This window comes from Microcoleus sp. PH2017_12_PCY_D_A, assembly GCF_020738565.1.
Classification (GTDB): domain Bacteria; phylum Cyanobacteriota; class Cyanobacteriia; order Cyanobacteriales; family Microcoleaceae; genus Microcoleus.
The window spans coordinates 1-57,671 of the sequence record NZ_JAEQCI010000080.1; the positions used below are offsets into that span (position 1 = coordinate 1).

The window sequence follows — 57,671 nt, forward strand, 5'->3', positions numbered from 1 at the left end:
GATTTTAGGCGAACCAGGTCGTGGAGCTTCATACTGAATTGGTATCAGTCTTTTCCATTCCTAAGCCGTTTGGTGCGCATTGCGCACCCTACTGATACCTAAGGAAGAAGACATTTAGGCAGGTTCGCAGTCAGGACTAAAGTCCTCAGAAAGAAGGACTTTAGTCCTCACTACAAACTAATTACCAGGGATTGCCAATCATGGTGAAGGCGGCCCAATAATAGGGATGGGAAAGGATTCGATCGCCCCGCGCGGCAATTTCTGGAGGCAAAATTAGAGGCAAAGCAAGCCCTTCGACTCGCAGCAGCCCGTCTTGAATCCGCACGCGCCCCCGCAGCATCTCCAATTGCGCCTGCCGCAAAGCCTCGGCTTTAATGGTCAAATTGCCCTCCCGGGGGGCGCGCAACTGCCGGTAAAACCCCGTCATCAGCCCCAAAGTTCCCTCGTCGCTGACTTCCCACAAACTCGCTAAAGCCGATCGCGCGCCACTAGCTACCGCTAAACCCGCAAACCCTAACTCTGCCTCTTCGTCGCCCAAAGCGGTACTGCACGCGCTTAAAACTAAGAGATTCACCGGCGGAGAATTCCATCGCAACTGCCGCATTTCAGTGATGAGCAACTTAGTATCCCACAATTGAATGTAAGAATTAGTCGGTTGCCCGGGCTGGAATTCGCTGTGAGTGGCTAAGTGAATGATGCCAAACCGATGATTTGCCCGCTGAGTTTGCAAATTTCTCAGGGTAAAATCTTGATTTAAAAATGATTTTCCGCGCGTCGGCGGCGCGATCGACTCTAACTCCACCGGTACCGCCGGTAATGGCGCTTTATCTTGAAATACCGACGCGCCCATCGCCAAAACTTCATCGTCAGCAATATTCTCGTAGCGGGTATCCGTCAAACTCAGACTCGGGATCACGCTAATGCTGTATTTTTCTACTAAAAATTGTTTGCCATCGTGAAGGGCTGCAAAGGGCAAGCTTCGCAAACCTGCTGCCGGAATTACAATTAAATTGTCAATCTTTAAAGCTGCCAATTCTGTCACTATTGGCGCAATCAACCACCGATAAATCTTTTGGGCTGCATCCAAATAACTGATGCTGTTTCTTCTTCTGGGATTAGTTATTTCGGTTTGCAGGGATTCTGCTAGTTGCAATACCTGCCAGCGCGTTGTTGCTGGAATTAAAATGCGAATTGGTTGAGCGTTAGCTGTGACTAATACTAATTCTAATTGCTCCCCGTTAGGAACATCGGAAATTTCTTTGTTGGCAGGTCGAAGGCTCTCTCCTAATTTTTTTTCTAAGGAGCTAGGAGACGCGGAGGTGAGGTTTTTGATTGCGGGCAATACCTTAGATAAATCCCGAGTTGCCACCAGCACCGAACCATTTTCTTTCGCTGCCCCGTCAGTTCCGCCGACCCAATTCATATAAATAATTGCCGATTTGACGCGGGTAATTTGTTCGTTTTTGCGAAGAGTTTCGTAAATTACCGACATATTAGTTATCGGCGTTCTAGCGGGTAGTTTTAGATGTTTTTCGTACTCGCGAGTGAAGGTTCTCTCAAAGGCTAACACTCCCGAACCTGCCGCATCGTATTTGCGAGAAGGAGCGAAAATATCCGGGCTAATTGGAGAATGCTTGTCTCGATTTGGCGATCGCAATTCTACTTGCAAAGATGCCGGAAGCGATCGCCCAAGCTCAGGAGTTACGGGCACTGGAGTTGGAGTTGGAGTTGGTGCGGGTGTTGGTGCGGGTGTTGGAGTTGGTGCGGGTGTTGGAGTTGGAGTTGGTGCGGGTGTTGGTGCGGGTGTTGGTGTGATTAGGGAAATCAGATTTGGTAAACTTCCTTGGGTGTAAGTTTCCCCAAAAGCAGCGCTAGGAAAAATGATGTTTCCCTCGCCAGAATTAATGCTTCCCTTGGTTCCATTGTCGATCGCGCCGCCAACTAGAAAGGGTCGATTGTTATCGCCGCCGTGCCGAATTGCGATCGCGCCGCCTCTGACACTTCCGGCGGTAGAAATACTGCTGGAAAGATTGCCAGATATATCGTCGTTGAAAACATTGTTCGATCGAAACAAACCGAGGGTTGTCACATCAACGTTGCCACCTGTGCCGTCTTGTTTGCCGCCTCTAGCATCGATAAAACCCAACTGAATGTTACCAGTCGCGCTGAGGGAGACGGTGCCACCGTTTCTCTGAGTGCCGCGGGAGTTGAGATCGAGAGCGGCAATTCCGGCTTGGGAGGTGAGGTCAATATTGCCACCGATCGCTCCCGAAGCGTTCAAAGAGCCGGCAGTTAAAGAGCCGGCATTGCTTTTGAGTGCGATCGCGCCGCCTGTTCCCGCTGCTGACGAAGAGTCGATCGCGCCTGCAACCACAGTATTTCCCTCAACCCGAATGCTGCCGCCGTTGGAGGTAATATTGGCAGTCCTCACCTCGCGAGTTGCTTGCAGGTTGACGCTGCCGCCATCCGTCCTTAAATTACCCTCTAAGAGTAGGTTTCCTGCGTTGATACCGGCAGGTTTACCCGCCCCGTTGTCCCCTCCGAGGGTAGCGGGATCTCGGGCGTTCACGGTCAAATTGCGCGCGGTAATTCTCGAAGTCGCCGCGATGCTAGCAGCATCAGCCGAGAGCTGGCCCAAGCTCTGAGTTTGACCGACGGAGCCCCCAAAAGTAATGTTGCCGCCAGCCCGCAGGGTCAAATTATTTGCTCCGCCGGGGGTGCTGTCGAGGGTATTGGCAAAAGTGATATTGCCGGTACTGGCGGCAAGGGTGGCGGTGCGATCGACTGTGACGGCACTGTTGAAAGTGATGTTGCCCGCAGTCGCGATCGCACCGGATAGCTCGGTACTGCGGCCGTTGACAGTCAAACTAGCTAGGGGCGCAACTTGACCGACTGTACCGCCGAACAGCACTCGCTGAGCGTCAAGTCTCAGGGCGCGAGATCCGTCTAGGCTGCCGGAGAACAGAATGCTGCCCCTAGCTTGAGTGCTCAAAGCTACATCAGCATTTAGGGAGAAGTTGCCTGTCAAAGTGAGATCGGCGCCGGATGTCGAAATGTTGGCGCCGATCGCACCTTGGGACGCATCGAGAGTCAAACTAGCGCTACCAGTGGTTCTGAGGGGATTGTCGATCGCGATTGAGTTGCCTTGAAGTGTCAGCGAACTGTTGAAGGTAATGGGTGTGACGATCGCGATCGGGCTGCTGTTGGGACGCCCGATCGCGATCGAGCCAAAATCCCCTGCCAAAGCAGCGATATCGGTTGCCGTTAAGTCCAAAATCCCTAAATTATCTCCGGTGCCGCCAATCCGAATTTGCCTGCCGTCGTTAGGTTGCAACCTAATTGTTCCCGCCGCACTGCTAACGGAATTGGTGCCGCCCCTGAAGTCAATGCCGTTAGCAGTGAGAGCAATGTTGCCACCGTTCGCATTCAGCCGCCCCAGAGAGATGCTGCTGGCGAAAATGTTGATGTTGCCGCCTTGAGTTTCGATTAAATCCTTGGGGTCATTGACAAAAAACACTCCACCCGCTCTAAATGTTACGCTGTCTCCTCTTCTAGCTGGCAGTGAAAGTTGGTTGTCGGGCAAGTCTTGGACGGTGATGTAGCCCGGAGTGTCTAAAACTACGTTGCTGCCGGCGGCCATCTGTTCCAACTGCATCTCTGAGATCGATGTTTCATTGGTTTCTGTTGTCGCTTGCAGTTCCCCGCCGGTCGATCGCGCGCTGGGAAGGGCGTTACCGCTGATGATGGCAATATTGGCCGGATCGAGCAACAAATTGCCGATCGCCCCGTTAGGCGCGCGGGTATCGACCTCTCCTTGGAAAGTTAGAGCATTTTTGCCGGAAACTTCGACTCTCCCGCCGTTACCTGGGGCAGTGCCGCCGCGAGCAGTAATATTGCCGAAGAAGCCAGTGGTATTGTCTGACCAAATTACCGCTGTGCCACCGTTGCCGCGGTCGATCGCGTTTGCTGCGATCGTAGAATCCGGACTAACATAAGTTACCTGGGCGTTGGGCACTGGTTCGAGTCCCTGGAAACCGCCTCCGACGCGCACCACACCTCCGCCATCAGTGCCCGAAGCATTGATATTTGCGCCGAACAGTCCGACTTTTTCGCCTAAAATATTTACCGTACCGCCAGTCTGGCCAGCAGGGGCAAATACATTTACAGTACCGGAGGCGATCGCACTTCCGGCAGTTACCGCCACTGTTTGGCCGCCCGTCAGCACCAATTCACCTTGTGCGTTTGTCGTTAAACCTGTCGCTGAAGCTACTCCTGGGCCCGTCAGCAACTCAGGCAAAGCAGCCACCGGGGCGATCGCAGATTTTTCTGATTGCAAAGATGGAGTAATTTCTAAACTTAATAAGTTACCCGTTTGACTGATGCGAACAGCATTTTGTCCTGGAACAGCAGCCACAGTAATTTGACCAGCAGGAGCGGATAATTGCCCGCTACTAATCACAGTTCCGCCGAGCAAAGTTAAATTTTGACCGTTGCCAACTGCCAAATTTCCAGCATTGACAATTGCACCGGCTTGTGAGTTATTAAAATTAAATTGATTGGGATTTCCCACTAAAGCTTTATAATCATTAATTCCTGCCGAATTAAACCAGCTATCGCCGAAACCGATACCTGTAGCAGTTGTAGCGAAAAAAGAACCAGGCACGTTTAATCTTGCATTTTGACCGAAGACAATTCCCGCCGGATTCATCAGGAATAAATTCGAGTTGCCGCCGCTGACAGAAATCAGACCGTTAATGACGGAAATATTGCTGCCGGAAATCCGCCCTAAAATATTTTGAATATTTGGATTAGTTATAAAATTTGCGATTTGACCTTCGCTGAGATTAAATTGGCTGAAGCTGTGAAAGAGATTGGCGCCGTTTCCCGACAGTTGTCCGCCGCTAATGTTTAAGCGATTTTGCTCCTGATTGACAACAGTATTAGTGCCGTCATTCGCTGGAACGACAGATTGCGATCGCACTGCTATCGGTAGCAGCCAAAAACCTAATGTCAAAATTAAAGCAGAGCGAAAATAGGTCATTAGTCGTTAGTCATTAGTCAGTAGTCATTAGTCATTAGTCATTAGTCATTAGTCATTAGTCATTAGTCATTAGTCATTAGTCATTAGTCATTAGTCATTAGTCAGTAGTCATTAGTCATTAGTCATTAGTCTGTTGTCCCTTGTCCCTTGTCCCTTGTCCGTTGTCATGGGAAGCAATTCCCAATTCCCAATTCCCGATTCCCGATTCCCAATTCCCAATTCCCGATTCCCAATTCTAATCTATAGTAGTTTTGATTTTGTTTGAGCTGTAATGTTCCGCGAAAGTGCCAATAAACTTAAAAATGTCGATCGCGCGCCAGCACGGGGGGTTTGTCTCCTGGGTGCCAAGGGTTCCTCCTTCAGTCGATCGCACTCCCAAAGCACCTGTTGCCATAATATCGAAAATACCATGTATATTTGACATTTATCTGTAGCAGGTATCTTGACAAAATGCTCGCTTTCGTGGTGTACTGATTGGATAGAAGAGCAGTCAAACCACGAAATCCCTGGATCCTCTGACGGTAGTTGTGTTTACCTGTCAACTGTCAAGGGGTCAACTGTCAACTAAATGAACTTTTTTTATTAGCCGCAGAGAGCGCAGAGTACGCAGAGTAAGAGAATAAAAGAGAAGATTATATTTGAATGTATTTCTATTTACTATTGCTGTTTTTTGGGTAGATTATTGAATTTTTGCATGAATTGGCGATCGATCAAATCTTTCCAGTACCACAGTAGCGCTGATTCCCACATCCACGATCCGCGAGAGGCGATCGCCCTTTTATTCCCAGTACCGATTAAGCCTAAATATTTCTCCTGGGGTACAAAGGGTTTCAGCGGTTTTTGCCATAAAAACTGCTGCAAATTTTCAAACAGCGGTTGGCCCTGACGCACGGCAAACACGCCTGCTTTGGGACGGGGATAATTAACCATCGCCGCGATGTCTCCAGCCCCAAATACGTTGGGGTGAGAGACTGATTGCAGGCAGTCGTTGACTTGCATAAATCCGTTTGAGTCAGTTGCTAAACCCGATTCTCCGATCCAGTGGGCGGCGGAAGCTTGTGTCACCCAAAAAATGCGATCGCACTCAATCTTCAAATTAGATTCACAGTATATTTGGGCATGGGGCATGGGGCATGGGGCATGGGGCATGGGGCATTGAGAATTGGGAATCGGGCATGGGGAATTGGGCATCGGGCATGGGGAATTGGGCATCGGGCATGGGGAATTGGGCATCGGGCATTGGGCATCGGATGCTATCTCAATCGTTTTTATAGCACTGACTTTTTCCATTAAATGTAGTTTAACGCCGCGATTAATCAGAATTTCTTTCAGGCGGTGACGAACCCGTTTGTTATGTCCTGGCATCAATTCTGCCCCGCTATGAAACAAGTGAATTTCTAATCCTTCTTCCCGCTTAAACTTTCCTGCCTCATTCAAAATCCATCCGTTAAATCCCGTACATTGCTCGCTGCCGAACCCTTCTTCCTTCGCAAGACGAGATTGCATATTCAATGCTAATTCTACGCCGCCCGCGCCGCCACCAACAATCGCAATTCGTACAGGTTTTTCTGGATAGTTTTGCGTTGCAGAGATTAACTGATTCCAGCTAGCTAAAAACTCCGGTACGGGTTTAGCGGGAATTGCGTATTCTGCCGCACCTGGAACTGATATAGTTGCGGGAGTGCTGCCGATATCCACAGACAGCACGTCAAAGCTAACAGGAGGCCGTGTTTGACAAATTACTAAATTTTTGTTAAAGTCGATCGCGATCGCCCGATCGACCAATACTTGACATCCGGCAAATTCCGCGAGCGATCGCAAATCGATATGACATTCATCATAATCGTAAAACCCGGCAACGTGTCCCGGCAACATCCCCGAATAAGGCGCGTACAGCACATCGCTAATCAGAGTCAACCGCACGGAGGGCAGCGGTTTAAGACCAAACATTTTCAATACAATAGCATGACTGTGACCGCCGCCAATTAAGACTAAATCTTTCACACTTTCACAATTACAGAATTACAGATGTTCGATCGAAATATTCTTTTCCCCAATATTGTACACCACTCGCACTTGGGCAGACAGGACTGTCCGGTCAGGATAGCTGGCGGTGTGTAATTAAGATTGCCCAGCCCTTTGACAAAATGCTTTCACTTACCCCCGTACATCGCAGATTTACAGCGGCACGATCTGCACATTCAGCACAAATGGCTGTAGACTGTAGAGCGAGCAAATTTTATCGCCAAATTATGCCGGGGTGTGTTTGATAGCTAACTCACCATTCACAATTATGACATTACGGATCATTCCTCGCAGTTGGCAGCGATCGATTAAACGTTTGTTCCCGCTGCTGTTTGCCCTCTCATTCATTATAGTATTGTTGGTCAATAATGCGATCGGCGCGATCGCCCAGCAACCCCGCCAAGAAATTCGCGGAGTTTGGATGACGACAAACGACAAAGACATCCTCAGAGATAGGCGCAAAGTAGCCGAGGCTGTCAGCCAATTAAAGCGATTAAACTTTAACACAATTTATCCCGTAGTCTGGAACTCTGGCTATGCAATGTATCCCAGCCCAGTCGCCCAGCAAAGAGACATTCAACCCTTTGTTTATAGAGGGTTAGACGGACAAGATACGATCGCAGATTTAGTCGCCCAAGCCCACCGCCAAGGGCTGCTAGTAATTCCTTGGTTCGAGTTTGGTTTCATGACACCTCCCACCTCAGAATTAGCATTAAACAATCCCGATTGGCTGACCCAAAAACAAGACGGAACTCAAACATCAAACGGTGCGGGCGGCGAAGTAGTTTGGCTGAATCCATTTCATCCCGAAGTGCAGAAATTTATTACCGAACTCGTACTAGAAATCACCACACAATACAACGCCGACGGCATCCAATTCGACGATCACATGAGTTTGCCCTCGGAATTTGGCTATGACGAATACACAGTGGCTTTGTATACCAAAGAAACGAAAAAAGCTCCTCCAAAAGATTTTCAAGATCCAGCATGGGTGCAGTGGCGAGCCAATAAAATCACCGCTTTTATGTCCCAACTAAATCAAGCCGTCAAAGCAGCCAAACCCAATGCAATTTTCTCAATTTCTCCCAACTACTACGAATTTGCCTACAAACATCACCTGCAAGATTGGCTGGCTTGGGTGCGTTTGGATATTGCCGACGAACTGATCGTGCAAGTGTACCGTCCCAATCTAGAATCATTTGTGGACAAGATTAATCGTCCAGAAATGCGAGAAGCACAGCAAAAAATTCCCACGGGAGTTGGGATTATGACAGGTTTAAGAAATCGGCCAGTAGCCATAGGGCAAATTAAATCCCAGGTACAAGCAGTCCAAGAATACGGCTTAGGCGCTGCTTTCTTCTACTACGAAAGCTTGTGGGAAGATGCACCCGAACCAATGGGCGATCGACTTTCTCAATTTAGCGCCTTCTTTCCATCTTCTGCATTCCGCACAGCGCTACAAATACCGAGACGTGCGGCAACTTTCCCTCCGCCGCCCCCACCCAAACCAGACCCCAAAAATAAGCCAAAGCAACCTACTAAAAACAGTCCACCTTCCCCGGCACCAACCACATCAAAGAAGTAAAAAGTAGGGTGCGCACTGCGCACCTTACCGTGATATCAATCATTAATCATTAATAAAAATGCAAACCCACCAAAAAATCTTTATACCAAAAATGGGCTGTGGCACTTGGGCTTGGGGTAACAGATTACTCTGGAGTTACGATGAAAGTATGGACGACGAATTGCAAGCAGCGTTCAATCTTTGCGTTAACAATGGTGTCACTTTATTCGATACAGGTGATTCCTACGGAACCGGGAAATTAAACGGGCGCAGCGAGCAGCTTTTGGGGCAGTTTTCCCAACAATATCAAGGTGCAAATCGAGACAATATTTGTATTGCAACAAAACTGGCTGCTTATCCTTGGAGACTGACGCGACAATCCATGATATCCGCTGGAAAAGCTTCGGCCTCCCGCCTCGGAAAGAATGTAGATTTGGTGCAAATGCACTGGTCTACAGCTAATTACGCTCCTTGGCAAGAGGGGGCTCTTTTAGATGGTTTGGTAGACCTTTACGAGCAAGGATTGGTCAAGGGAGTGGGTTTATCTAATTACGGGCCGAAACGCTTGAAATGGGTGCATCAAAGATTTAGTTCGCGCCAAGTTCCTATTGTGACTTTACAAGTGCAATATTCGCTACTTTCTACCTATCCGGTAACTGAACTGGGATTGAAAGATGTTTGCGATGAATTGGGGATAAAATTGATTGCTTACAGTCCTTTAGCCTTGGGTTTGCTGACTGGGAAATATTCGGAAAATGGCGCTTTGCCTAAAGGTATTCGAGGTTTAGCGTGCAAGCAATTATTGCCGGGAATGCGATCGCTTTTGGAGTGTTTGCGAGAAATAGCGGCATTCAGAAATAAGACTGTTTCGCAGGTAGCAATCAACTGGTGTATCTCCAAAGAAACTATTCCGATTCCGGGGGCTAAATCGGCGGCGCAGGCGATGGATAATATTGGTGCTTTGGGCTGGGATTTGGACTCGGGCGAGGTTGCAGAATTGGATAAGGCGGCGGCGAGTGTGGATAAGAAAATGGTGCAGAATATATTTCAAACGAGATAACCCGGTTTGTAGTGAGGACTTCAGTCCGCATCAAAGAGAGGACTGAAGTCCTCACTACGAACCTCTAACAAGATAACCCGGTTCGTAGTGAGGACTTCAGTCCTCATCAAAGAGAGGACTGAAGTCCTCACTACGAACCTCTAACAAGATAACCCGGTTCGTAGTGAGGACTTCAGTCCGCATCAAAGAAAGGACTGAAGTCCTTACTACGAACCTAACCGCAAAACTTTTCTACGCACCTCACAAACATTTCTACACCCATCCCCAGCGCAGTTTCATCAAAATCAAAACGCGGGTGGTGGTGCGGGTAAGCCAAGTTTTTTTCGGGATTTGCCGCACCCAAAAAGAAATAGCAACCGGGGACTTCTTGCAAAAAGAATGACATATCCTCGCCGCCCATTGTTTGACATTCCGGCACTATTCCCGCAGGAGTTTCTACAACCGATTCTGCTATGCTGCGTACTAAGTCAGCCATACTGGAATCATTGATAACTGGCGGGTAAAGCGCGCAATAATCGAGTTGGTAATTTGCGCCGTGACTCTCACAAATTCCGGCAATTACTTGTTCGATGCGCTTAGAGAAATAACCTCGATATGTGGGATTGAAATAGCGCACTGTGCCGCCGATTTGGGCGGTGTCGGCGATGACGTTGTGGGTATGCCCTGCGTGGAATTTGCCCACTGTGACTACCGCTGAGTCGATCGGGTTAACGTTCCGTGCGACAATTGCCTGTAGGGCGCTGACAATTTGGGCTGTAACGACGATCGCATCTACAGTCTGGTGCGGCATTCCACCGTGCCCGCCCTTGCCAAAAACCGTGCAGTCAAAAACTTCTACAGCCGCCATCAGCGCGCCGCTGCGGACGCCTACAGTGCCTAAAGGTAGATTGTTCCACAAATGCAAGCCGACGATCGCATCAACATCAGGATTCTGCAAAACTCCCGCTTCAATCATCGGTTTAGCGCCGCCCGGGCCTTCTTCGGCGGGCTGAAAGATGAATTTTACCTTACCCGAAAAGCTGTGTTTGTGCTTGGCGAGATAGCAAGCAGTACCGAGGGCGATCGCAGTATGACCGTCGTGACCGCAAGCGTGCATAATACCATCATGCTGCGATCGATAATCCACCTCATTTTCCTCTTGAATCGGCAAAGCATCCATATCAGCCCGAATTGCCAAAACCCGCCCCGGTTTGCCGCTGTCGATAGTTGCGACAACACCGGTTTTAGCAATATTAGTTTGATGCTCAATTCCCCATTCCTGCAACTTTTGCGAGACAAACTGCGCCGTTAAATTCTCATCAAAACTCAACTCCGGTTTTTGGTGCAAGCGGCGGCGCCATTCGACTAGCTGAGGCTGCAAATTTCTAATCTCCAGCCGCAATTGAGATAAATCGACATCAGTTAAATTCGGTACAGTTGAAACCATGTTTTTTTCTCCTTTTTTAAAATTAGGTTTTATATATTATCGCGGTCGAGCGGCCGCGATAATATTCGTTTGTAGTGCGGACTTCAGTCCGCTCCCAGAATGCGGACTGAAGTCCGCACTACGAACCTATGTAGAAGTTTTAGAAATTAAATTAACTCCCGGCAATAATCGTTCTAAATCTAATTCTGAAGCTGATGCCGCTAATTTTGTCAAGTCATTTGGATCGTCTAAATGCGGCAAAGTACCCAACACGGGTATTTGAGTGAGTGACTGGATTAAATCGATCGGCGCAAAATCGGCAATTTCTTGTTCGGAACAAGCTTGAGGGCAATTGAGGACAATGCCTCTAAGCTGAAAACCCGCGTGTCTGGCGAGGGCAACGTTTGCTACAGCTTGCCCGATCGCCCCCAGCCTCACAGGTACCACCAAAACACCCCTCAGCCGCCAATCTCGGGCAATATCGGCCACCGTCAGTTCCCGCGTTACCGGCGAGCCCAGCCCTCCCAAAGCCTCGACCAGCACAAACTTCTTGCGCTCAGTGAGGCTTTGCAGCGCCGTCCAGACCTTTTCTAGTTCGATCGCTCTCCCCTCGCGTTCGGCAGAAATCGGTGGTGCTAGAGGCGCGCTAAAGTGCAGCGGATTGAGTTCTTCGGGGGATTGGTCGAGGCCAAATAAACGGGTGTAGAGTTCTCGATCGCCCGTGCCGGTTTGCAACAGCTTCATAATTCCCAAACTGCGATCGGGAAAATACATTTGCCAATAAGCAGCCAGAGCACTGGTCAAAACAGTTTTGCCCGCGTCAGTATCAGTTCCAGCAATCAGCAGCGAGTTCATTGGCAAATAGCTAGTAAGTAATTGGCTTCAACTTAAGTCTAGAGGAATTTTGCCAGAACTAGGGTGAAGGCGAGGGTGCCGGAGTTGGCGCAGGTTCCGGTGACGGCGCGGGAGTCGGCGCGGGTTCCGGTGACGGCGCAGGAGTCGGTGCGGGCGCAGGAGTCGGTGCGGGAGTCGGTGCGGGTTCCGGTGACGGCGCAGGAGTTGGTGCGGGCGCAGGAGTAGGTGCGGGTGTCGGTGCGGGCGTCGGTTTGGGTGCGGGTGTCGGCGGTGCGGGCGTCGGTTTCGGCGCGGGTGTCGGTGCGGGTGTCGGTTTCGGCGCGGGTGTCGGTTTCGGCGCGGGAGTTGGCGCGGGTGTCGGTTCTGGTGTTGGCGTCGGTTCTGGCGCTGGCGTTGGTTCTGGTGGTAGCGCTGGTGTGATTTCCGGCGTTGGTTCTGGGGTTATTTCAGGCGTTGGTTCTGGTGTGATTTCAGGCGTTGGTTCTGGGGTTGGGCTGGGCGAAGGTTCTGGAGTTGGGCTGGGCGAAGGTTCCGGGGTTGGAGTTGGCAAAGGTTCAGGGTTTGGAAGCGGAGTTAGTCTCGGCGTCGGAGTTGTTAATTCTGCGGGTGTTGGAGTGGCTGTGGGCTTCGGTTTGCTGTTGAGAAATGAGCCTACTAAGGCCCAGGAACCGAAGCCTGTCAAGATGACTAAGCCTGTTAGCAGCCCGATCGCAGCGGCGGGATTGTCCCACAAAGAGCCACCAGCAGGCTCAATTAGCGGATCTGGCTGGTTTTGCGGGCCGGCACTTGGGGGCACCATCGGCTCGGGTTCTGGCGGCCTGCCCACGGCTACGGTTGCTATTAGCGAAGCATTTGACGGCACTACTGCTGATGCTGGTGGTGCAGTTGGCGCGTTAGATTGAGGCTGAGGATTAATTTGGGCGTCGAGTGCTTGAGCGACTTCGCTGACAGATTGATATCGATCGCCCGGAGAGCGATTTAACATCCGATTCAGCACCGCAGCCAAACCCGGGCTTACCTGCACTCGCTGCTGCCAATTCCAATGTAGCGTTGTTTGATCCAGCAATTCCTGCGGTTCAAAGCCCGTCAGCAGGACGATCGCCGTTACAGCTAAAGCATACAGGTCGCTGCTCGCCGTAGCGCGCCCGCTTTGCAACTGTTCCATCGGCGCGTAGCCAATTTTACCCACAGTTGTCGCATGGGCTGTTCCTTCGGGAGACTGAACTTTGGTAGCGAGTTCTTTCACCACTCCAAAGTCAATCAGTACCGGCAAATTGTCCATTTCTCGGCGGATGATATTTTCAGGCGAGATGTCGCGGTGGATGATGCCCCTGGCGTGGATGTGAGCCAGTACCGGCAGCATTTGCCGGATAAATACCAAGACTTCGGCTTCGCTGAAGGGGCGGCCTGCGTTCGTTCGTTCGAGCAACAGTTCGCGGTAAGTCATCCCTTCCACGTAATCCTGCACTAAAAACAAACGTTGATTCTCTTCAAATATTGCCCTAAACTGGGGAATTTGCGGGTGGGCAATTTGGTAAAGTATAGCCGCCTCTCTTTGAAACAATTCCTTCGATTTTTCCAAAACGTAAGGCCCGCTTTGCATTGGAATCAACTCTTTCAGGGCGCAGCGTTCTTTAAACCGCCCCTCATCTTCTACTAAATAAGTCCGGCCAAATCCCCCTTGACCTAAAATATTCACCAAGCGGTAGCGGTTTTGTAGGAGAGTTCCAATAGCAATAGGTGGCTGCATCAGTTTAAGTAGAAATTGTTGTTAAAAAATAGGCGATCGCTCGCAGACTTAGAATCCTAGGTCTTAATCCCCAAGAGCTTACTCCACTGTCTGTAGTTCCCAGTCCCGATGAAAGTTAGCATTTTACATTTTTTTGAGCAACTTTGAGCAATCGGGTTTTTTCCCGTCAACCAGAAACAACCTCTAACTCAATGCAGGGACAAACCCCCTGCGGTTGCTTTGCGATCGACCCCTAAACCCCACCCGCAAAGAGAAACCCCAGGAGATTTGCTGCTAAATCCTTCCTGACTCTGCCAAATGCTGACTCTGATGACTGCTGACTAATGACTAATGACTAATGACTTCTACCAACTGTCAACTGTCAACTGTCAACTGTCAACTGTTAAGCTTTGCTTTCACCATCTCCTGAATTCTGTTACCGTCTGCTTTGCCTTTAAGCTGCTGCATAGCCTTGCCCATCACCTTGCCCATATCTTTGGCAGAAGTAGCGCCCACCGAGGCAATCACTTCCTCAACCACTTGACTCACCTCTTCATCAGACATCTGCGCCGGCAAATACTCTTCCAGAATTGCCAACTCCGCCTCCTCTTGTGCCACTAAGTCCTCGCGGCCACCTTTGCGGTATTGGTCGATCGAATCCCGGCGCTGTTTCGCTATCTGCATCAAAATTTCCAATTCTTGAGCTTCTGTCAGCGTCTCTTGTCCGGAAGGACGGAGGCTGACTTCTTTTTCGAGAATAACTTTCTTGATGCCGCGAACAGTTTCCAAGCGAACTTTGTCCTTGGACTTCATGGCTGCTTTGATTTCTGCGTCAATCCGTTCTCTTAAGCTCATCGATTTCTACCTTGCTTTGCTATATCAAAAATCAGGAGTATGCTTCCGATTCTTAACTTTTTTTACAGTATTTTGCAAGTTTATTGCCTGTAAATGGCATTTTTATCACCTTGAAGCCGGACTCCGGCCTGCGATCGAATTTTGGGCTGCTGCACTTCGAGTCTCGGCGCAAAATAGACTGTCGGCAGAATTTTGAGACGCAGAGACAGAAGTGCGATCGTACTTCTGTCTGTGCACAGCCCGCCATAAACCCTGTTTCTCGGACATATTTCTGCAAGTCCTATTCAGTTCGCCTAAGTTAACACTTACAGCAGCGCCGAAAGTTAAATCTCTCCAAATATTGGCTGAACATTTCTAATTTCCGATGGTAAGATAGCGGTTAAATAAACGTCTTGCAAGAGGCCTGCTGTGATCCGTTCTGCTACTTTACCGCTTCCGTTTCCCGAGCCGCCGGTTTCCGCTCACGACCGTCTGCGGCTGTTCTCCGGTTCTGCTAATGTTCCCCTCGCCCAAGAGGTGGCTCGCTATCTGGGGATCGATTTGGGGCCGATGGTTCGCAAGCGGTTCGCTGATGGGGAACTCTACGTTCAAATTCAAGAATCGATTCGGGGTTGCGATGTTTACTTAATTCAGCCTACTTGCTGTCCGGTGAACGATCGCCTCATGGAATTGTTAATTATGATCGATGCTTGTCGCCGCGCTTCGGCCAGACAAGTTACAGCCGTGATTCCCTACTACGGCTATGCTAGAGCAGACCGCAAAACAGCCGGAAGAGAGTCGATTACTGCAAAGTTGGTAGCCAATTTGATTACTGAAGCTGGCGCCGATCGCATTTTAGGGATGGATTTGCACTCTGCTCAGATTCAAGGTTATTTTGACATTCCTTTCGATCACGTTTACGGTTCGCCGGTGCTGTTGGATTATCTGGCGAGCAAGCAGTTGACGGATATTGTTGTGGTTTCGCCGGATGTGGGCGGAGTCGCCAGGGCCAGATCTTTTGCCAAAAAGCTGGGCGATGCTCCCCTAGCCATTATTGACAAGCGCCGTCAAGCTCACAACGTCGCCGAAGTCATGAACGTCATCGGGGATGTCAGAGGCAAAACAGCCGTGTTGGTGGACGATATGATCGATACTGCGGGGACGATTACCGAAGGCGCGAGATTGTTGCGCCGCGAAGGTGCCAGACAGGTATATGCTTGTGCTACTCATGCGGTTTTTTCACCTCCGGCGATCGAGCGTTTGTCTAGCGGAGTCTTGGAAGAGGTAATTGTTACAAATACAATTCCCGTACCTGAAGAGAACCGATTCAAGCAGTTGACGGTGCTTTCGGTAGCGAATTTGCTGGGCGAAACTATTTGGCGGATTCACGAAGATAGTTCCGTTAGCAGTATGTTCCGCTAGAGGGAAAAGACTCTTTTTGAATGTTTGTTTTAGGGTGCGTTAACAAGAGTGTAACGCACCATTTTTTATCAGAGATCCCCCTCGCATCCCCCGATCGAAGGGGGACTTTGAGCGAGTTCTTGTCCCCCCTTCGATCGGGGGAGTAGGGGGCAAGCTAAGGGGGGATCAGACTTAATTGCACCGTTTGGATATCCCCCTCGCATCCCCCGATCGAAGGGGGACTTTCGATCGGGTTCTTGTCCCCCCCTTAAGAAGGGGGGCTAGGGGGGATCGGACTTAACTGCACCTTATTAAATTTTATAATATTTGTCCGATCGCGCTTGAGATCGCCGGAACAAGAGATGGTAAAATTCTATCTTGTTGTCTGAGAAGCGCGACCTTTTCATATTCTAGAGATGTCTCGCCAAAAAAGGGGTAAAGAAGGAAAAACTATGAAACATTCACTGGTACGAGCAGCAGCCGCACTCGCAAGTTCAGCAATCTTAACACTCGGGGCGATCGCTCCGGCAAAAGCATATACTTTTGACGAAACCGAAATTAACCAAGACCGAGTAATTGCGATCGCCCAACCGGGCGGTTTGACCGGCTACCAATTACTAATTGTAGAACAAGTCACAGACAGGCGGAAATGCTGGAGCGAAAGCGGCTCTAATCCCGTCGTAGTCAATCCGTTACTAGCTACTTTTGATTTCACCGGCATTTGCGGCCGCGCCACCGACAGCAACGGCTTTTCTATTCGGATGGCAGGCACCGATTTAGGCTTAAAATATAGTCTAAGCGTGCAAAGCATTGACGGCAATGTTTTACTAATTGGAACTTCCATCGATCCCAACGTTAAACCGATAATTATCGGCCGCACAAACGGCGATACTAACGGCTTTATGAAAATTACTCTCGATCCTGCTTGGCGCTTGACAAAAAGAGCTTATCAAGGCAAAGTATTAGGTCATTTTTATTTCACTAGCAAGGAATCCGCACCGGGAGAAACTGGAAATACCGGAGGAAATACTGGCGGAAATACCGGAGGAAATACTGGCGGAAACACTGGCGGAAACACTGGCGGAAATACTGGCGGAAATACATTCGGAGACATTGCAACCGATATCTACGCTTCCGAAATAAAAGAAGCTGTGGCGCTGGGATTTGTAGCCGGATTTGCTCAAGATAATACCTTTCGGCCACAACTTGCCGTTACGCGAGAACAATTGGTATCTTTAGTATTGGAATCCTTGAAAGGAATTCAAGGTGCTAACATTACATTTCCTAGCAATATTTCTACTCGTCCCTACAGCGATGTTGATATTTCCCGCTGGAGTGCGGGAAAAGTTCTATTTGCGCGGGACAACAAGATAGTTAGCGGTTATAAAGATGGAACTTTTAAACCTACGCAGCCGGTGACTCGTGCAGAATTGATGGCGGTGCTGCGAAGAGCCTCAGAATTTGGTTTGTCGGCGCGGGGAAAGCAGCCAGATTTAGTTGCTAAAGAGCCGCCTAAAACTTTTTCTGATACTCAGAATCATTGGGCTGCTGCGATTATTAATCAAATGTCGGGTTATTGTGCTGTTGCTTCCGCTGTTAACGAAGTTGGAACTCGTTTTGCTCCCGATGATTCTGCAAAGCGCAATTACGCGGCGGCTGCTACTTTGCGGATGCTGAAATGCGTTAAAACTCAGTAATATTGTGTCCGTTCAATAACCGATCATCTAGGTGTTTGTAGTGAGGACTTTAGTCCTCAGATTATAAGGACTAAAGTCCTCACTACGAACCTATATTACGCTACACCATAATCAGTATACGGCCGTTTGTATGGGGGTTGCAATCCCAAAACAATATCCTCTCTTGGCACTCCCATCTCAACTAATTCCTCCGCAGGATTTTGGTCGGTTAAATTTTGCTGAAGCCAGATTTTTCCATCTTTGATGTCAATGTGAATGATGCTTCGATAAATTCGGTTAAGGTGTTCCCAGCCGACATTCATCCACTGATAATGATCTCGTTCTGTGTCGCAGATAAGTTGCACTTCGACTTCATCATCAGAAACATCATCTTCAGCATAACGGGTGATTAATGTCTGAACGTATTGACGATATTGAGCTAGTTTGTCCATTGCACAATTACCTCATTTGTTGGCTCGTATACGATTAGCAATACCTGATACTGTTGTACCGCAGCTTGAGTAAATTCCGACTGAAAAAATGTTTTATACACGTCAATTGGTACTGCTAAGTATAATTTGCGATTAGGTTCAACAGACTCCAGCCCTAGCCGATAACTGAGAAATTGCCCCAATGCAGCATAAAAGTCTGTAATCGCAGAGGAATTGAGAAAGCTTTTGATTTCGACTGCAATTTTCTCCCCACCTCGCTCCGCTGCAACTAACTTTTCTGCTCCCAAATCGACCGGAAAGTTAATATTACCAAACTTAAACTTTAGTGGATCGGCAGTAATCACCCACTGTTCTTTTTGAAGGGCCCGTTTTACAGATTCGTGGAAGGTATCTTTGGCGGAGACAGACAAATTTTTATTGGAGTTTCAAACAAGTATTAATTATACCAAATTCGCGGTATCTTGTCAATCGGTAAAATACTAATTTTATACAGGACTTACGCAAAAGATCGTTTGCTCCGCTATTGGCAGGGGTAAGGTGCGCACTGCGCACCCTACAAACTATTGGCAGGGGTAAGGTGCGCACTGCGCACCCTACAAACTTGGCTGCCGATTTCCGAGTTTTTGGAGTAGCGATTATTTCGGGTTGTTCCAAAATAACATCTTCTTCGGTTGATTTGCACAATTCATTCAATAATTTCTGCTGAGATTCGACCTCGTTTAGAAAAATCGTTTGCTCCGCTATTGGCAGGGGTAAGGTGCGCAGTGCGCACCCTACAAACGAGTTTGTAGTGAGGACTTTAGTCCTCATTCTATCGTTTCCTTGCGTTTTTTCTTGGCTGCCGATTTCCGAGTTTTTGGAGTAGCGATTACTTCGGGTTGTTCCAAAATAACATCTTCTTCGGTTGATTTGCACAATTCCTTCAACAATTTCTGCTGATATTCGACCTCGTTTAGAAAGATCGTTTGCTCCGCTATTGGCAGGGGTAAGGTGCGCAGTGCGCACCCTACAAACGAGTTTGTAGTGAGGACTTTAGTCCTCATTCTATCGGTTCCTTGCGTTTTTTCTTGGCTGCCGATTTCCGAGTTTTTGGAGTAGGGATTATTTCGGGTTGTTCCAAAATAACATCTTCTGCGGTTGATTTGCACAATTCCTTCAACAATTTCTGCTGAGATTCAACCTCGTTTAACAAGTTTGATGCTGTTTCTAATATTTGCTTTCCCTGTCGGGCTTGGATGGTAGTTTTATTTTCGATCGCATCCTGCAACACAAAAACTGATACAATTTGCCAAATATCCAAATCGTCGCCGATGACATCGCACTTTGACACGATTTTGCCGTTTTCTGGGACGTGAATCCCTAAGCCGGAAGCTTGGATCGGCGGCTGGATTTCTGCTATGCTTAAATCCGCAAGGTCGCTAATTTTATGATCTAGCGATACGAACTCTGCTAAATCTGGTAAGTTGATTGATTCTGCGCCTACAGCATCGAACTTGAAGGTGAGAGTTTGGTTTAAAGGATCGGAAATGGCGTAGATTGATTGAACGTGCGATCGACTAACTGCACCTTTCTCAAAAAAATCTTGGCCTTGCGGGGCGATCGCAATTTTACCATTTTCCGCAACCTTCAAAATCTCCAAATTAACCAAACTCGCCGCCGCAGTCTTCACAAAAACCTCATCCAACCCCAGCAAATCCGCCAACTCCTGCAAAGTCGGCGCAGGTTCAAACTCCACACCAGCCCGCAAAATAAACTCTTCCAACACATTAAACTCGCGAGGTTCGCTAATCGTCACCTCCAGGGGAGTTTGGCGGATAGCAAAGCGGAATTGACGCGCCGCCAACACCGACAAATCAGGGTTTTGTTGCTCAATTTGTGCGGCTAGCGAACTTAAATTCGCGTCAATTTGTTTAGCTGAGGATGCTAGCAACATCTACAAAACCTCCGCAGCGACGCACCGTTTTTGAAACTTCCTGATACATTTTTCCCACAGTACCTGTTTGTTGGGTAAATAAATCGTGACATCCGACAACTATTAGCAATTCTTGAGCGCGGGAAAAAGCCACATTCACCCGTTCCGGTTCCTTAGCAAAACCAATATCGCCTCTAATATTATTGCACACTGTACTCACAATAATCACAGGTCTTTCCATGCCTTGAAAAATGTCAACCGTACCAGTGCGGATGCTCAAAGAAGGAAATCTTTCTGCTTCTATTCTATTTTTAATTGCGTTCAACTGAGCGCCGTAAAAAGTGATAATTCCGATTTCCTTCGGCGGTTCCCCCTCTACCATTTTAGGCCGCCAAGCTGTTTCCATTTGTTCGCACAAAAGCTCGATCGCATCTATCTCCCTCACATTCAACCGCGAAGTACCCTGCTTTTCCTCCTCAAACCCTTGTCCCACAGGCGTTTTTACCCACAGGAGGTGATTGTTTTCTTTAACTATCTCACCTGCGAGATGGTGCGCGCGTCTCGTGTCTGCTTCCAGAATTCCGCAGTTGAGCTTTTGCTGGTAAAACTGATTGATTGCGCCCATAATTTGCGGGTGCATTCGGTATTGAGTTGTCAGCATTTTTTTGATGCCGTCGCTAGCCTTTTCAAACAATATTTTAAACAGCGATTCTTTGATAAAGCTAAGTTCATCTCCGGTACAACCGATGTCTTCGGCAATATCATCGATCGTACTTTGATTAAACATCGGGGGCAATTGCCTGTGATCGCCCACTAATACTAATTTTCGGCCCTTCAAAGCGGGAATTAATAACTCGGGCGGAGTGCATTTACTAACTTCGTCAATGATGACTGCATCAAAGCTGGGAAAGTTTTTGCTAAAATCGAAACTCGCTGCTTGCACGCAGGTAATGCCGATAACGTTCGCGTTGTCAATATAAATTTGCTTTAAATCTTGACGGTCTTTTTCTGAGGGATTGCGGAGTTTTTCAATCCAATCTGTGACAAAGTTGTGAGAACGCTTGAGGGCTGTTTCTTCTCGTTCTAATTCCCGCTGCCAATGTTTGAACAAACGCTTGATCTTACTTAAAAAATCTACGCTGAACAATCCCGTACTGGGGACTTCTGGCTGGTATTTTGCCGGGATATTTTGCCATGCTGATTCCCACCAACTTCTTTCAATAATTAACGCTGCTGTGGGTTGTTGCTGTTGCAGTTTAGCCGTAATTTCGCTCAATTCCGTTTGAAGTTGTTCGAGTTGCTGCTGCGCGGTTGTAGCGGCAATTTGCAGCGGGGATAATTGCTCGTCAAGAGTGTTTTTGATAACTTCCAAAATGCCGAAGGGATCTAAGTCAGCAATGGATCTTTCAAGCTGAATTACACTGGTTTTCAAAGAGTCAACTTGCTTGACAAACTGCTGCGGTTGTTCCCAAATATTTGATTTTTGTGCTAGGTATTGTTGGGCGAGAATCCGCAATTTTTCTGGAACCTTTGGCTGTTCGACAATTGCTTGCAATAAATTCGTAACTTCGCTAATTTTTAAGTTCGCCTCTTGCTGCGCTGTTTCAACTTGAACTTGGGCGGCAGATATTTGTTGTTGACTGACGGTTTGACCGATTTTATCTAATAACTGTTGCTGTTTAATTAGTTGTTGTTCGGTTTCGGTTTTGAGGGGAACTATGCACTGGCGGGCGTTTCCGAGAATGGTGTGCAGCAATTCTTTAACAAGGCGATCGAAGGTTTCTTGAATTTGATTGGGCTGCAATGATTGACTGTAAAATTGTTGGATGTTAGCTAAGAAAGTGTCAGCTTTTTCAAGGATAAATTTGCGCTGGCTTTGACTGACTTGGGTGTAGCTGGCGAAGTCTTTGGCTAGTTGTTGCCATTGCGCCCGATCGCCCGCAGAGAGCACGATCGGCATTTGAATCAAATTTAGGTGCAAAAACTCGCTAAACCGGAACTGCTGCCCTTGAATGTCCTTAAAACCCGCGCTGGCTTCATGGGCGATCGCCTTTTGCAACCGTTCCAAATCGGGCAAACTGACTTTGCATTTCGGCGGGACGATCGGCAATTTGAGCGATCGGGCAATTTTCAACAATCCTGCGGGCAATTCTACCATATCATCCGTCAGCATCGCCCCCGTTTCCCAGCAAGATTGCACAACAGTATAAAGTCGGGTATCAGCCGTCTCAATCCACTCTGCAACGGCGACAACAACGGCGGCAATTTCCGCTTTTCGCAGTTCCAAATTACTGATTTTCTGTTCGAGATTGTGGCGGTGCGTCTGATTTTGCTTGTCTCCCAACTCGAGTTGATGCACCGCATCGGACAACTGCCGCGACACCCGCAGCGACTCCGCAACTCCTGACATAGCGCGACAAACATCCTGGGCGCGATCGCACGCCGTCTTAAAATCAGATAATTGCGGTGCTACAGTTTCGCGCAACCAAACCGCAATCCCAAACGCGCCGCACATCGGGCGATCGAATCCAATTTGAATAGTATGGTTAACGCAAATCCGCACATTTGCCATAAAGTTTTCGACTAAAACATTCCCTTCAAAATAAGGTTTTAGTTTCGGCATAAACTCGGCAACTTCCGAAGATTCCCAGTTAATCTCCGGCGCAGCCAGTAAATTTGCCAGCCCATCACATAAAAATTCTAGCTCGCTTTTAGCACTTAAACTTAATTGATATGCTGCTAATTGCGCGGTCAACTTTTCCTGAATATCTGCCTTGCTGTCGTGCAGGTGTTTTAGTTCCTTAAAAAAAGCTCTCTCGGCGGCAGAGTAGGCATTAAATCTGTCGAAATCTGCCAGCAACCGCTGCAAAGATTTGACATTAATATGGCGCTGCGATAGCTTTTGTTCGCAATCAGCCGCCGTATTTTGCAGCCAAGTGCCGATCGCATTTTCCTCTAAAAACGGCTGCCCCTCTTCCTGCACCTTATGGGCTTTTCCCTTTCGCAAAGCCCGAATCGCCGGATTGTGAACCAACCGACTCAAAGCATTATCAACCGCTAAATTTGCCTGGGAAGCAATCAGAGTTTTGCCGCCCTGACGCGCAATTTGATAGCAAATTTCCGCAATCACCGTCGTTTTTCCGGTTCCCGGAGGCCCTTGAATTAAAATTAAATCCCGCGCCGACAGCACCATTTCCACAGCGGCGAGTTGGTCGTCGTTAGCATTGCGATTTAATAAATTTTCCCGATCCAATTTTACCAGCTTGTCGGGAATTCTCGCCTCGGAAGAATCAAATAAAAACTCGCTTAAATAGGGATTTTGAGCGCGACCATCCGCCAGCATCTTTAAAGCTTTTTTCTTGCGATCGATCTGACTGATATCGCCCGCCGCCTCGAAATACAAAAATCCTTGTTTGGGAAGTTGATATCTGCCGCCCGCCATGCGAGATCCCAAATCAACATCCAACTCGATCCGTAACTTACCATGTTCAAAGTCAATTTCGGCGATGCTACCCAAAGTCTCGCCATCGCGACTGCTTCTGCTTCCGGGCGGCGAATCAAACAAAATAATGTCTTCATTTCTGGCTTGTTTCAGCCTTTCGCGAAAGTCGCCGACTTGTAACGGATTCTCCTCGTAGCCGTCAAGAGTTGCCGAATTGCGATCGATTTCAAAAGTAACGATTTTGAAGCCCCAAGCGTAGTTGTGGGCGCGGAAAGGTACGCAAAATTGACGCGCTTCGGCGATACGTTTTTCGACATTTAAGAAAGTGTGCCAAACTTTTAATTGTTCGGTTGTCGGTATGTGTCTCTCGTCCCAAAATGGCATTTGTTGAACGCGGGCGATCGACTTTGCGGGAATTGGCGATCTACTTTTCGGCAAAAGTCGCAACTGCACCGGCAAAGCATAGCCATCTTTTCTACCTCTAGGAAGCGCCACCAAACCAGCATCCAGCAGTTTTAAGCCGCCGATTCCGTCTTCTATCCGTACAGTTGCTAACAAGCGTAAAGTGCGATCGGCTTTTTGCAACAATTCCGGTAATTTAAAATCATCTCGATCCGTAGCAACCAGCAATTCCCAGATTTCTTCCTCAGAAAATCTCTCATTTACCTTTTGGCGCCGCACGTAGAAAAGACTGGGAGATTTACCGGCTATTTCCGAAATCAAAACTTCCGCCCGATCTCTGCATTCCCAATCGCAATATTTCGCTAAAGCCGCTTCTCCTTCTATATCGCGAATAAATTTACTAATTGTGCGATCGCCACTAAATTTATATCCCCAATCTTCTGTTACTAAAGATGGCATATTTTGATTTTAGATTTTGGATTTTAGAATTTAGATTGGATTTAAGATTAGCATATATGCTCGTAGGGTGTGCACCGCGCACCGATTGAATTTGTAGGGTGTGCATCGCCCATCGGTTAAGAAAACCGGGCGGTTAGAAACCGGGCGGTTAGAAACCGGGCGGTTAGAAACCGCGTCTACACAGACGAAACCCGGATGGTGCGCGGGTTAAAGCATCGCGCACCGGTTAAGAAAACCGGGCGGTTAGAAACCGGGCGGTTAGAAACCGGGCGGTTAGAAACCGCGTCTACACAGACAAAAAAACCGCGTCTACACAGACAAAACCCGGATGGTGCGCGGGTTGAAGACGAACACCGGGCGATAAAAATCACGTTATCTTATTAAGTCCGCGCACCATCCGGACATTGTTTGTGTAGAAGCGGTTTCAACCGCCGTTTGTGTAAACGCGGTTTCTAACCGCCGCCTGCACCTGCACAATAAAATCAAAAGGGCGAATGATGGGAATTGAACCCACGAATGGTGGTACCACAAACCACTGCCTTAACCACTTGGCTACACTCGCCATAACGTTTTTAACTATAACATAACATTTCAGCACAAGTCTAGGGGTAAAGCCAAAATTTTTCAAAATATTTTTCAGCCTCCCCGAACCAGACCGATCGAATGTGCCAGTTGCGTCTCGGAATGTAAGTGAAACGCCCGCGCAGCAAGCAGTCGCACCCCCGGATCAGTGTCAGCTAAGGGCGGTGCACACCGTACAACATCACGATTGAGTCCAGCGGAATAGAATAGCCTTGTATCCATGTGTGCGTCAATTGTCAACTAATTTTCTTCTCTTATCTCTCTTCCTTCGCGCCGCGGAGCAAGGAGGCTATGAAAGCGGTGCATTTAATAAAACTTATTCACAATCCAAAATCTAAAATCCCAAATCGATATGAGCTACTGTATCAACCCAGAATGTCAAAATCCCGAAAATTCCCCAACCGCAAAACTTTGCTTGAACTGCGGCTTTAACCTATTGCTGAGACAGCGGTACCGCCCGATTCAACTCTTAGGTAAAGGCGGATTTGGCAAAACTTTCCTAGCAATTGATGAAGACATCCCATCGCAACCGCGCTGTGCAGTCAAACAATTTTATTTTTGCGATCGCGATCCAGACATATTCAACAAAGCCCTTGACTTATTCCACCAAGAAGCAGTCCGTTTAGACGAACTGGGAAAACACCCGCAAATTCCTACATTATTAGCTGCATTTGAGCAAGAAGGCCATATTTATTTAGTTCAAGAGTTTATAGACGGGCCGACTCTCAAACAAGAATTAGACGACAATGTCTGCGATGAAAATCAAATTTGGCAACTGCTGCAAGACTTATTGCCAGTGCTGCAATTCATCCACGACAAGCGCGTCATTCACCGCGACATCAAACCCGAAAATATTATCCGCCGCCTGTCGGACAACAAACTCGTATTGATCGATTTCGGCATTGCCAAACTGCTGACTGATTCAGCTTTACTCCGTTCAGCAACGCTCATCGGGAGTCAAGATTATGTCGCCCCCGAACAAATGCGCGGTAAAGTATTTCCTGCTAGCGACCTTTACAGTTTAGGTGTTACTTGCATTCGGCTGATGACGCAAGTTCCGCCGTTGGATATGTACGACTGCAAAACCGAGCGCTGGTGGTGGCGCGAGTTTCTCCCCAAAGGCACGACTATTAGCGCCGAGTTAGGTGAGATTTTAGATAAATTGCTGCAAACTCATCTTTGTAAGCGCTACAGTTTTGCGGCGGAAGTTTTGCAAGATATCAATGCAGTTTTAGATATTCGCCAGCAAAATATTGTTTGTCAAGCAAAAAGTGGAAAGAAGCCGATCGCGAAACTTGGGCCGTGATGTGTCAGTCTCTGTCGCTGACATCAGTTGACAGCGTTAATCAGTTGACAGCGTTAATCAGTTGACAGCGTTAATCAGTTGACAGTTGACAGTTGACAGTTGGCAGTCAATTACCGATTACTAATGACTAATGACTAATGACTAATGACTAATGACTAATGACTAATGACTAATGACTAATGACTTCTATTGAACTCTACCTGAAAGCAGAGAAATGGCTCCCGCTAGATGTATCCAGCGAGCGAGGTTCCAGGAGCTCGCTTGTCGCACAATGGATGCTGAAGGTGAACACTGTTAAAGCCTGCAATCAAAACGGCTTTAACAACCGAATTAAATAGAGGTATCGAGCCGTGTTTTTTCATAAAAAACCACTGATGTCTGCGGTAAAAGTAGACGAAGCAAACCCGCGTTTTGCCCAATTGCTCCTAGAACAGTTTGGCGGAGCAACCGGAGAACTGACAGCAGCTTTGCAATACTGGGTGCAGTCCTTTCACTGTGAAGATCCAGGAATTAAGGATATGCTGCAAGATATTGCGATCGAAGAATTTAGCCACTTAGAAATGGTAGGCAAACTCATCGAAATGCACACCAAAAACGTTGACCAAACAGATGCTTACAAAAGCACATTGTTTGCAGTGCGCGGCGTAGGCCCGCACTTGTTGGACAGTCAAGGTCAAGCTTGGACGGGTGCTTATGTCAACGAAGGCGGCGATGTCGTGCGGGATTTGCGCGCTAATATCGGTGCGGAAGCCGGAGCTCGCCAAACCTACGAAGAGTTGATTAAACTAGCGCCGGATACGGGAACGAAAGAGACGCTGCACTTCCTGCTGACTCGGGAAATTTCTCACACTCAAATGTTCATGAAAGCTCTCGAAGCGATGGGCAAACTCACGGATCCGCTGTTCGGCAACATTCCGCCAGATTCCACGGTAGACCTCTACTTTAACTTGTCTACAAATGGCAAGGACGAACGCGGCCCTTGGAACTCTGAACCTACTTTTCAGTACATCGCCGAACCAAGCCCGAGAGCTTAATTCGATCGTTGTTTTGTTGTGCAGGGTGCGCGAGTTGAGAGATGCCGGCGAAATGTCGAGTAACTTTCAACTCGCGCACCCTGCGGTGTTATAATTATTTGAAATTTCCCGATCGACCATTAAGATCGAATCCCTATTGAAATTGCGATCGACCTATTTATTAGTCTCCCACGGCAGCCGCGACCCCAGACCCCAAGTAGCTTTGGAAAAACTCGGTCAACTGCTGTCTCAAAAATGGCCCGACTCGTTCCCCGCAGTCGCCACGGCCACCCTAGAACTCGGCCCCGCGCCGCTGCACGAACAAATTTGCAGTTTTGGCGAACGCACCCTGTCGCTAGGATTTACTCAATTGCAAATCCTGCCCGTATTTCTATTACCGGGAGTGCACGTCGCCGAAGACATACCCGCTGAGGTGGAAATTGCCCAAAAATTTTTTGGTTCCCGGTTAAAAATAGAAGTACGCCCGCATTTAGGTTCCCAAGCAGCAGGCTTAACAAACTTGCTAAAAACTCAGATGCAAGAGGTGGCTTTTCTCCCCAATTTGCTGTTACCAAAATGGATTTTACTATCTCACGGCAGCCGCCGCCCTGGAGGTAACTCGACAGTTGAAGAAATCGCCAGCCAACTCGGCGCCGAGACAGCTTATTGGTCGGTAAAGCCGAGTTTGGAAGAACGAATTGACAGTTTGGTTCGCGGTGGACAGCAGCAAATAGGAATTGTGCCATACTTCTTATTTAACGGAGGAATTACAGATGCGATCGCCAAAAATGTCGCACAGCTAAAACAGCAATTTCCCACGGCAGAGATTCATCTCGCAAATCCTCTAGGCGCAAGTGTAGAATTAGCACACTTAATAAGGAATTTAATTCAAAAATGAACCGCCCAGACACAGAAGACGTAAAGGAAGCCAGAAAAATGTCTTTAGGTAAAGTGTATTTAGTAGGTGCGGGGCCTGGAGACCCGGGTTTGATGACTTTGAAGGGAAAAGCTCTGTTAGAGTGCGCGGATGTGGTAATTTACGACGCTTTAGTCAGCCCTCAAATTTTGGCAGTAATCAACCCGCAAGCAGAACGAATTGATGCCGGCAAACGCAAAGGCCGTCACTCGTTGATACAAGACGAAACTACTCAGCTATTGATAGAAAAAGCTGGAGATAATGCGATCGTAGTTCGTCTCAAAGGCGGCGATCCGTTTATTTTCGGCCGCGGCGGCGAAGAAATGGAAGAGTTGGTGAAAGCTGGAGTTGCGGTGGAAGTTGTACCCGGTGTCACTTCTGGAATTGCGGCCCCGGCTTATGCGGGAATTCCTCTGACACACCGATCGTACAGTTCGTCAGTCACCTTTGTCACCGGCCACGAATCGGCGGGAAAATATCGGCCAGAGGTTAATTGGCAGGCGATCGCCCGCGGCTCCGAAACCATTGTAGTATACATGGGAATCCACAATTTGTCTCACATTATCGGCCAGTTGACAGCAGCCGAATTGAGTGCAGAAACGCCCGTAGCCTTAGTGCGCTGGGGAACGCGGCCGGAACAAGAAGAATTGATCGGCACTTTGAGTACAATTGTAGAGCAAGTTGAGGCGACTGGATTTGCAGCCCCGGCGATCGCCGTCATCGGAAATGTCGTCAATTTGCACTCGATATTATCTGGCTGTCGGCCAGTTTCCCTGACTGTAAAATAAGCGCAGAGATTGCCCCTAAATCCTCCTAGGGTGCGCAGTGCGCACCTTACTGCTAAATCCTCCTAGGGTGCGCAGTGCGCACCTTACTGCTAAATCCTCCTAGGGTGCGCACTGCGCACCTTACCTACTACTTTTGATGCGTCTGTGCTAATGACTTAACGCGCCACCTGCCGCATATATTCCCCCCACAACTGAGCCGCATTTGCACTACCTCCGCCAGTCGGAGAATTATCGTCATTTCCCAACCAAACTCCTGTCACCATTTGCTGGCTGGGAATATAACCCACAAACCACAAATCTTTATTATCATTAGTCGTGCCTGTTTTTCCAGCTTCTCCCAACCCCAAAGCAGCACTGCTTCCCGTACCTCCCCGCACCACACCTTGCAGCATATCAGTCATCGTATCGGCGACGCCTTCAGAAACTAACTGCCGGTTGGCAATCCCATCTTTTTGATAGTCATAAATCACGCGACAACTTTTAAAATTATTGCGATCTTTGCAATCGCTGCTGTCAATAATTCGCTTGATTACGTGGGGGCGATTCCCCAAACCCCGATTCGCTAAAACCCCGAACGCACCCGTTAATTGCAATACGTTAACTTCACTTTCACCTAATACCAAACCCGGGGAAGAACGCAGGGGAGATGTAATTCCCAAACGTCTTGCCATTCCCACTACATTGTCTAAACCGACATCTTGTGCTACTCTCAAAGCAATGGGATTTTCTGACTGTGCTAAACCCCGATACATATCAGCGCTACCGCTGGTTCTGGCGCAGCCATTGTAACTTTGTCCTCCCCAAGAAAGCGGCTCGCAAGAATAGGTTTTGCTGGGTGGGATTCCGCGTTCTAGGGCTGCTGTATACGCAAAAATTTTAAATGTAGAACCGGGCTGTCTCAAGGCTTGAGTAGCTCGATTAAACTGACTTTGCAAATAATCTACGCCTCCAACTAAAGCTAAGACTTCCCCGGTTGCAGAATTGAGAGTTACTACGGCTCCTTGAGAAAAACCGGCACTCGCTCCGGCATTTTCTACGGCATTTTTTAGGGAAGATTCAGCTACTTTTTGCAGGCCGGGATTCAAGCCTGTTTCTACAATAAAATTGCCTTCTCTGGCTAACTGCTCCCCCAGCAAAAACTCCAATTCGTCAAAGACATAATTGTAGAAATAAGGCGCGATCGTACTTTGCAGGTATTGGCGGGCTTTGGGATTGATGTCAATTCGCGATCGCCTCGCGCGATCGGCTTCTTCCTGAGAAACAGTCCCCATGGCGCGCATCCGTTCGATCACCCGATCGCGGTACTGCACCGCCAACTGATAATTTTGAATCGGGTTAAAACTGTTTGGTGCCGGCAAAATACCCGCTAAAGTCGCTGCCTCCGACAAGGTTAAATCCCTCGCCGACTTGCCAAAATAAAACTGAGCCGCATCCTCAAAACCGTACAGGTCAATTCCCAAAAACACTCGATTTAAATAAGTCAGTAACAGCTCATCTTTGCTGTAATAACTCTCCAGTTTCAAAGCAACTACGGCTTCCCGCAACTTGCGCCCAGCCGAATCTTGAGTTCCCACATAATCTCGAAACAAACTCCGGGCTAGCTGCTGCGTCAGAGTGCTGCCGCCTTCGCGAATTCCTCCCCCGCGAACGTTCGTCAACAGCGCCCGCAAAACGCCGATCGGATCTACGCCCAAATGCCAATTGTAGCGGCTGTCTTCCGAAGCAAGTACCGCCTTGGATAAATAAGGCGAAAAATCCTGCAATTGCTTCAATTCTAAGTGAGCGTTATTTTGAGGAGGGCGTAGGGGAGTTTGTCCGTCGCGGGCGTAAACAATCACAGGGCCATTGACGCTTCTCGGGAGAGGTCGCACTTGAAACTTGGTCGATTCAACGCCTACCAAAATAGCTATCAGAGTTGTAATTCCGCTGACACCGTACAAGCTGTAACGCAAAAATTCTAAATACCAAGGTGGCGGATCTACGTACTGAACTCTGACGGCTGCGGCGAGTTCCGGCGGCCCTAAGGTGAACACGTCTCCGTGACGGAGGGACATACTTTTAATTCGTCTTTTCCCTCTGTAAATGCCGTTGGTAGAGTCTTCGTCTTTAATTACAAAAGGTGTTCGCCGCCGAGTATCCCGCGACAGGGATAGGTGTACGTGACTGACAACGGGATTGCGAACTACAATATCTGAAGCTTTGGACGATCGACCTAGCAAATATCGATCGCCCAATAGCGGATAAACCTCAGCTTTAGCTGCACCCGCATCCTGCACCCACAGTTCGGGTACTTTGGCATTTGGTTTCAGGGCTAGCTGGTTAAAATTAACCTTGGCAATAGTCTGGACTGCTTGGGTAATCGCACCCAAGACGGTTTGAGGTTTGCGGGGCGGCTGCGGTGGGGTCATATTTCGCGATGGACTACGATCGAGCGATCGGCTCTTGCATCATTCTACTCGCAACTTTTGGCTATTTCCAAAAGCAAGTCCGATCGGGAAAAAATCGAGTTTTTATGGATATATCTGGAAAGAAACCGGGTTTCGGGCGAGATTGTACCCGTGGCTCAGAAACCGGGTTTCTCACAAAATCTCGGTTGGGTAGCTAAATATCTCGAAATAAACCCGGTTTCGGGCGAGATTGTACCCGTGGCTCAGAAACCGGGTAGGGGGCGAAAATCTCGGTTGGGTGGCTAAATATCTCGAAATAAACCCGGTTTCTGGCGAGATTGCACCAGTGGCTCAGAAACCGGGTTTCTCATAAAATCTCGGTTGGGTGGCTAAATATCTCGAAAGAAACCCGGTTTCTGGCGAGATAAATTATCATAAACTTGCCAAAATCTTCTTTCCTTCTTCTTTCTTTCCTTCTTCTTTCTTTCTTTCTTCCTTCCTTCCTTCCTTCCTTCCTTCCTTCCTTATTCCTTCTTCCCTCTTCCTTCTTCCTTCTTCCTTCTTCCTTCTTCCTTCTTTTATAATTAAAACCCCCCTTAAACAAGGAGGGTTTTAGGAATAAAATATGCCAGATTGTCCTTACATCGAAGAACCCAAACCGGCATAAGCACCGTAGAAGAAAAGTGCCACAATGCTCAGAGCACCGAGACCTGCAACAGTAGCTACCAGCCACAAAGGAATTCTGCCACTTTCACTAAACATAGCGATCACCTCACTAATTCACAGCTAAACAAATTGGATTGAACCACAGAGATTAAACTGAAACACCAGTTAGTTAAAGAAATAACTGGAGAACAAAATCCCCAACACAAAAATCAGCAACAAACCCAAATAAAGAGAAGTCCGATTTAACTCTACGGGCTGTTCGTTGGGATTAGGAACGCGCTCAGGCATTGTAAACTCCTATCGTTGAATAAATTGCATTGCTGCGATCGCGCCCAAAAAGAAAATAGTTGGGACACCTAAAGTATGAACTGCCAACCAGCGTACCGTAAAAATCGGATACGAAATTGGCTCATTGTTTGGCGTTCTGCTCGTCATTTTTCCAAATCCTTGTAAAATTACTTGCCAATGAACTGATCTACTTGTTTCTTAGCTTCAAAGCGATCCGAGATAATCGGCACTTGTTCGCGCTGCTCTGTGAAATACTGGTTAGGGCGAGGAGTTCCGAAAGCATCGTAAGCCAAACCCGTTTGCACAAACAGCCATCCAGCAATAAACAAAGCTGGAATTGTGAGGCTGTGAATTACCCAATAACGGATGCTTGTAATAATGTCCCCAAACGGACGTTCTCCAGTTGTACCGGCCATTTAGAATCCTCCTTTCAACAACAAATCGACAGACAATCTCTATTACTATTCTACTATCAAGCAGCTTGCGCTGGACTTTGATATTTAAGTAGAGTACCGCTCGCACCAATCACGAATCCGCGATCGGGGCCCATGAAGACAATCCTGTAAAAATTAGCAGGAACATCTTCAACTTCGCGGTCTTTTTGCCAAGTTTTCCCGCCGTCCAAACTGCACAGCAAATTGCCGCCGCCGCCGGCTACCCAAACTTCATTATCAGTCCGGTAAGCCATGTCTAGCAAACCCCAACTCGCTTTGCGATCGGGAAAAAACGGTTTTCCCCAACCTTCAGCATTTTCGGGATCGCTAAACTGAATCTGACCGCCGCGGGCGAGCATCCACAAACGCCCGTCTTTGGTAAAGCCCATGTTTTGCAAGCGGCGAGAACTATTGCGGTTGTGGGGTTCCCAAGCTTGTTGTCCTGGTTTCCACACGGAGTAGAAATTACCCTTCGAGGATACCGCAACATACTGCCCGTCTTCAGAGCGGTTGATATTGCGAACTACCCCAAAAGAATCCTGCACGACAGCTTTCCAATTTTTGCCGCCGTCAGAAGTCCGGTAAATCGCCCCGACATCCGTCGTCATCTCAGCCGTATTTGGGCCAATCGCCGCGATCGTACTGGGAGAACCTGGTAACTGAGAGCTCAAAGCAATCCGCGTCCAAGACTTACCCTCATCTTCTGTGTGGAGCAAAACCGAAGGCTGACCGACAATCCAGCCTTCGGAACCGGAAAAGCTCACCGACGCAAAACGCGATCTCGGCTCGTCTATATCCAGTCCGATCTGCTTCCAGTTAGTCCCGCCGTCAGTTGTTTCAAACAGAGTCGCCTCGGAACCCACAACCCAGCCGTGATCGGGATTTCCCGTAAAGGCAATATCCTGTAAATTAGCTTCCGTCGGCAAGGAAATCACCTGCCAAGGGTTGTAACTCACAGAACCGATCGTGCTGCAACTCGTACAGATGAGTGCAGCCGCCAATAACATTACAATTCGTTGCCAAAATCTCACAATCGTTTTACTGCAAACCATACATACTAAGTAACAACAAGAAACCAACGACTAAGCCGCCAAAAATCAGCAAACTTTTCTGACCTTCGGTCATGCCGTTCACACCGACACCGTAGCGCTGATTTGCCTTAAATCCGGATACCCCTTCCATCTGACCGAGATTTTGAAACATCGGCTTGCGCGCCGCGCAAACGGGACATACCCAAGTCACGGGCAAATCTTCAAAAGCCGTGCCGGGGGCTATATCAATTTTAGGATCGCCTTTTTTCGGATTGTAGACGTAGCCGCAGGCGCGGCACTCATGCCGATCGAGGGTTTTAGTCTCAGTGGCTGGATCGCTCATAGCTCCAAAAGAGTAGGTCAGCTAATCGTGAAGTACCTCAACTAAACTTCGTTCGAGTTGGGGCTTCCAACTAAAACTCATCTTAGGACGGTCTTATTCGTCTTCGAGGTTTCCCGTTTCAACCGCCGATGCCACGTTAGGGACACCACAAGGGTGTTCGACACAAAGCGTCGATGATGGTCTTACTCAGCGTCCACAGGCAGCCGCCCGTCTTCCACAGGCAGTTACAATATTAGAATATACATTAAAAATTATTGCAGAAGATGGACAATTAATCTCGATCGACTCGTAATTTTAGCTACCCAAAATCTATATAATGTAAAGACAAGTTACAGAACCCTTTCACAGAGGCAGTAATCATTCACCGTGTTTGCACTTAGCGGCTACGAGTATTTTTTAGGCTTCCTGTTAATTTCGAGCCTAGTGCCTATCCTCGCCCTCACGGCGTCTAAGGTACTGCGGCCCAAAAGTCGTCCCTACGACCGACGCACTACCTACGAATCTGGCGTCGAGCCGATCGGCGGAGCCTGGATTCAGTTCAACATCCGATATTATATGTTCGCCCTGGTCTTCGTCATCTTCGACGTAGAGACCGTCTTCCTCTACCCTTGGGCGGTTGCTTTCAACCAGCTAGGACTCTTGGCTTTTATCGAAGCCTTGTTTTTCATCACGATCCTCGTTATTGCTCTTGTCTACGCATGGCGCAAAGGAGCCTTGGAATGGTCTTAAGTTCAGAATCACAAAAATCCCTAATTGTCAATCCGGCAGAGCGCCCGCAAGTCACATCCGAATTATCAGAGAACGTCATCCTAACCACGGTTGACGACATCTATAACTGGGCGAGACTTTCGAGCCTGTGGCCGTTGCTTTACGGCACCGCTTGCTGCTTCATCGAATTTGCAGCTTTAATTGGATCGCGCTTCGACTTCGACAGATTCGGCTTAGTACCGCGATCGAGTCCGAGACAAGCTGACCTGTTAATCACCGCAGGTACAATTAGCATGAAGTACGCCCCCATCTTGGTGCGGCTGTACGAACAAATGCCCGAACCCAAATACGTCATAGCCATGGGCGCTTGCACCATCACGGGCGGAATGTTCAGCGTAGACTCGCCCACAGCAGTCAGAGGCGTTGACAAACTGATCCCCGTAGATGTGTACATACCGGGCTGTCCTCCCCGTCCAGAAGCGATTATTGATGCGATCGTCAAACTGCGAAAAAAAATCGCCAATGACTCAATGCAAGAAAGGGCAAGCTTGCTACCGACTCACCGCTACTACACCAGACCCCACAAAATGAAAGTAGTAGATGACATTTTGGACGGTAAGTATTTGTCAATTCCCGGCCGGATGGCCCCACCGAAGGAATTGACGGAAGCAATGGGAATGCCCGTACCGCCCGCCCTGCTTGCAGGACAAAAACAGGAGGTACCACGTGGCTGAGACAGAATCTGCGATTGTTGAAGCTGGGAAGGTTTCCCAGTGGTTGACTCAAAATGGCTTTGAACACGAAGCTTTGGCGGCTGATAATTTGGGCGTGGAGATATTAAAGGTCGATCGCGACTTTTTAATTCCCATGTCAACAGCACTGTACGCCTACGGGTTCAATTATATGCAGTGCCAGTGCGCCTACGACCAAGGCCCCGGAGAAGATTTAGTTAGCGTCTACCACTTGGCCAAGCTGACAGATAATGCTTCCAAGCCCGAAGAAGTCCGCGTCAAAGTATTCATTCCCCGCTCCGATCCGAGAGTTCCATCAGTCTATTGGATTTGGAAAGCAGCCGACTTCCAAGAGCGGGAATCTTACGATATGTACGGCATAGTCTACGAAGGACATCCGAATCTGAAACGGATTTTGATGAACGAAGATTGGGTAGGCTGGCCGCTGCGGAAAGATTACATTTCCCCTGATTTTTACGAATTGCAAGACGCTTATTAAGGGAGTTTTGTGAGGGCGGGTTTAGAGCATGAAATTTGACTTTTGCAGTCAAGTTTTGTGTAAAACCCGCCCTCTGTTTTTTGGCTAATTAACTGGTTCCTAGGCTCTGCCTGGGAACCAATGTCTAGAGGCTCTGCCTCGCTGGTAAAAATTGGAGGCAGAGCCGATCGATCTGCGTTCCCAGGCAGAAATTTGCCAGTTAAAAACCTCTTGATTCTTGATAAAGCTTAAACTCATTCCCGATCGGTAGGATGGTTGTGTAACCGTTGCAGAATAGGAGTACAGTCCTCTCCTCAAAGAACTTCTCTCGTTGCTTCGTCAACTCTAAACCGACGCAGGTCATCATCCCAAATGACTTTATTGTCTGACCCAAGGCCTTGCAAAAGTAATTTAGCAATTTTATTTGCACCTATCTCAATTGTTTCTTCAGTATGAACAATTTCATAGGATATCTTAAGGCATTTGAGTTCCACTGAACCAAGATTGTCAACCTCAAGTGTAATATTGGACACGTCTACATCATGCTCAACTGCACCTGGCGGCGTACTAACAGAGAATTTCATGTTTCGTTCAACAAAATCGTTTGCTTGAAAGCGCCCCTCTGGAGTATTAAAGAAAACTGGTTGATCGCGCCCTAATCTGTTTAGAGATATACCAAGAGTTTGAAGATCGTTAGCTATCTTCTGTGGATCGTCATCTTGTTTGAACTCAATATGAATCCTTGGCTGCGATGGAACGACCATATTTATATGTATATCAATTTGTCGAAGACGTCCCTCCCAATCAGATTCGCGAAACTCTCTTAGAATGACAAGACCAATCTGCTTACTTTTCGCATAGAGTTCAGCGTCTTTAGTAAATCCATTGCAGGTTACAATATATGCTTCATCCGGGTTAATATCAGCTTTCACACCGTAGAAATTTCGGATAACATCAAGTCCCACTTTATCACCAGAAATATCAAAATCTTTACATTCCACTAAAGTGCGTTGGCGTTTTCCATTGCGTTCGATGGTGACATCTATTTGATGCAAGACTCCAGAGTCGCCTCGCAGTTTGAGATCGTGGATGACTGTACCGCTTTGCTCAAGATCCTTAAAGACAAAAGCAGCAAGCCTTTCATAACGTGTACCGGACTTTGTTGATAAAATCTCAGAATAGAGATCGTGTAGCTCATCGTAACGAGATATTTGCTTAGGCATAATTACTATAAATCAGATGGCAGAGTTATTATTTCTACCGTTGCTTGTCTTCTCACCCTGACTTAGTATTCTTCCAACAGGAGTTAGACCGTGAGGAATCGGCATAATTTCCGCACCTTTATATTATATACTAAAAGTTCACATTCTAACTCTCTAAACTTGAAATCTACACCGAATAATACCAAACATGATATAACTTAGGTCACTCATAAATAGAGATTAAATCGCGTCATAACCCACCAATATTCATTAAAAGTATATGTTCATAAATTCTGCAAGACTTGCTATATGACCACTTTGACCGTAGAAATCCTTTGTTCTGAGGCCGCAATATTCTCAGCCGCAGAGTCTCAACACCCGGAACCTCTGCTTTACGGCATCACAGACGGAAAGGCTGTTGGGACATATTTGGAGCAAAAGTTCAGACTCTATCTCAAGCAGCAATATGAATTTATAGATGGCAATTCAGCAAGCGGCATCGATTTCCCAGGGATATTGGTTGACGTGAAGGTAACAAGCGTTAGGCAACCGCAGTCGTCATGTCCTTTCAAATCTGCAAGGCAAAAGATTTTTGGGCTGGGATATTCACTGATTATCTTTGTTTATGAAAAGACAGACAACAGTACGATCCGAACTGCAACGCTGAATATTTTGCATACAATTTACGTGAGTGCCGAAAGAACAGCAGATTTTCAAATGACCCGTGGAATTCGCAATATTTTAGACAATGAAGGCAACAAAGATGATTTGCTTGCTTTCATGTTTGACAAAAATCTGCCTGTTGACGAAATTGAAGCAGGTAACATTGCAGACGAAATACTGAGAAACCCACCATTGCAAGGGTTTTTGACCATTTCTAATGCGTTGCAATGGCGACTTCAGTATGGAAGAGTCATTGAGCGTGCCGGACAATAGGAAGGCGTGATAGCAGTTTACAGATTTAACTCATGAGTTCCAACGATCGCAAAACCAAACTAGAATACGGCGATTTTCAGACACCGCCAGCATTAGCACAGATGGTGTGTAGAAAATTGAGAGAACTTGATATTAACCCCAAAATCATCATTGAGCCAACTTGCGGCCTAGGTAATTTCATTCAAGCTGCTGCAAATTCCTTTCCATCCGCTAGTAAGATTATCGGAGTTGAAATAAATCAAAATTACTTAAAAGAATTCAGAGCAAAGCATCAATTGTTACAGGATGAGAGATGTGAAGTTAAGCACGGAGATTTTTTTGAGTTTGACTGGACATCATTAATCAACCATTTTAATCATAGGGTGCTGGTACTTGGCAACTTTCCTTGGGTGACAAACTCGCAACAAGGAACTATTGGCAGTGAAAATTTGCCTAAAAAAAGTAATTTTCAAAAGCACACTGGCTTAGATGCACTAACAGGTAAAAGTAACTTCGATATCTCAGAATGGATGCTGATTAAAGCGATCCACTGGTTGCAAAATCGTGACGCCACTCTGGCAATGCTTTGCAAGACTTCCGTGGCCAGAAAGTTATTGAGTTACATTCATTCAAAAAAACTTAATCTCGCTAGCTGTGCAACTTACAAAATAGATGCTAAAAAGTATTTTGATGCAAATGTTGATGCCTGTCTGTTATTCTGCAAGTTTGACTTAAGTTCACAAAACTATTTCTGCGATGTATTTAGCAGTTTAGAAAGTTCTGACTGCCATCGAATCGGATATCACAACAATCTCCTGGTTAAAGATATAGATTCTTTTAAGAAATCGAGTAATTTATATGCTGTAAAGTCAGGTACGAAATGGCGATCGGGTGTAAAGCACGACTGCTCGAATGTGATGGAGTTTCGGAAAAAGGATAATTTATTGGTCAATGGATTTGGGGAAGCTGTCGAGCTTGAGGAAACTTATCTATTTCCGCTGTTTAAAGGATCTGATGTTGCTCAAAATCGCATTAATGCTACGGATCGATATATCCTCGTTACTCAAAAATTCATCGGTGAATCAACCGAAAATATCAAAACTCTAGCTCCTAAAACCGGACGTTATCTAGAGAAGTGCGGGCAATATCTAGATAATCGGAAAAGCAAAATTTATCAAAATAACCCTCGCTTTTCGATTTTTGGAGTAGGCGATTATAGCTTCCAACCTTGGAAAATTGCGATTTGCGGGCTTTATAAAAAATTGGATTTTAGGTTAATCGGTGAAATAGCTAATAAACCTGCAATCTTCGATGATACTGTTTACTTTCTCAGCTTTGACAGCGAGAGAGTTGCACGTCAAACTTTTGAGCTTTTGAATTCACCGACAGCAATTAACTTTTATTCATCGATCGTATTTTGGGATGAAAAGCGCCCGATTAAATCTAGTATCTTAAATTGTCTGAATCTGGCACTGCTGGCAGATTTGGAATATTTAACCGCAGATGCACGCAGATAAACGCAGATGATTACAGTTAGATGTTGATTTTTCCAGGGAGATTGCAGAGGGCTATTTCCGACCAAAAACATAAAAAGTGGTGATATCGTTCCAAATTCCTTGTTCGGTTTGCAATGCTTCTAATTCAGCCTCAAACTCAGCCTTAGCTTGCGCTAATTGCTCGGTTGAAAGTGTTGACAAAGGCGGCGGATACTGTCCGGGAGCCGGATGAGAACTTCCCGCCCACATTGCTTTTGCTTTTTCCAAACTGATATAGCTACCATCTTGCTCAATTTTAATCTCTACATCCTCAAATCCTGCTTGTTCGAGCAAAGTGCGGCACTTTTCAACAGTACCTGTGGGTTTGCTCATATTGAAGGAAATGCCGTATTTTTCAGCGATTTTCTGCGTTACAACTCCCCCCACAAAAGCGGTATCGGCGAAGGCATGAATTCCCAAGATTCCGCCTGGTTTGAGAAATGTGTGCCAGTGAGTGAGTGCTGCGTGCAGATCCGACATCCAAATGAAAGCTGAAGAGCAAAAAATGCGTGAAGCGAAGCTATCCCGTAGGGAATCGCAACTATTACCTGGAAAGTCTAGATTTTCGGCATCCGCCAGCACAAATTCTGTATTGTTGAGATTTAATTCTAGAGCTTTGTTTCTGGCTACAGCAAGCATTCCAGGCGAAATATCTATGCCAATAACCCGACCTTCAGAACCGACAATTTGAGCGGCTGCGATCGCCACATGACCTGTTCCCGTTGCAATGTCTAAAACCTGCTGACCGGAACTAACTTGCCCGTATTCTACCAGACGGCGAGCAATTTGTAAATGCCAATCGCTATTATCATAGGTTTGACTTCTGCGGGTGTACAAATCTGCTATTTCTTGCTTGTATTTATCTAACTTAGGTTGGTTGTTCATCAATGTTTCTTCCTTCTTCCTTCTTCCTTCTTCCTTCTTCCTTCGGCTATAACTTCAATCATTCCGCAAAGCTGCGATCGGATCTAAGCGAGCGGCATTCCGAGCCGGCAATACTCCTGCTAATAAGCCTACGGTAAAAGATAGCCCAAAACCCGCTGCGATCGACCATACTGAAATTACAAACGGAAATTTGAACGCTGTCGCGGCCCCAAAGGCGATCGCAATTCCCAACCCAATACCCGACGTACCCCCCACCACGGATACTAACACAGATTCCGCCATAAATTGAATCAGAATTGCTGCATTAGTAGCGCCTACCGCTTTGCGAATCCCGATTTCCTTAGTGCGCTCCACCACAGACACCAACATAATATTAGCAATACCGATGCCGCCAACTACCAAAGAAATTCCGGCGATCGCTCCCACCATAACCGTAAATAAACCTATCACATTGCTGAAAGTATTAACGATCTCAACTTGATTGACAACTCGAAAATCATCCGGTTGCGGCGGATAAATATTGTGGCGCAAGCGCAGGATATTTTCCACTTGAAATTGAGCGTCCGCTAAATCCGCTTCGCCGGCAGTTTCCAACCAAAAACCCGAGATTGCAATCCCCGCTAAAGAATTTCTTCCCACAATCCGCGAAGACATATTTTTTAGGGGAATATACACTCGATCGTCCTGATCGGTTCCCCCTACAGACCCCTTGCTTTCCATCACTCCAATGACCTTGTAGCGCCCTCCCTGAATGCGAATATCCGCCGATAGCGCATTAGCTCCGGCTCCAAAAAGTTCGTCCCGCACCTTAGAACCGAGGACAACTACTGGCTCGGCGGCATTCAATTCATCCTCGTTAAAAAACCGTCCTTCTTGGGGTTGAATGTTCTTGACATCGGGATAGTTTAAATCTGTTCCCAAAATCGAAGTAAATGAATTTTGTCCGCCGTAAACGACTTGCACTTGGCGCTGCAAAAAAGCGGTAATTGCTTTGACTGCTGGAGCTTGTTTGGCGATCGCCCTAGCGTCATCCCAAGTCAGGGTAGTAGCAGAACCGCTTCCCTGACTGACACCGCCCGATCGCGAAGCGCCGGATAACACTAACAGCACATTTGTACCCAAAGCTTTTAACTGTTCTTCTGTTGATTTTTGCACTCCCTGTCCCACGGAAGTAATGGCAATTACCGAAGATATCCCAATAATTACGCCCAGCATAGTTAAACTGGTACGCAATTTGTTGTTCCACAGCGCCTCTGTCGCCATGAACGCGATTTGAACGTTTGAGATTTTGTTAATATCGGGGCGAGTCTTTAATTTCATTTGGTAATAGGTAATAGGTAATAGGTAATTGGTAATTGGTAATTGGTAATTGTCAAGCACTAATACGAGGCACGATCCGCCGGGGGTTGAAACCCCCGTCTCATAGCTAAACTCGGTTGAAACCGACTGAAAATTCGTCTGGTGATGCAGCCAGAAACGATATGATTTGTGGCACGATCCGCCGGGGGTTGAAACCCCCGTCTCATAGCTAAACTCGGTTGAAACCGACTGAAAATTCCTCTGAAACTGATGTGTATATCAACTAACTCTTCAGTCCTCTTTCAGAGGACTTTCGCTATGAGACAGGGATTTCAATCCCTGGCGGACTCTGCGACGAACCAACTAGCCCCGACTGCGCGGACTAACTATTAACGCAAACGAGTTCCACCACCCGGTTGCAAACCGGGAATTCCGCCCGATGAGGGATTTTGGGTTCTAGGCCGCAATCCGGGAGGGAAACTAATAAACACTTTTTCATTTCCTTTCAAACCCGATCGCACTTCAGTCTTGTCATCCACCGTCATACCAGTCTTAATCGGCATAAAAGCAGGTTTCCCATCTTCTCCACCCGGAACAAACACCCCCGTTTCCTTTTGTTGGCGGACAATTGCCGCCGTCGGGACTACCAAAACATTTTTGAGCTCGCCGGCTTTAAACTCCACATTTACATTCATTCCCGATCGCAGCATTTGTTTGTCATCATTAATAATTGCCGCTTTTACTTCAAAACTTGTCACATTTTGCTGGACGATCGACTGAGGCGAAATTTGACTGACTTTACCTGCAAAAGTCTTTCCCGCAAAAGCATCGGCTTGAATAGACGCAGCCTGCCCGATCCGAATCTCAGCAATATTAGTTTCTGCTACGTTTGCTACTAATTGATTTTTTGAAGCTAAGGACAAAATCGAAGAAGAAGTCGCTGAAGAAACCGCACTTCCCGCCGTCGTGGGAGTCACAAAAGCGCCCGGATCTGCGTATTTGCGGGTGACAGTGCCGCTGAAAGGAGCCCGGAGTACGGTGTCGTTTATCAGGGCTTGAACGCTTTGCAGGCTGCCTCTAGCAGAGAGAACTTGGGCGCGGGCTTGGGCGATGTCTTCCGGGCGGGAACCGGCTTCTAGCAGCGCCAAAGCTTGCTGTTTTTGCTCCAATGCGGCCCGCCCCGCAGCGATGTCTTCGGGGCGTGCGCCCGATCGCACCACCGACAAAGCCTGCTGTTTTTGCTCCAATGCGGCCCGCCCCGCAGCGATGTCTTCGGGGCGTGGGCCCGATCGCGCTAGGGCCAAAGCTTGCCGTTTTTGCTCCACGGCGGCCCTTGAAGCTGCGATTTCTTCCGGGCGTGCACCGGATTTGAGCAAAGCTACAGCTTGTTCGGCTTGTCTGACTTGCGTCCCAGTTCGATCGCGCGCGGTGCGGGAATTGTTGACAATTTGCAAAGCAATCGCCCCGGCCGCATAGAGTTCCTGATTTCTCTGAAAGTCTTCCTCTGCTTGATTTCTGGCGTATTCGGCATCTCTGAGTTTAGCGGTTGCTTGGGCGATGTCTTCAGCCCGATTGCCCTTGAGCAACTTTTGTAAATTTGCCTGTTGTTCGGCTAATTGTGCCTCGGCGGCGGCAACGTCTTGGGTTCGATTCCCGTTGAGCAATTTTTGCAGCGCTGCCTGTTGTTCTGCCACTTGTGCCTCAGCTACAGCAACGTCTTGGGTGCGATTGCCGTTGAGCAATTTTTCCAGACTTGCCTGTTGTTCTGCTAAAACTGCCTCAGCCGCAGCAATATCTTGGGTGCGATTCCCGTTGAGCAATTTTTGCAGGTTTGCTTCGGCGGCTGCGAGTTGTCCGCGAGTTTGGGTAAGTTGGCCTTGGAGGTTGGAGTCGTCCATGTAGGCGAGAATCTGCCCTTTTTCAACTTTGTCTCCTTCCTTGACAAGCAAACTTTTGAGCATTCCTGAAGTTTTGGGGCTGACGTTAACGGAACGTTCGGGCACAACTGTACCGTTTGCCGAAATTGTAATCGGCAGGTTCACCCTTTCGACAGCAACGGTTTTTTCCTTGCGCCTGGTTTCGCGGCGCTGTTTGACGGAGAGTTGGCTGTAAGCTGTGTAGCCGGCTCCTGCCAGCATTCCGGTGGCTAGGAGCCCGCTCAGCCAGGGAGTTATCCCTTTTTTAATCTGAAAGTTTTTTATGAAATACATATAATTTAGACCTGATGGGTCTGTCTAGAATTTAGACCGATCGGGAACAGAAAAGGTTCAAGTTAAGTCTGATTAAGTTTTTTTGGTGGTGCCGTTGTGTGGCAGGAGTCTTCGGATAATTAGGACATCAGCTACGATTAATCTAAAATCTCGATCGATGAGGAACGCAGACATGAGCATTCAATTAGAGTTGCCGCCGGAGTTAGAAAGTCAACTGTCTACTGAAGCTTTGCGGGTCAACCTACCTTTATCTGAATATATCTTACGTGTTTTATCGATCGGAAAAGTTCTGAGCAACCCACCTAAAACAAAAGCAGAACTTGTTGCTTATTGGCAAAGTGAAGGAGTCATCAACTCACGACCTGATATCACCGATAGTCAAGAATATGCTCGAAAGCTGCGCCAGAGGGCCGAAACACGGACACAAACATAAGAAACGCTATGTACCTTTTAAATATCGACCTTACATCGGAGCAGTCAAATTATAGTGATTTTACCTGCCAGCCATCAACACCTGTTCAGCAGTCAGTTTTAAATCTGGGAAAGTTAGAGAGACAATGGTTTGATTGCCCCGAATCTGCTGAATTTGATATTCCCCATTCACTAAAGTGCAGATTGAGAGGGTGGGTTGTTTGGGCTTCCCAATGTGTTGAGTACCGCCCAATCCTGCGTAGTCTGCAATCCAATATTCAGGAATACCTAAAACTGCGTAGTCTTCGACTTTACGAGAATAGTCATTTTGCCAGTTACTACTAACAACTTCCGCCACAAATTTAATCGAACTGCCCAGTGTTAGAATCGACTCACCAGACCAAAGCAGTTCTTTAGTAAGTTCATCGCGATCGACAACTGCAACATCAGGTCGAAATGCTGTCATACCAATATTTGAAGGGCGCAATAGTCCCCGCTGAAGGACAAACCAAGGTAAGCCTGTTCCGTCGATCTGGACACATATTTTTGTGGTAATGAAGGCTGCAACCTCCTCATGAGGGCCTGTGGGTTCCAAGTCGAATACCTCTCCATCGATCAGCTCATAGCGATTATCGCCACCATAACGGGCGATAAACTCGTCAAAGCTGAGTGGTTTCTGTTGTATTGGTTGGTCGATCGCAATGGTCATAGCTCAACTTAGCCCAATCAATTCCTTTAGTCTATCAGATGGACAAACTGGTTAGATCGATCGAACTTTTCACAAGTTCGATCGCCCATTTCCTCCTTAACAAACAGCAGCCACGCCCAACTCTGTAATCGCCGCCTCCGGGCCCACCAAAGAAATATACGGTTCGACGAAGTATTTGTGAGCAGCTTCCCGAGCTTCCGCAGTTGTAACTGCTGCAATTTCTGCTTGGAATTCCTGGTCAAATTTAATTCCCAATTCCAGAATTTCGTACCAGCCTAAAACTTGGGCAATTTGCGAATTAGTTTGTTTTCCTAAAGCATATTGACCGAGCATTTTATTCTTGCAAGCTTGCAATTCTTCCTCGCTTAGTTGGATGTTGGCGAGCCGATCGACCTCAGTCCGCAATCCTTCAAAAGCAGTCACCGTATTTTCCGGCGCCGTACCCATGTACGCGACAAACTGAGCCGTGTCCAGGCGCGTCGCGTAGAGCGCGGAAACGTCGTAAGCCAAGCCCCGCTTTTCCCGCAATTCCACAAACAACCGGCTCGACAAACCGTTACCCAAATAGGTATTGAGCAACTTAATTGCTGCGTAGTCGGGATTTTTGACCGAGGGTGCGAGGTAGCCCAGCATAATCACTGATTGCTGGGTTTCTTGCGCTTTAGCCACGGATTGCGGGGAGGCTGTGAGGGGGGGAACGGTTAAAGTTGGCAGGGGTGTTAAAGGCGCTTTCCAGTCTTCAAACGTGCGATCGATCAGGGCGATCGCATCTTCGGTAGATATTCTGCCGGCTACCGAAATAACTACGTTGTCGGGACGGAAATAGGTTTTGTGGAACTGTTCGAGCTCGTTTCTGGTGAGCTTTGACATCGTAGCTTCCGTGCCCAAGGTAGAGAAAGCATAGGGATGATCCTTGTACATCGCGTGCCGCAATTGCTCGAAGGCGATCGAAAACGGTTGTTCTTGTTGCGATCGAATTGCTGATATGGCGATGCGGCGTTCGAGTTCCACTTCCGCTTCCGGGAAAGTGGGCGATCGCAGCAATTCCGCAGCCAACTCCAAAATGTCTTGAAAATCCGCAACAACCGTCTTCAAACTCACTAAAAAGTAATCTGTAGTCGAGTCGGTACTCAGTCTCGCTCCCACCGATTCTACACGTTCGGCAATTTCCAGCGAAGACAGGCGATCGGTTCCCTTAGTCATTACCGCCGACAGCAAGTGACACAATCCTGCTTGTTCCGGCTGTACGCAGCGGCTACCGGCGCGCAGGAATATCCTAGCTGCAATAATATCTGCTGCTGGATTTTCTGATGCTAAGACAACCATACCGTTGTCTAAAACCGTGCGCTGAATTTCATTTTTCATCATTAATTTAGTTAGTAATTGGGAATCGGTAATAGGGAATCGGTAATGGGTAATTGGTAATTGATAATTACTCGATCGCCATTTTGCTATTTTCCATTTGCATTTTGGTCTGCGGTCAGACTTAGTAGGGCTTGACGCACAATATCTAAATGTAACAAAATCTACCTGTAGGGTGCGCACTGCGCACAAAAAACCCTGACGCACAACGTCTAAATGTAACAACATCTATCCCGTAGGGTACACACTGCGTATAGAAAACCCCCGAAAAACGCCAAACATCTATCCGGTACAAAAAATATTTATTTCATCCATTTAAGGGTCAGTCAACCGATGCGGTGCGCATTGCGCACCCTACAAGCTCACTGGTGGTAGTAACCAGTAACAACTAACCAATAACAACTAACCAATAACTAAACTGGCTTGAGCGCCACAGCCGCGTAGCGCCGGGGTGAGAGATATTGTTGAGCTAGACGCTGGAGGTCTGATGGCTTAAATGACTGAATCCTGGTAGGATAGCTGAGCGCTAATTCGGCAGTGGCGATCGTACTGTAATATCCGTAAAGACCCGCTAACTGTCCCGGCGTTTCGAGGGAGAAAGCAAAGTCGTTGCACAGCAAACGCTTGCAGCGCATCAGTTCTGCCTCCGAAACCGGCTCAGATTGCAGTTCCCAAAGCCGATCGCAAATCCGAGCTTCCACCTGTTCTAGATCCTTCGCTTCCAAGACTGCACTAATCGTAAACAAACTCGATTCCCGCTGTAGCGAGAAAGAGCTTTCGATCGCCTGTACCAATTGTAATTCTTCCCGCAGTTGGCGGACTAAACGCGAAGTCCGCCCATCTGCGAGCAACACAGAGATCAAATCCAAGCCGCAAGCATTTTGCAAGTGTTCAACTCCCGGCCCACTCCAGGCCATCATCAGCCGCGCTTGTTCCAATCGGGGGAGGCGGAGTTCCTGACGGCGAATTTCTACTAGCGGCGGTTCGGCTTCGGCGACAAATTTAGGACAATCCCATCTGTCAGAAAACTGCTCGAATGCTTGGAGGGTGATATCTCGGGCTTGTTCTTCCTCAATTCCCCCGACTATCACCACAGTCATATTTTCCGGTTGATAGTGCTCTCGGTGAAAACACCGCATTTCGTGGGGAGTGCGCGACATCAGCAATTCTTCCGTCCCCAGTACCGATCGCCTGTAGGGATGCTGCTGGTAAACTGTTTCCATCATTGCTTGGAAACCGAGCCAATCGGGGTCATCTTGAGCTTGACGGATTTCTTCGAGCACCACATCTCGCTCGCGATCGAATTCCGCATCCGGAATCGAAGCGCGCAGCAGCAATTCTGCTAGCGGCTGCGCCGTTTCTGCTAAATAATCGGCCCGGGCGTTGACATAAAAATGGGCGTAGTCGTGACTTGTAGCTGCGTTGGCGACACCGCCGCGATTTTCGATTACCTGGTCAAATTCTCCAGGGGCGATCGCATCCGTCCCTTTAAATATCATGTGTTCCAGAAAATGAGCCATTCCCGACCAAGAATCCGGCTCCTTCGTAGCGCCAGCCTTCACCCACACGTCTAGCGCAACCACCGGTGTGGCCTCTAGGCGCTGGTGAATGACCGTTAACCCATTGTGCAGCTTCCAGACATTGGCTGGGAACTCTAAAGCAGCGAGCAGTTGAGACAAGCTAGTTATTCTTAAACTTCAGTTAACTTCGGCTTCAACTATAGTAGCGCTTTACTGATGTGCGATCGGGATTAATTGATACAAAAGTCAGTTGTCAGTTGACTGTTGACTGTTGACTGTTGACTGCTGACTGTTGTCAGCGGGCTGTTGTCAGTCGGCTGTGGGCTGTTGTCATTCAGGAAGTAATTTTTGCTTTGTTTCAAACAGCCTCAAATTACTACCATTTTTTCGCTCAAAAGTCAATAGCTTGCGCGGGTGATCAATGAATCAGTCGGGAGAAAGAGGAAGTTATCAGAATATTTCAATAAATTAAAAGATGTAAGAACACTAAAAACATCGAGAGGAGAAACGACAGATGGTAGCTACCCTAGAAGATACCAAGCGCCAAGCGATCGCGATGAAATTAGCAGACATGAAAGCGCTGCAAAACCTGCTGATCGCCAACGAGCAATTGTTCATCAATTCCTGCAACGACTCCGAACTGTGCGATCGCTTCCGGGATATGCTGGAGGACGATCGCAAAAACATGGGCGTATTGGAAACCACCATCATCCAATACGGGATTCAAGCTGAACCGAAAGAAACCACCACAAAAATGATTAAAGAAGTTCAGAAACTCATGGAAGGTTCTGAACTCACAATGTTTGAAAAAGTCGGTCAGCACGAACTGCTCAAACACAAACAAACAATGGCCGGCTTGTTAATTCACAAAGCCGCTCAAGTAGTTGGCGCCGACATCGAAGCCGCCATTACTCCCCTCAACACAGTTAACTTTGAAAACCGCGCCCACCAAGAACAACTCAAAGGAGTTCTCGAAATTTTAGGAGTGCGCGAACTCACCGGAAAAGACCCCGATCAAGGCGTGTGGGCCCGCGTCCAAGATGCAATGGCTGCGATGACCGGCATCATCGGCGGTGCAGTTACCCGCACCAAAGAAGAGATGAACATCACCGAAATCATCGCAATGGATCACCGCAAAGTCGATACCCTATTTATGGAAATCGAAAAAACCGACGATCCTCAAAAACTGCAAGAATTCTTCGGTCAACTTTACAAAGACTTAAGCGTTCACTCAGAAGCCGAAGAACAAATTGTTTATCCCGCAGTTCGCAGCTACTACGGCGATACTCAAGAACTGTACGACGAGCAAGCACAAATGAAGCAGATGCTCGCCCAAATCAAGGCTCTCAACCCGAGTTCTTCTGATTTCAAAGGTCAACTGCAACAGCTCAAAGCAGCCGTTCAGGATCACGTCAAGCAAGAAGAAAACGATATGTTCCCTCAAATTCGCCGCAACCTGAGCGAAGCACAAATGGAACAAATGGCTACTCAATTTAAAGCAGCCAAAAGCACGATCCAGCAAGAAATGGCTAAGATGAGCTAATTCAGCAGCCCGCTAATTTCCACTCTAGCAAAACTAGAGAATAGCTAAACTGCAACCTATCAATCCCGCTACCTTGGGTGGCGGGATTACTGTTTTGTCAAAACTCACCAATCTTTAATAAGAGGACTGAAGTCCTGACTGCAAACCAGGTTCGTAGTGAGGACTTTAGTCCTTTCTTTCTTTATTTCTTTCTTTCAATAAGAGGACTGAAGTCCTCACTACAAACATTAGGTTCGTAGTGAGGACTTTAGTCCTTTCTTTCTTTCTTTCTTTCTTTCTTTCTTTCTTTCTTTCTTTCTTTCTTTCTTTCTTTCTTTCTTTCTTTCTTTCTTTCTTTCTTTCTTTCTTTCTTACTGAAGTCCTCACTACAAACCTTGAGTTCGCAGTCAGAAATGCAAGTCCTGTGTTTCTATCCGTTAATTACAGAGCCGCCGTTGGGATGCAAAATTTGACCCGTCATGTAAGACGAATCTTTAGAAGCTAAAAACACGTAACTGGGAGCAACTTCATCGGGTTGACCGGGGCGTCCCAAGGGCGTGTCTGCACCAAATTTTGCCACTTTTTCTTCGGGGAAAGTTGCAGGAATTAGCGGCGTCCAAATCGGGCCGGGAGCGACTCCGTTGACGCGAATTCCTTTTTCAGCTAAACTTTGAGACAAAGAGCGAGTAAAGGCAACAATTGCTCCTTTTGTGGACGAGTAATCTAACAATTGTTCGTTGCCTTTGTAGGCCGTGACTGAGGTAGTATTGATAATTGCACTGCCTTCTTTGAGGTGTTTTAGAGCGGCTTTGGTGAGGTAAAACATTGAGAAGATATTGGTGCGGAAGGTGCGCTCTAACTGTTCGGCGGTGATGTCTTCGATGCTTTCTTGGGGATGCTGTTCGGCGGCGTTGTTGACGAGGATGTCGAGGTGGCCGAATTCTTTTACTGTTTGTTCTACAAGGTTTTGACAGGTGCTTTCAGAGCCGATGTCTCCGGCTAGGGAAATGCAGCGGCGGCCGAGTTGTTCGATCGCCCCTTTAGTCTGGTTAGCATCTCCATCTTCGTTGAGATAGCCGATCGCCACATCCGCCCCTTCCTTAGCAAATGCAAGAGCCACGGCGCGCCCGATACCGCTATCTCCGCCGGTAATTAAGGCGACTTTGCCGCGCAATTTGTCGCTGCCGCGATATTCGGATGCGAAGGAATCAGGTGCAGGCGTCATCTGCGCTTCGACGCCCGGTTGCTGTTCTTGATGTTGAGCCGGATTAGTTTGTTGTTGAGTTGGCATAACATATTCCTCTAAGTTCTACCTCTATAAATAAAGGTTTTCTGAGGGCGGGGAATCGTTCTTTGTGCCGATCGCAGTCTACTACTAAAGACAGTTTGTGCGATCGGCACAAAAGTAAACTGCACGCCAAAACAATGTTTGACGTGCAGTTTAAACTAGGTAATTACTAATAGTTGAGTTTCAAACTAGAAACCCAACTTCAGATTAGAACACTTGGATTGGAGCAGGAGCAGCCAACAGCCAATCCTCAGACTTATCTTGTGTAGTTGCAAAAGTCAGCGAACTCGCTGTTCTCAATGCCTCAAGATCGTCAAAGTTGGTCACAACTCCACTCGGTGCGAGCAAGGCATCGACGCTGAGCGCCTTCACCACAGCATCGGTTGAACTGCCGCCGTCCGTCAAAAGATCGGGGCTAGCAGCCGCCACACCGGTGCCGCCAATCAACGGATCTAATTCCTCAGTAGCAGTTGTTATTGAGCTCGCTGTGCGAGTTGCCGGCGAAGGCACAGTATTGGGGCCCGGCACGTTAAAGCTAACAGGATTAGGGCCAGTGCGGATCGGGAACGGGTTGGGAACGTTCGGATCGTCGAAAACTTCCAAAACCGAGTAAGTGGCCGGGAACAAATTCGGGAATAGAGCAATCCCTTGCGCGTCCGTTCTTACCAAAGGCTCAGTGGCGGCATCGTAACGATTGTTCCGGTTCAAATCCAAAGTAAATGGAACATTAGCAAGACGCGGTTCGCCCGAATCTTGTACGCCGTTGCGGTTGTCGTCTCGGAATTTTGGAACTAACAAATCATAGCGACGAGAGTTACCAATCAAAGCGCAAGTAAAGGTTTGATTGGGGCCCAAAACGATATTGAGCGGTTGAGTCGTCTGGAAGAAACCAGGAGGAGGTACTTCTCGCAGGTTGTAAGTACCGGGACGCAAATTTCTGAAAGCAAAAGTACCAAACTGATCGCTAGTGGTAGTTGCTTCCCCTGCATCCAGGGCGCCGTTGTTATTGGTATCGAGAAAAACAGTAACGCCGCTAATCGCCGGTTCGTTTCCGTCTCGATAGCCATTCAAGTTAAAGTCCTCGAATTTGCAACCAGTGATGTTGCTATTGGGCGTGTTGGCAAAAGTAACGTTAGCGTCCTGAGTGCCTAGAGTTACCGGAACACCAGCAGTTGTCGAAGCCGAGAAACCAGCCGGTACGACTTCCCGCACCGTGTAATTGCCCAGTTGCAAGTTGGTAAATGCTCCTCTTCCTTGAGCATTCGTCTGTATTTGTTGTTCTCCGGCGTCAGGAGTGCCATTATTGTTGGTGTCTAGGAAGACAGTGACACCGCTAATTGGTGCTTCACCCTGAATAGGCTCGAAGCGACCGTTTCCGTTCAGGTCATTGTATTTGAATACAGTGATGTTAGGTAGAGTGTTTCCCACACCAGAATTACTTCCATTCCCAGTATTAGCTCCCACAGGAGTAAAGATAACTGCTGGTGAGGGGTTAGTCGCTGGGAAAGGTAAAGGCGTGTTGGCAAAAATCGGCCGTTCGCCAGTTGCCGCGATCGATCTTTCCCCAGCCTGTTGAACGCCGTCGCGGTTGGTATCTACAAACTTAGGGTCGTTTGGTTTGAGTGTGTAGGTTGAATCTGTTACTAAGATCGGTTGCTCTCTGCTGATCGTACCCTGGAACCGTGCTTGCGGGCCTGGTGCCGAAACCAGAGCGGGGTTAGGAGTAGTTGCCACTGGAGCATTGAGGTTGCCTGGGGCACCGCCACCGGGCAGTGTCGCTGGAAAAATTTCCAAGACAGAGTAATTGGCAGCTCTCAAATCCCTGAAGGTAGCAACTCCGTTTACATCAGTGATAGCGATGGGTTCTGAGGCTTGATCCCAGCGACCGTTACCGTTCAAATCTAAAATGAAGGGTACGTTAGCAATCGGGGGTTCAAAAACTCCATTGACCACATTTCGCGTGCCACTGCGGTCAACGTCCCGAAATTTGTTAATTTCAATTTGATACAGCGGAGTGTCGCCAACTTGAGCGCAGGCAAAAGTTTGACCGGCGGCTACCGTTACGTCCAGTACGGGAATGTTGTTGGGTGGGGTGCTTTGGGGGAAATCTCTTTCTAGGGGTTCTCCGTTGATGCCGTTGACTCGTTCTTCCCGAACTCTGTATGTTCCAGGTGTTACATTAAACGACCACGCACCATTTTTGTCTGTTAATGTGTTAAGTTCCCCTGGATCTAATCGGCCGTTGGGGACGCTACCGTTGCTGCCATCAAGATATATCCTGACATTTTTAATGCCCGGTTCATTCCCGTCTCGAAAGCCGTCGGCATCTATGTCTAAGTATTTGCATCCAACAATCCGGCTGCCCACAAGCTGGGTGTTGCCAAAGAAAACGTTGGTGTTTGTGTTTCCAACAGTGACAGCGAGGGGATTCGGAGTCGTGGTACGGAAACCAGCCGGTACTGTTGTTTCTGTGACTACGTAGTTGCCAGGAACCAGATTTATGAATGAGAATGCTCCGTTAGCGTCTGTAAGGACGGAGACATCCCCTGCATCTAATCGGCCGTTGCTGCCGATCGCAGGTTCGAGGAGAATGGGGATATTTGCCAGACCTGGTTCATTTGCCTGTCTGATGCCATCCGCGTTCAAGTCATTGAACTTGATACCTAAAATTGCCGGGCCGGTGTTCCCAACCTGTAATTGCTGGGCAATCCGCTCTTCGCTAGTTAAATCTGCCATGATTTCTCTCCTTCACACCTAAATCCACGTAAATTACAGACTACTGTATGGGTTTGTCAATAGCTGAGTAGTTTTTGCTAGTCGCTGACAATTGCCACTCGATTTTACATACGTCTGTGCTTGAGGTAATGTTCCCCATCTCACACAACAATGCCTCAAGCTTTGTCGCTGGCCAGTATATCAGGTTTTGAAGAGCCCTGGCAATTTGAGGGCAACATCTTTAAGATTTGCACGCCTTCTCTCTCCGTACATACTTGCTGGTTTGAGCTTTAAAAAGGTCTTGATTGAGTGTCCCCCCCGATCGCAAGTCGGGTGGCATCGTTCAGGTTTGTCATCGTTCGCTGTGAAGAGACGATCGCAGCCTCTGGGATTGCCTCGAAACAACAAGCTTTAGACCGATCGAACTACCGGACTGGATCTGATTTGCTTTGCCTGAAAATATGCCGGTCGGGGTTAGGGGAACTGTCTGATAGTTTCTGACTTACGCTCAATGCTACAGCCTCTGAAATATTGCACCCAATATACAACAAGCCAGCTTCGGGGTTCCCGGAACTTACGCTTGAGTGTTGGAGGTTGCCAAACAATAGGGTATCACGAGATCGCCCTTTAACCTCTTGCTGATTTTTATCTGCTGTTTGGGATGGGGGGCGATCGACCTTGATTGAAACCTAAATCACCGACCCGAACGAGTTTCCCAGATTCCAATTAATTAATTCATTTCTATTGACAAATCCACCGATTTGTGTATTTTGCTCCCAGCCGGCATTCTGTTGCCCAAAGTTAGGAAGATTGCCTAAATTCGCGACAGGTCGATCGAGCAAAAGATCGCTAATTTGATAACTATCGCGGGTCGCGAACGAAAGCAAGCTATCCGCCCCAAGATTACCCGCAACTTCCGGCCCGGCATAGCTGCTAGCATCCGCCTGTTGGTCGCCATTTAAGGATTTAGCCGATGGCTTACGCCCCGCTACGCTACGACTTTCAGGATCTCCCGTCAGCAGATCGATACTGCTGGCCCGAACATCTGCCGAGACAACTACCAGCGCAGGCGGAGTCGTTTGAATGAAACCGGGCGGCGGAACTTCCCTAATGATGTAACTACCTACCGGAACATTGCGGAAACTGTAATTGCCCTGACTGTCGCTAAAGGTACTGGCTTCGCCCGGATCTAAACGGCTGTTGTTATTGAGGTCAATGTAAATTTGGGTATTGGCGATCGGCGGTTCCCCGGCATCTAGCCGACCGTTGGCGTTAAAATCGTTAAATTTGACACCGCTGATCGTACCCGTCACCAACACGTTACCAAAGCTGAGATTAGTGGCATTTGTGCCGTTACCCACAGTAATCGGAGTCGGATTTGGCGTAGTTTGTCGGAAACCGGGCTGCGGGACTTCCCTCACCGAATAAATGCCTTGGGGCAAGTTGATAAAAGAGAAATTACCTTGGGGGTTTGTTAAAGTCGAAGGTTCGTTGGGATCTCGGGCGTTGTTGTTGTTGATGTCGAGGTAAATCGGCCAGTTGGCAACTCTCGGTTCCGTCGGTTCGTTGACACCGTTAGAGTTGAGGTCGTTGAACTTAAAGCCGCTGATGCTGCCGGTGGGGAAATTGTTGCCGAAATTGACCCCGACAGCGTTGGTATTGCCCGTAATGTCGATCGGCCCTGGATTTGGCGTAGTCTGAATCCATCCCGGTTGCTGAACTTCCCTCACCAAATACCGGCCCGGGGAAACATTGCCAAAAGTGTAATTTCCTTGCGGGTTAGTGATAGTATTCGGTTCGCCCGGATCTAACCTGTTGTTGGCGTTGAGGTCGAGGTAAATTTGCCAGTTGGCCAGAGGCGGATCTGTCGCATCTCGGACGCTGTTGGCATTGAGGTCGTTGAACTTGAGACCGCTGATGCTGCCGACAAAAAAGACATTGCCAAAATTGATGTTGGTGATAGCGGCGTTGGAAGTAACGTTAATCGGGCCCGGGTCAGGGGTAGTTTGGCGAAAACCCGGTTGCTGGACTTCTCTCACCAAATATGTATCTGCGGGAATATTGACAAAAGCGTAATTGCCTTGAAGGTTTGTAATAGTAGAAGGTTCGCCGCCGTCGAGCCGGTTGTTGCGGTTGAGGTCGAGGTAGATTTGCCAGTTAGCTAGCGGTGGTTCGCCGAAGTCTTGGCGGCCGTTGCTGTTGATGTCGTTGAATTTTGTACCTGCGATCGTCCCGGCGTTGAAGTTATTGCCAAAATTGATATTACCCGCGTTTGTGCCGCTGGTAATTGCGATCGGTGCGGGATTGGGCGTAGTTTGGCGAAAGTTCGGCTGCTGGACTTCTCTAACTTGATAAGTCCCCGGTGGCAGGTTGGTAAAGATGTAGTTGCCTTGGGCGTTGGTGAGGGTGGAAGGTTCACCGCCGTCAAGCCTGTTGTTGTTGTTGATGTCGAGGTAGATTTGCCAGTTGGGAATTGGCACATCACCGCCGTCGGGCCGCCCGTTGGCGTTGAAGTCGTTGTATTTGTTGCCGCTGATGCTGCCGACTTGGAAGTTGCCGATGTTGACATTGCCGATGTCTATTTGGCTGGCGGTTCTGGTGGGGTTGCTGGATTCGGTCATGGTGTTGGTGGGGCCCAATGAACGCGGTTTAATCTTTGCTCTACGGCAATCTAGCAGTTTTTTTGCCAATTGCAGCTATTTTAGGGGATTAATTTTTTTATCAAAGGGAAGGACTGGGAATCAAAAATGCCCGATGCCCGATGCCCGATGCCCGATGCCCGATGCCCGATGCCCCATGCCCCATGCCCGATGCCCCATGCCCCATGCCCCATCCCTCCGCTTCGCTCCGCCCAATTTTTGCCAGATTTGATGTACGATCGCTACCAAGTTTTGCAGAGGTCGAATTTCCCATGTCCCGAAACCTGACAGCAAGCTGGAATAAAGCCCGCAAGGTTCCGAGTTTGCTCCTCGGCTGGAGTTTGTACGGTTTATTGGCACTGGGCGCGATCGCCTCTACTCCTGCTCGTGGACAGCTACCTACCTCCGAACCAGGTAATAATAATAGCCCGATCGCCCAAACAGCCCAAACAGGTGCGATCGTCCGCCCCGCGCTCAAAATCGGCAGTCGCGGCTCAGATGTTACCGAACTCCAAGCTGCTCTTAAATTATTGGGATTTTATAACGGCGAGGTAGACGGGATTTTCTCGCAAAGCACAGCTAAAGCCGTGTCTCAGTTCCAGGAAGCCGCAGGCATCGCCCCAGATGGCATAGTCGGTCAAGATACTTGGAACCGGCTGTTTCCAGTGGCTGTGGGGGCGATCGAAAACCCGATCGCCCCCACAGCCACAACCCCCGAAAACACAGAGATTAGCCCCCAACCGCAGCCCACCAATTTTCCTGTTTTGAGAAGACGAATGCGGGGCCCAGCAGTCAGAGAATTGCAAGAGCGACTGAGGGCCAAGGGATTTTTGCGCGCGAGTGCTGACGGCGTGTTCGGGCGGGAAACTGAAGCTGCTGTCAAGGCTGCTCAACGACGATATCAGCTACCAGCAGACGGCATTGTCGGCCGCGCTACTTGGGAAGCCCTGCTGCGGTGAAAGTCAACAAATATTGCCGGATATGCACATTGTGCTAACGCGCGATCGTACAAATTGTTAATAATCGATTTCTGAAGTATTTCGGTGCGTCAAAAAGTGTCAAGTTTCGTAAACAAAGTAGAGTTAGTGCAGAATTGGTGTTAGTTTAAATACATGAGGGGCAGAAACCAAGCAGCACAAAAAACTTGGATAAAAAAAATTGAATTAGAGTGTTTGTCCCGCTCGGCTCTAGTTCGCAGGCAACGCCTGAATCGTGTAGTTTATTAGCAGATAAAAGAAAGGTTGATATTGCGCTCGGAATTTGTGAAATAGCTTGAGGCGATTTGAGAAATCGAAAGTTATCAAGTTAGAATTGCGATCGCACAATCAAACACAGAAGTCTGAATAGGCTCCGCTAATAGCTAGCTCCCTCGCAGAGCAGTTGCCAAAAAGTCAACCTTAGTAGTAGTTGTTTGCTGAATTTCAGCAGAGCTAAAAACCCACTTGAATCAATTTAACTCACAAATGTTTTAGGGTCTGGCATCCGATATGCTAGGCCCTAAAATTTTTCATGTATACAATTCCTATGATGC

General features: G+C 47.9%; 48 protein-coding genes and 1 tRNA gene. 17 read left to right on the forward strand and 32 right to left on the reverse strand.

Annotation, left to right across the window (positions count from 1 at the left end; genetic code table 11):
- Positions 1 to 181: 181 nt before the first annotated feature.
- From JGK39_RS22175 to JGK39_RS22185, 3 genes are all read right to left on the reverse strand, one after another.
- Positions 182 to 5,041: a CHAT domain-containing protein gene (locus JGK39_RS22175; protein WP_293254471.1), complete on the reverse strand. Its 4,860-nt coding sequence runs from the start codon at positions 5,039 to 5,041 to the stop codon at positions 182 to 184.
- Positions 5,042 to 5,276: 235 nt separating this feature from the next.
- Positions 5,277 to 5,465: a hypothetical protein gene (locus JGK39_RS22180; RefSeq protein WP_293254468.1), complete on the reverse strand. Its 189-nt coding sequence runs from the start codon at positions 5,463 to 5,465 to the stop codon at positions 5,277 to 5,279.
- 233 nt (positions 5,466 to 5,698) lie between these two features.
- Positions 5,699 to 7,045, reverse strand: coding sequence for an FAD-dependent oxidoreductase (locus JGK39_RS22185; RefSeq protein WP_293254465.1), 1,347 nt, complete (start codon positions 7,043 to 7,045; stop codon positions 5,699 to 5,701).
- 289 nt (positions 7,046 to 7,334) lie between these two features.
- Between JGK39_RS22185 and JGK39_RS22190 the strand changes: the two genes are divergently transcribed.
- Positions 7,335 to 8,651: a glycoside hydrolase family 10 protein gene (locus JGK39_RS22190; RefSeq protein ID WP_293297414.1), complete on the forward strand. Its 1,317-nt coding sequence runs from the start codon at positions 7,335 to 7,337 to the stop codon at positions 8,649 to 8,651.
- Between the two features lie 58 nt (positions 8,652 to 8,709).
- Positions 8,710 to 9,690 carry an aldo/keto reductase gene (locus tag JGK39_RS22195; protein ID WP_293254460.1) on the forward strand — a complete coding sequence of 327 codons (981 nt, stop codon included), beginning with the start codon at positions 8,710 to 8,712 and terminating at the stop codon, positions 9,688 to 9,690.
- Positions 9,691 to 9,904: 214 nt separating this feature from the next.
- Here JGK39_RS22195 and JGK39_RS22200 read toward each other — a convergent pair whose 3' ends face one another.
- The 5 genes from JGK39_RS22200 to JGK39_RS22220 form a co-directional block, all read right to left on the reverse strand.
- Entirely contained in the window at positions 9,905 to 11,116 is a 1,212-nt protein-coding gene (locus tag JGK39_RS22200) for a M20 family metallopeptidase (RefSeq protein WP_293257819.1), read from the reverse strand.
- A 126-nt stretch (positions 11,117 to 11,242) separates the two neighbouring features.
- Positions 11,243 to 11,950: a dethiobiotin synthase gene (gene bioD, locus JGK39_RS22205; protein WP_293257816.1), complete on the reverse strand. Its 708-nt coding sequence runs from the start codon at positions 11,948 to 11,950 to the stop codon at positions 11,243 to 11,245.
- A 58-nt stretch (positions 11,951 to 12,008) separates the two neighbouring features.
- Complete coding sequence (locus tag JGK39_RS22210) at positions 12,009 to 13,700, reverse strand: serine/threonine-protein kinase (RefSeq protein WP_293297411.1); 1,692 nt, start codon at positions 13,698 to 13,700, stop codon at positions 12,009 to 12,011.
- 375 nt (positions 13,701 to 14,075) lie between these two features.
- Positions 14,076 to 14,534, reverse strand: coding sequence for a GatB/YqeY domain-containing protein (locus tag JGK39_RS22215; protein ID WP_293257809.1), 459 nt, complete (start codon positions 14,532 to 14,534; stop codon positions 14,076 to 14,078).
- A 105-nt stretch (positions 14,535 to 14,639) separates the two neighbouring features.
- Positions 14,640 to 14,801 carry a hypothetical protein gene (locus tag JGK39_RS22220; protein WP_293257806.1) on the reverse strand — a complete coding sequence of 54 codons (162 nt, stop codon included), beginning with the start codon at positions 14,799 to 14,801 and terminating at the stop codon, positions 14,640 to 14,642.
- A gap of 141 nt (positions 14,802 to 14,942) precedes the next feature.
- Between JGK39_RS22220 and JGK39_RS22225 the strand changes: the two genes are divergently transcribed.
- Together JGK39_RS22225 and JGK39_RS22230 are read left to right on the forward strand one after the other, a co-directional pair.
- Positions 14,943 to 15,935: a ribose-phosphate pyrophosphokinase gene (locus tag JGK39_RS22225; RefSeq protein WP_293257803.1), complete on the forward strand. Its 993-nt coding sequence runs from the start codon at positions 14,943 to 14,945 to the stop codon at positions 15,933 to 15,935.
- Positions 15,936 to 16,366: 431 nt separating this feature from the next.
- Entirely contained in the window at positions 16,367 to 17,611 is a 1,245-nt protein-coding gene (locus JGK39_RS22230) for a DUF3747 domain-containing protein (RefSeq protein WP_293257800.1), read from the forward strand.
- Between the two features lie 95 nt (positions 17,612 to 17,706).
- Here the strand turns inward: JGK39_RS22230 and JGK39_RS22235 are convergent, their stop codons facing one another.
- The 5 genes from JGK39_RS22235 to JGK39_RS22255 form a co-directional block, all read right to left on the reverse strand.
- The gene (locus JGK39_RS22235; RefSeq protein ID WP_293257797.1) at positions 17,707 to 18,042 is read right to left on the reverse strand and encodes a XisI protein; all 336 of its coding nucleotides are present in this window, start codon (positions 18,040 to 18,042) and stop codon (positions 17,707 to 17,709) included.
- Positions 18,030 to 18,452 carry a XisH family protein gene (locus tag JGK39_RS22240; protein ID WP_293257794.1) on the reverse strand — a complete coding sequence of 141 codons (423 nt, stop codon included), beginning with the start codon at positions 18,450 to 18,452 and terminating at the stop codon, positions 18,030 to 18,032. Before JGK39_RS22240 ends, JGK39_RS22235 begins: the two co-directional genes overlap by 13 nt.
- A 629-nt stretch (positions 18,453 to 19,081) precedes the next feature.
- Entirely contained in the window at positions 19,082 to 19,975 is an 894-nt protein-coding gene (locus tag JGK39_RS22245) for a hypothetical protein (RefSeq protein ID WP_293257791.1), read from the reverse strand.
- Entirely contained in the window at positions 19,953 to 24,257 is a 4,305-nt protein-coding gene (locus tag JGK39_RS22250) for an AAA domain-containing protein (protein WP_293257788.1), read from the reverse strand. Before JGK39_RS22250 ends, JGK39_RS22245 begins: the two co-directional genes overlap by 23 nt.
- Before the next feature lie 489 nt (positions 24,258 to 24,746).
- A tRNA-His gene (locus JGK39_RS22255) sits at positions 24,747 to 24,819 on the reverse strand.
- A gap of 372 nt (positions 24,820 to 25,191) precedes the next feature.
- Between JGK39_RS22255 and JGK39_RS22260 the strand changes: the two genes are divergently transcribed.
- The 4 genes from JGK39_RS22260 to cobA all read left to right on the forward strand — a co-directional run bounded on the left by JGK39_RS22260 (position 25,192) and on the right by cobA (position 28,862).
- A complete protein-coding gene (locus JGK39_RS22260) occupies positions 25,192 to 26,145 on the forward strand; it encodes a serine/threonine-protein kinase (RefSeq protein WP_293257785.1) in 954 nt (317 codons plus the stop codon).
- 350 nt (positions 26,146 to 26,495) lie between these two features.
- Positions 26,496 to 27,179, forward strand: a complete 684-nt coding sequence (locus tag JGK39_RS22265; RefSeq protein ID WP_293257782.1) for a manganese catalase family protein — start codon at positions 26,496 to 26,498, stop codon at positions 27,177 to 27,179.
- Positions 27,180 to 27,321: 142 nt separating this feature from the next.
- The gene (locus JGK39_RS22270) at positions 27,322 to 28,056 is read left to right on the forward strand and encodes a sirohydrochlorin chelatase (protein WP_293257825.1); all 735 of its coding nucleotides are present in this window, start codon (positions 27,322 to 27,324) and stop codon (positions 28,054 to 28,056) included.
- Positions 28,053 to 28,862 carry a uroporphyrinogen-III C-methyltransferase gene (gene cobA, locus JGK39_RS22275; RefSeq protein WP_293257779.1) on the forward strand — a complete coding sequence of 270 codons (810 nt, stop codon included), beginning with the start codon at positions 28,053 to 28,055 and terminating at the stop codon, positions 28,860 to 28,862. Before JGK39_RS22270 ends, cobA begins: the two co-directional genes overlap by 4 nt.
- Before the next feature lie 155 nt (positions 28,863 to 29,017).
- On the opposite strand, the gene JGK39_RS22280 is transcribed toward cobA, so the two are convergent.
- Positions 29,018 to 31,270 carry a transglycosylase domain-containing protein gene (locus JGK39_RS22280; RefSeq protein ID WP_293257776.1) on the reverse strand — a complete coding sequence of 751 codons (2,253 nt, stop codon included), beginning with the start codon at positions 31,268 to 31,270 and terminating at the stop codon, positions 29,018 to 29,020.
- Between JGK39_RS22280 and JGK39_RS22285 the strand changes: the two genes are divergently transcribed.
- Entirely contained in the window at positions 31,214 to 31,555 is a 342-nt protein-coding gene (locus tag JGK39_RS22285; protein ID WP_293257828.1) for a hypothetical protein, read from the forward strand. The genes JGK39_RS22280 and JGK39_RS22285 overlap by 57 nt on opposite strands.
- 61 nt (positions 31,556 to 31,616) lie before the next feature.
- On the opposite strand, the gene JGK39_RS22290 is transcribed toward JGK39_RS22285, so the two are convergent.
- The 7 genes from JGK39_RS22290 to JGK39_RS22320 form a co-directional block, all read right to left on the reverse strand.
- Positions 31,617 to 31,853, reverse strand: a complete 237-nt coding sequence (locus JGK39_RS22290) for a hypothetical protein (RefSeq protein WP_293297408.1) — start codon at positions 31,851 to 31,853, stop codon at positions 31,617 to 31,619.
- Positions 31,854 to 31,888: 35 nt separating this feature from the next.
- A complete protein-coding gene (locus tag JGK39_RS22295; protein WP_293257770.1) occupies positions 31,889 to 32,011 on the reverse strand; it encodes a photosystem II reaction center protein J in 123 nt (40 codons plus the stop codon).
- Between the two features lie 69 nt (positions 32,012 to 32,080).
- Positions 32,081 to 32,203, reverse strand: a complete 123-nt coding sequence (locus tag JGK39_RS22300) for a photosystem II reaction center protein L (protein ID WP_015176850.1) — start codon at positions 32,201 to 32,203, stop codon at positions 32,081 to 32,083.
- Positions 32,204 to 32,212: 9 nt separating this feature from the next.
- The gene (gene psbF, locus JGK39_RS22305) at positions 32,213 to 32,350 is read right to left on the reverse strand and encodes a cytochrome b559 subunit beta (RefSeq protein WP_006635504.1); all 138 of its coding nucleotides are present in this window, start codon (positions 32,348 to 32,350) and stop codon (positions 32,213 to 32,215) included.
- Positions 32,351 to 32,370: 20 nt separating this feature from the next.
- Positions 32,371 to 32,619 (reverse strand): cytochrome b559 subunit alpha, encoded by a 249-nt coding sequence (gene psbE, locus JGK39_RS22310; protein WP_293257752.1) that lies wholly within the window; start codon positions 32,617 to 32,619, stop codon positions 32,371 to 32,373.
- Positions 32,620 to 32,675: 56 nt separating this feature from the next.
- Positions 32,676 to 33,689, reverse strand: coding sequence for a photosynthesis system II assembly factor Ycf48 (locus JGK39_RS22315; RefSeq protein ID WP_293257749.1), 1,014 nt, complete (start codon positions 33,687 to 33,689; stop codon positions 32,676 to 32,678).
- A complete protein-coding gene (locus tag JGK39_RS22320) occupies positions 33,676 to 34,011 on the reverse strand; it encodes a rubredoxin (protein ID WP_293257746.1) in 336 nt (111 codons plus the stop codon). Before JGK39_RS22320 ends, JGK39_RS22315 begins: the two co-directional genes overlap by 14 nt.
- A gap of 366 nt (positions 34,012 to 34,377) precedes the next feature.
- Here JGK39_RS22320 and ndhC point away from each other — a divergent pair, with 366 nt between their 5' ends.
- The 3 genes from ndhC to JGK39_RS22335 are packed head-to-tail and all read left to right on the forward strand — an operon-like array spanning position 34,378 to position 35,949.
- Entirely contained in the window at positions 34,378 to 34,740 is a 363-nt protein-coding gene (gene ndhC / locus JGK39_RS22325; protein ID WP_006635500.1) for a photosynthetic/respiratory NAD(P)H-quinone oxidoreductase subunit C, read from the forward strand.
- On the forward strand, positions 34,731 to 35,453 hold the full coding sequence (ndhK, locus tag JGK39_RS22330) for a photosynthetic/respiratory NAD(P)H-quinone oxidoreductase subunit K (RefSeq protein WP_293257743.1): 723 nt from the start codon (positions 34,731 to 34,733) through the stop codon (positions 35,451 to 35,453). The genes ndhC and ndhK overlap by 10 nt, the downstream gene beginning before the upstream one ends.
- Positions 35,446 to 35,949 carry an NAD(P)H-quinone oxidoreductase subunit J gene (locus tag JGK39_RS22335; RefSeq protein WP_293257740.1) on the forward strand — a complete coding sequence of 168 codons (504 nt, stop codon included), beginning with the start codon at positions 35,446 to 35,448 and terminating at the stop codon, positions 35,947 to 35,949. The genes ndhK and JGK39_RS22335 overlap by 8 nt, the downstream gene beginning before the upstream one ends.
- A gap of 293 nt (positions 35,950 to 36,242) precedes the next feature.
- Here the strand turns inward: JGK39_RS22335 and JGK39_RS22340 are convergent, their stop codons facing one another.
- A complete protein-coding gene (locus tag JGK39_RS22340; protein WP_293257737.1) occupies positions 36,243 to 37,151 on the reverse strand; it encodes a restriction endonuclease in 909 nt (302 codons plus the stop codon).
- A 288-nt stretch (positions 37,152 to 37,439) separates the two neighbouring features.
- Between JGK39_RS22340 and JGK39_RS22345 the strand changes: the two genes are divergently transcribed.
- Positions 37,440 to 38,066, forward strand: coding sequence for a restriction endonuclease (locus JGK39_RS22345; protein ID WP_293257734.1), 627 nt, complete (start codon positions 37,440 to 37,442; stop codon positions 38,064 to 38,066).
- A 32-nt stretch (positions 38,067 to 38,098) separates the two neighbouring features.
- The gene (locus JGK39_RS22350) at positions 38,099 to 39,562 is read left to right on the forward strand and encodes a class I SAM-dependent methyltransferase (protein ID WP_293257731.1); all 1,464 of its coding nucleotides are present in this window, start codon (positions 38,099 to 38,101) and stop codon (positions 39,560 to 39,562) included.
- Positions 39,563 to 39,613: 51 nt separating this feature from the next.
- Here JGK39_RS22350 and JGK39_RS22355 read toward each other — a convergent pair whose 3' ends face one another.
- From JGK39_RS22355 to JGK39_RS22365, 3 genes are all read right to left on the reverse strand, one after another.
- Positions 39,614 to 40,465: a methyltransferase domain-containing protein gene (locus JGK39_RS22355; RefSeq protein ID WP_293257727.1), complete on the reverse strand. Its 852-nt coding sequence runs from the start codon at positions 40,463 to 40,465 to the stop codon at positions 39,614 to 39,616.
- Positions 40,466 to 40,519: 54 nt separating this feature from the next.
- Positions 40,520 to 41,785 (reverse strand): ABC transporter permease, encoded by a 1,266-nt coding sequence (locus tag JGK39_RS22360; RefSeq protein ID WP_293257723.1) that lies wholly within the window; start codon positions 41,783 to 41,785, stop codon positions 40,520 to 40,522.
- 368 nt (positions 41,786 to 42,153) lie between these two features.
- Entirely contained in the window at positions 42,154 to 43,974 is a 1,821-nt protein-coding gene (locus tag JGK39_RS22365) for an efflux RND transporter periplasmic adaptor subunit (protein WP_293257721.1), read from the reverse strand.
- 172 nt (positions 43,975 to 44,146) lie between these two features.
- Here JGK39_RS22365 and JGK39_RS22370 point away from each other — a divergent pair, with 172 nt between their 5' ends.
- Positions 44,147 to 44,407, forward strand: coding sequence for a hypothetical protein (locus tag JGK39_RS22370; protein ID WP_293257718.1), 261 nt, complete (start codon positions 44,147 to 44,149; stop codon positions 44,405 to 44,407).
- A gap of 60 nt (positions 44,408 to 44,467) precedes the next feature.
- Here the strand turns inward: JGK39_RS22370 and JGK39_RS22375 are convergent, their stop codons facing one another.
- The 3 genes from JGK39_RS22375 to JGK39_RS22385 form a co-directional block, all read right to left on the reverse strand.
- Positions 44,468 to 45,094, reverse strand: a complete 627-nt coding sequence (locus tag JGK39_RS22375) for a Uma2 family endonuclease (protein WP_293257716.1) — start codon at positions 45,092 to 45,094, stop codon at positions 44,468 to 44,470.
- Between the two features lie 96 nt (positions 45,095 to 45,190).
- Entirely contained in the window at positions 45,191 to 46,459 is a 1,269-nt protein-coding gene (locus tag JGK39_RS22380; protein WP_293257822.1) for a pitrilysin family protein, read from the reverse strand.
- A 410-nt stretch (positions 46,460 to 46,869) separates the two neighbouring features.
- A complete protein-coding gene (locus JGK39_RS22385; RefSeq protein WP_293257714.1) occupies positions 46,870 to 48,135 on the reverse strand; it encodes a pitrilysin family protein in 1,266 nt (421 codons plus the stop codon).
- Positions 48,136 to 48,490: 355 nt separating this feature from the next.
- Here JGK39_RS22385 and JGK39_RS22390 point away from each other — a divergent pair, with 355 nt between their 5' ends.
- The gene (locus JGK39_RS22390) at positions 48,491 to 49,519 is read left to right on the forward strand and encodes a hemerythrin domain-containing protein (RefSeq protein ID WP_293257712.1); all 1,029 of its coding nucleotides are present in this window, start codon (positions 48,491 to 48,493) and stop codon (positions 49,517 to 49,519) included.
- A gap of 409 nt (positions 49,520 to 49,928) precedes the next feature.
- Here the strand turns inward: JGK39_RS22390 and JGK39_RS22395 are convergent, their stop codons facing one another.
- The 4 genes from JGK39_RS22395 to JGK39_RS22410 form a co-directional block, all read right to left on the reverse strand.
- Complete coding sequence (locus JGK39_RS22395) at positions 49,929 to 50,789, reverse strand: SDR family oxidoreductase (RefSeq protein WP_293257708.1); 861 nt, start codon at positions 50,787 to 50,789, stop codon at positions 49,929 to 49,931.
- Positions 50,790 to 50,993: 204 nt separating this feature from the next.
- Positions 50,994 to 53,522, reverse strand: a complete 2,529-nt coding sequence (locus JGK39_RS22400; protein ID WP_293257706.1) for an SdrD B-like domain-containing protein — start codon at positions 53,520 to 53,522, stop codon at positions 50,994 to 50,996.
- 668 nt (positions 53,523 to 54,190) lie between these two features.
- Entirely contained in the window at positions 54,191 to 56,122 is a 1,932-nt protein-coding gene (locus JGK39_RS22405; RefSeq protein WP_293257704.1) for an SdrD B-like domain-containing protein, read from the reverse strand.
- 100 nt (positions 56,123 to 56,222) lie between these two features.
- Complete coding sequence (locus tag JGK39_RS22410; protein WP_293257702.1) at positions 56,223 to 56,414, reverse strand: hypothetical protein; 192 nt, start codon at positions 56,412 to 56,414, stop codon at positions 56,223 to 56,225.
- Here JGK39_RS22410 and JGK39_RS22415 point away from each other — a divergent pair.
- Positions 56,413 to 57,099: a peptidoglycan-binding protein gene (locus JGK39_RS22415; RefSeq protein ID WP_293297404.1), complete on the forward strand. Its 687-nt coding sequence runs from the start codon at positions 56,413 to 56,415 to the stop codon at positions 57,097 to 57,099. The two genes, JGK39_RS22410 and JGK39_RS22415, sit on opposite strands and share 2 nt — an antisense overlap.
- The last annotated feature ends 572 nt before the right edge of the window (positions 57,100 to 57,671 follow it).

Excerpts from the sequence above, each read along its gene's own strand:
- JGK39_RS22340 (WP_293257737.1), bottom strand. The coding sequence starts at position 37,151 with ATGCCTAAGCAAATATCTCGTTACGATGAGCTACACGATCTCTATTCT.
- JGK39_RS22260 (WP_293257785.1), top strand. The coding sequence starts at position 25,192 with ATGAGCTACTGTATCAACCCAGAATGTCAAAATCCCGAAAATTCCCCA.
- JGK39_RS22200 (WP_293257819.1), bottom strand. The coding sequence starts at position 11,116 with ATGGTTTCAACTGTACCGAATTTAACTGATGTCGATTTATCTCAATTG.
- JGK39_RS22215 (WP_293257809.1), bottom strand. The coding sequence starts at position 14,534 with ATGAGCTTAAGAGAACGGATTGACGCAGAAATCAAAGCAGCCATGAAG.
- ndhK (WP_293257743.1), top strand. The coding sequence starts at position 34,731 with ATGGTCTTAAGTTCAGAATCACAAAAATCCCTAATTGTCAATCCGGCA.
- JGK39_RS22370 (WP_293257718.1), top strand. The coding sequence starts at position 44,147 with ATGAGCATTCAATTAGAGTTGCCGCCGGAGTTAGAAAGTCAACTGTCT.
- JGK39_RS22355 (WP_293257727.1), bottom strand. The coding sequence starts at position 40,465 with ATGAACAACCAACCTAAGTTAGATAAATACAAGCAAGAAATAGCAGAT.
- JGK39_RS22235 (WP_293257797.1), bottom strand. The coding sequence starts at position 18,042 with ATGGACAAACTAGCTCAATATCGTCAATACGTTCAGACATTAATCACC.
- JGK39_RS22210 (WP_293297411.1), bottom strand. The coding sequence starts at position 13,700 with ATGCAGCCACCTATTGCTATTGGAACTCTCCTACAAAACCGCTACCGC.
- bioD (WP_293257816.1), bottom strand. The coding sequence starts at position 11,950 with ATGAACTCGCTGCTGATTGCTGGAACTGATACTGACGCGGGCAAAACT.
- JGK39_RS22395 (WP_293257708.1), bottom strand. The coding sequence starts at position 50,789 with ATGCCAACTCAACAACAAACTAATCCGGCTCAACATCAAGAACAGCAA.
- psbE (WP_293257752.1), bottom strand. The coding sequence starts at position 32,619 with ATGGCCGGTACAACTGGAGAACGTCCGTTTGGGGACATTATTACAAGC.
- JGK39_RS22375 (WP_293257716.1), bottom strand. The coding sequence starts at position 45,094 with ATGACCATTGCGATCGACCAACCAATACAACAGAAACCACTCAGCTTT.
- JGK39_RS22230 (WP_293257800.1), top strand. The coding sequence starts at position 16,367 with ATGAAACATTCACTGGTACGAGCAGCAGCCGCACTCGCAAGTTCAGCA.
- JGK39_RS22280 (WP_293257776.1), bottom strand. The coding sequence starts at position 31,270 with ATGACCCCACCGCAGCCGCCCCGCAAACCTCAAACCGTCTTGGGTGCG.
- JGK39_RS22245 (WP_293257791.1), bottom strand. The coding sequence starts at position 19,975 with ATGTTGCTAGCATCCTCAGCTAAACAAATTGACGCGAATTTAAGTTCG.
- JGK39_RS22390 (WP_293257712.1), top strand. The coding sequence starts at position 48,491 with ATGGTAGCTACCCTAGAAGATACCAAGCGCCAAGCGATCGCGATGAAA.
- JGK39_RS22410 (WP_293257702.1), bottom strand. The coding sequence starts at position 56,414 with ATGGGAAATTCGACCTCTGCAAAACTTGGTAGCGATCGTACATCAAAT.
- JGK39_RS22400 (WP_293257706.1), bottom strand. The coding sequence starts at position 53,522 with ATGGCAGATTTAACTAGCGAAGAGCGGATTGCCCAGCAATTACAGGTT.
- cobA (WP_293257779.1), top strand. The coding sequence starts at position 28,053 with ATGAACCGCCCAGACACAGAAGACGTAAAGGAAGCCAGAAAAATGTCT.
- JGK39_RS22360 (WP_293257723.1), bottom strand. The coding sequence starts at position 41,785 with ATGAAATTAAAGACTCGCCCCGATATTAACAAAATCTCAAACGTTCAA.
- JGK39_RS22180 (WP_293254468.1), bottom strand. The coding sequence starts at position 5,465 with ATGTCAAATATACATGGTATTTTCGATATTATGGCAACAGGTGCTTTG.
- JGK39_RS22195 (WP_293254460.1), top strand. The coding sequence starts at position 8,710 with ATGCAAACCCACCAAAAAATCTTTATACCAAAAATGGGCTGTGGCACT.
- JGK39_RS22175 (WP_293254471.1), bottom strand. The coding sequence starts at position 5,041 with ATGACCTATTTTCGCTCTGCTTTAATTTTGACATTAGGTTTTTGGCTG.
- JGK39_RS22220 (WP_293257806.1), bottom strand. The coding sequence starts at position 14,801 with ATGTCCGAGAAACAGGGTTTATGGCGGGCTGTGCACAGACAGAAGTAC.
- JGK39_RS22350 (WP_293257731.1), top strand. The coding sequence starts at position 38,099 with ATGAGTTCCAACGATCGCAAAACCAAACTAGAATACGGCGATTTTCAG.
- JGK39_RS22190 (WP_293297414.1), top strand. The coding sequence starts at position 7,335 with ATGACATTACGGATCATTCCTCGCAGTTGGCAGCGATCGATTAAACGT.
- psbF (WP_006635504.1), bottom strand. The coding sequence starts at position 32,350 with ATGACGAGCAGAACGCCAAACAATGAGCCAATTTCGTATCCGATTTTT.
- JGK39_RS22315 (WP_293257749.1), bottom strand. The coding sequence starts at position 33,689 with ATGGTTTGCAGTAAAACGATTGTGAGATTTTGGCAACGAATTGTAATG.
- JGK39_RS22405 (WP_293257704.1), bottom strand. The coding sequence starts at position 56,122 with ATGACCGAATCCAGCAACCCCACCAGAACCGCCAGCCAAATAGACATC.
- JGK39_RS22380 (WP_293257822.1), bottom strand. The coding sequence starts at position 46,459 with ATGAAAAATGAAATTCAGCGCACGGTTTTAGACAACGGTATGGTTGTC.
- JGK39_RS22250 (WP_293257788.1), bottom strand. The coding sequence starts at position 24,257 with ATGCCATCTTTAGTAACAGAAGATTGGGGATATAAATTTAGTGGCGAT.
- JGK39_RS22365 (WP_293257721.1), bottom strand. The coding sequence starts at position 43,974 with ATGTATTTCATAAAAAACTTTCAGATTAAAAAAGGGATAACTCCCTGG.
- JGK39_RS22415 (WP_293297404.1), top strand. The coding sequence starts at position 56,413 with ATGTCCCGAAACCTGACAGCAAGCTGGAATAAAGCCCGCAAGGTTCCG.
- JGK39_RS22345 (WP_293257734.1), top strand. The coding sequence starts at position 37,440 with ATGACCACTTTGACCGTAGAAATCCTTTGTTCTGAGGCCGCAATATTC.
- JGK39_RS22300 (WP_015176850.1), bottom strand. The coding sequence starts at position 32,203 with ATGCCTGAGCGCGTTCCTAATCCCAACGAACAGCCCGTAGAGTTAAAT.
- JGK39_RS22320 (WP_293257746.1), bottom strand. The coding sequence starts at position 34,011 with ATGAGCGATCCAGCCACTGAGACTAAAACCCTCGATCGGCATGAGTGC.
- JGK39_RS22295 (WP_293257770.1), bottom strand. The coding sequence starts at position 32,011 with ATGTTTAGTGAAAGTGGCAGAATTCCTTTGTGGCTGGTAGCTACTGTT.